The 57,671-nt window shown below is 57.0% G+C and carries 47 protein-coding genes (1 of these 47 cut by a window edge); 36 read left to right on the top strand and 11 right to left on the bottom strand.

Features of this window, described 5'->3' with window-relative positions; translation table 11 throughout:
- Nucleotides 1-45 precede the first annotated feature (45 nt).
- The 5 genes from ACLPGZ_RS10835 to ACLPGZ_RS10815 all read left to right on the top strand — a co-directional run bounded on the left by ACLPGZ_RS10835 (nt 46) and on the right by ACLPGZ_RS10815 (nt 10,789).
- Nucleotides 46-5,955 carry an alpha-2-macroglobulin family protein gene (locus tag ACLPGZ_RS10835; RefSeq protein ID WP_429641223.1) on the top strand — a complete coding sequence of 1,970 codons (5,910 nt, stop codon included), beginning with the start codon at nt 46-48 and terminating at the stop codon, nt 5,953-5,955.
- Nucleotides 5,939-8,101: a penicillin-binding protein 1C gene (pbpC, locus tag ACLPGZ_RS10830; RefSeq protein ID WP_429641222.1), complete on the top strand. Its 2,163-nt coding sequence runs from the start codon at nt 5,939-5,941 to the stop codon at nt 8,099-8,101. The genes ACLPGZ_RS10835 and pbpC overlap by 17 nt, the downstream gene beginning before the upstream one ends.
- A 74-nt stretch (nt 8,102-8,175) precedes the next feature.
- Nucleotides 8,176-8,763, top strand: a complete 588-nt coding sequence (locus tag ACLPGZ_RS10825) for a hypothetical protein (protein ID WP_009461761.1) — start codon at nt 8,176-8,178, stop codon at nt 8,761-8,763.
- A gap of 113 nt (nt 8,764-8,876) precedes the next feature.
- Entirely contained in the window at nt 8,877-9,332 is a 456-nt protein-coding gene (locus tag ACLPGZ_RS10820) for a hypothetical protein (protein WP_181900162.1), read from the top strand.
- 161 nt (nt 9,333-9,493) lie between these two features.
- On the top strand, nt 9,494-10,789 hold the full coding sequence (locus tag ACLPGZ_RS10815; protein ID WP_026483408.1) for an aspartate carbamoyltransferase: 1,296 nt from the start codon (nt 9,494-9,496) through the stop codon (nt 10,787-10,789).
- 182 nt (nt 10,790-10,971) lie between these two features.
- Here ACLPGZ_RS10815 and ACLPGZ_RS10810 read toward each other — a convergent pair whose 3' ends face one another.
- The 5 genes from ACLPGZ_RS10810 to ACLPGZ_RS10790 all read right to left on the bottom strand — a co-directional run bounded on the left by ACLPGZ_RS10810 (nt 10,972) and on the right by ACLPGZ_RS10790 (nt 16,952).
- On the bottom strand, nt 10,972-12,492 hold the full coding sequence (locus ACLPGZ_RS10810; protein WP_060185191.1) for a CoA-acylating methylmalonate-semialdehyde dehydrogenase: 1,521 nt from the start codon (nt 12,490-12,492) through the stop codon (nt 10,972-10,974).
- A gap of 79 nt (nt 12,493-12,571) precedes the next feature.
- The gene (gene actP, locus ACLPGZ_RS10805; RefSeq protein ID WP_009461764.1) at nt 12,572-14,140 is read right to left on the bottom strand and encodes a cation/acetate symporter ActP; all 1,569 of its coding nucleotides are present in this window, start codon (nt 14,138-14,140) and stop codon (nt 12,572-12,574) included.
- Complete coding sequence (locus ACLPGZ_RS10800; RefSeq protein ID WP_026483405.1) at nt 14,137-14,454, bottom strand: DUF485 domain-containing protein; 318 nt, start codon at nt 14,452-14,454, stop codon at nt 14,137-14,139. The genes actP and ACLPGZ_RS10800 overlap by 4 nt, the downstream gene beginning before the upstream one ends.
- Before the next feature lie 51 nt (nt 14,455-14,505).
- A complete protein-coding gene (locus ACLPGZ_RS10795; RefSeq protein WP_009461766.1) occupies nt 14,506-15,300 on the bottom strand; it encodes a crotonase/enoyl-CoA hydratase family protein in 795 nt (264 codons plus the stop codon).
- Between the two features lie 44 nt (nt 15,301-15,344).
- Nucleotides 15,345-16,952 (bottom strand): long-chain-fatty-acid--CoA ligase, encoded by a 1,608-nt coding sequence (locus tag ACLPGZ_RS10790; RefSeq protein ID WP_429641221.1) that lies wholly within the window; start codon nt 16,950-16,952, stop codon nt 15,345-15,347.
- 114 nt (nt 16,953-17,066) lie between these two features.
- Between ACLPGZ_RS10790 and ACLPGZ_RS10785 the strand changes: the two genes are divergently transcribed.
- Entirely contained in the window at nt 17,067-18,119 is a 1,053-nt protein-coding gene (locus ACLPGZ_RS10785) for a helix-turn-helix domain-containing protein (protein ID WP_429641220.1), read from the top strand.
- A 36-nt stretch (nt 18,120-18,155) separates the two neighbouring features.
- Here the strand turns inward: ACLPGZ_RS10785 and ACLPGZ_RS10780 are convergent, their stop codons facing one another.
- From ACLPGZ_RS10780 to ACLPGZ_RS10765, 4 genes are all read right to left on the bottom strand, one after another.
- Complete coding sequence (locus tag ACLPGZ_RS10780) at nt 18,156-19,052, bottom strand: recombination-associated protein RdgC (protein ID WP_009461768.1); 897 nt, start codon at nt 19,050-19,052, stop codon at nt 18,156-18,158.
- Nucleotides 19,053-19,219: 167 nt separating this feature from the next.
- Nucleotides 19,220-20,893 carry an MFS transporter gene (locus ACLPGZ_RS10775; RefSeq protein WP_035272847.1) on the bottom strand — a complete coding sequence of 558 codons (1,674 nt, stop codon included), beginning with the start codon at nt 20,891-20,893 and terminating at the stop codon, nt 19,220-19,222.
- Between the two features lie 4 nt (nt 20,894-20,897).
- On the bottom strand, nt 20,898-22,355 hold the full coding sequence (locus ACLPGZ_RS10770) for a sensor histidine kinase (RefSeq protein WP_083053418.1): 1,458 nt from the start codon (nt 22,353-22,355) through the stop codon (nt 20,898-20,900).
- Between the two features lie 10 nt (nt 22,356-22,365).
- Nucleotides 22,366-23,055, bottom strand: coding sequence for a response regulator transcription factor (locus ACLPGZ_RS10765; protein WP_003799515.1), 690 nt, complete (start codon nt 23,053-23,055; stop codon nt 22,366-22,368).
- Nucleotides 23,056-23,261: 206 nt separating this feature from the next.
- Here ACLPGZ_RS10765 and recA point away from each other — a divergent pair, with 206 nt between their 5' ends.
- Complete coding sequence (gene recA, locus ACLPGZ_RS10760; RefSeq protein ID WP_021446515.1) at nt 23,262-24,344, top strand: recombinase RecA; 1,083 nt, start codon at nt 23,262-23,264, stop codon at nt 24,342-24,344.
- A complete protein-coding gene (recX, locus tag ACLPGZ_RS10755) occupies nt 24,341-24,976 on the top strand; it encodes a recombination regulator RecX (protein WP_429641233.1) in 636 nt (211 codons plus the stop codon). The genes recA and recX overlap by 4 nt, the downstream gene beginning before the upstream one ends.
- Nucleotides 24,977-25,142: 166 nt before the next feature.
- On the opposite strand, the gene ACLPGZ_RS10750 is transcribed toward recX, so the two are convergent.
- The gene (locus ACLPGZ_RS10750; RefSeq protein ID WP_026483398.1) at nt 25,143-26,063 is read right to left on the bottom strand and encodes a LysR family transcriptional regulator; all 921 of its coding nucleotides are present in this window, start codon (nt 26,061-26,063) and stop codon (nt 25,143-25,145) included.
- Nucleotides 26,064-26,180: 117 nt separating this feature from the next.
- Here ACLPGZ_RS10750 and metE point away from each other — a divergent pair, with 117 nt between their 5' ends.
- The 28 genes from metE (at nt 26,181) to ACLPGZ_RS10610 (ending at nt 56,959) form a co-directional block, all read left to right on the top strand.
- Nucleotides 26,181-28,475, top strand: a complete 2,295-nt coding sequence (gene metE, locus ACLPGZ_RS10745; RefSeq protein WP_429641219.1) for a 5-methyltetrahydropteroyltriglutamate--homocysteine S-methyltransferase — start codon at nt 26,181-26,183, stop codon at nt 28,473-28,475.
- Nucleotides 28,476-28,747: 272 nt separating this feature from the next.
- Complete coding sequence (locus ACLPGZ_RS10740; RefSeq protein ID WP_035272843.1) at nt 28,748-29,326, top strand: DUF2889 domain-containing protein; 579 nt, start codon at nt 28,748-28,750, stop codon at nt 29,324-29,326.
- An 84-nt stretch (nt 29,327-29,410) separates the two neighbouring features.
- Nucleotides 29,411-30,571 (top strand): ADP-forming succinate--CoA ligase subunit beta, encoded by a 1,161-nt coding sequence (gene sucC / locus ACLPGZ_RS10735; protein WP_009461782.1) that lies wholly within the window; start codon nt 29,411-29,413, stop codon nt 30,569-30,571.
- A 21-nt stretch (nt 30,572-30,592) separates the two neighbouring features.
- Nucleotides 30,593-31,474 (top strand): succinate--CoA ligase subunit alpha, encoded by an 882-nt coding sequence (gene sucD, locus ACLPGZ_RS10730; RefSeq protein ID WP_009461784.1) that lies wholly within the window; start codon nt 30,593-30,595, stop codon nt 31,472-31,474.
- Between the two features lie 302 nt (nt 31,475-31,776).
- Entirely contained in the window at nt 31,777-32,481 is a 705-nt protein-coding gene (locus ACLPGZ_RS10725) for a TerC family protein (protein ID WP_035272842.1), read from the top strand.
- A gap of 4 nt (nt 32,482-32,485) precedes the next feature.
- Nucleotides 32,486-32,611, top strand: a complete 126-nt coding sequence (locus ACLPGZ_RS10720; RefSeq protein ID WP_003799533.1) for a hypothetical protein — start codon at nt 32,486-32,488, stop codon at nt 32,609-32,611.
- Nucleotides 32,608-33,570: a hydroxymethylbilane synthase gene (hemC, locus tag ACLPGZ_RS10715; protein ID WP_268379957.1), complete on the top strand. Its 963-nt coding sequence runs from the start codon at nt 32,608-32,610 to the stop codon at nt 33,568-33,570. Before ACLPGZ_RS10720 ends, hemC begins: the two co-directional genes overlap by 4 nt.
- Before the next feature lie 6 nt (nt 33,571-33,576).
- Entirely contained in the window at nt 33,577-34,377 is an 801-nt protein-coding gene (locus ACLPGZ_RS10710; RefSeq protein ID WP_009461792.1) for a uroporphyrinogen-III synthase, read from the top strand.
- A 24-nt stretch (nt 34,378-34,401) separates the two neighbouring features.
- Nucleotides 34,402-35,760, top strand: a complete 1,359-nt coding sequence (locus ACLPGZ_RS10705; protein WP_429641218.1) for a uroporphyrinogen-III C-methyltransferase — start codon at nt 34,402-34,404, stop codon at nt 35,758-35,760.
- Between the two features lie 3 nt (nt 35,761-35,763).
- A complete protein-coding gene (locus tag ACLPGZ_RS10700; RefSeq protein ID WP_429641216.1) occupies nt 35,764-37,269 on the top strand; it encodes a heme biosynthesis HemY N-terminal domain-containing protein in 1,506 nt (501 codons plus the stop codon).
- Nucleotides 37,270-37,297: 28 nt separating this feature from the next.
- The gene (gene ppa, locus ACLPGZ_RS10695; protein ID WP_009462201.1) at nt 37,298-37,834 is read left to right on the top strand and encodes an inorganic diphosphatase; all 537 of its coding nucleotides are present in this window, start codon (nt 37,298-37,300) and stop codon (nt 37,832-37,834) included.
- Nucleotides 37,831-38,526, top strand: coding sequence for a fumarylacetoacetate hydrolase family protein (locus ACLPGZ_RS10690; protein ID WP_429641214.1), 696 nt, complete (start codon nt 37,831-37,833; stop codon nt 38,524-38,526). The genes ppa and ACLPGZ_RS10690 overlap by 4 nt, the downstream gene beginning before the upstream one ends.
- 234 nt (nt 38,527-38,760) lie before the next feature.
- On the top strand, nt 38,761-39,264 hold the full coding sequence (locus ACLPGZ_RS10685; RefSeq protein ID WP_035272837.1) for a sigma-70 family RNA polymerase sigma factor: 504 nt from the start codon (nt 38,761-38,763) through the stop codon (nt 39,262-39,264).
- Nucleotides 39,265-39,271: 7 nt separating this feature from the next.
- The gene (locus ACLPGZ_RS10680) at nt 39,272-40,240 is read left to right on the top strand and encodes a FecR domain-containing protein (protein ID WP_088450200.1); all 969 of its coding nucleotides are present in this window, start codon (nt 39,272-39,274) and stop codon (nt 40,238-40,240) included.
- A 139-nt stretch (nt 40,241-40,379) separates the two neighbouring features.
- The gene (locus ACLPGZ_RS10675; RefSeq protein WP_429641212.1) at nt 40,380-42,902 is read left to right on the top strand and encodes a TonB-dependent siderophore receptor; all 2,523 of its coding nucleotides are present in this window, start codon (nt 40,380-40,382) and stop codon (nt 42,900-42,902) included.
- 40 nt (nt 42,903-42,942) lie between these two features.
- Entirely contained in the window at nt 42,943-44,097 is a 1,155-nt protein-coding gene (locus tag ACLPGZ_RS10670; RefSeq protein WP_157667166.1) for a YncE family protein, read from the top strand.
- Nucleotides 44,098-44,337: 240 nt separating this feature from the next.
- Entirely contained in the window at nt 44,338-44,841 is a 504-nt protein-coding gene (locus ACLPGZ_RS10665; protein WP_035272834.1) for a sigma-70 family RNA polymerase sigma factor, read from the top strand.
- An 81-nt stretch (nt 44,842-44,922) separates the two neighbouring features.
- Nucleotides 44,923-45,912: a FecR family protein gene (locus ACLPGZ_RS10660; RefSeq protein ID WP_035272833.1), complete on the top strand. Its 990-nt coding sequence runs from the start codon at nt 44,923-44,925 to the stop codon at nt 45,910-45,912.
- 257 nt (nt 45,913-46,169) lie between these two features.
- Nucleotides 46,170-48,533, top strand: coding sequence for a TonB-dependent siderophore receptor (locus ACLPGZ_RS10655; protein ID WP_226348324.1), 2,364 nt, complete (start codon nt 46,170-46,172; stop codon nt 48,531-48,533).
- Between the two features lie 104 nt (nt 48,534-48,637).
- Nucleotides 48,638-48,895, top strand: a complete 258-nt coding sequence (locus ACLPGZ_RS10650; RefSeq protein WP_009462197.1) for a hypothetical protein — start codon at nt 48,638-48,640, stop codon at nt 48,893-48,895.
- A complete protein-coding gene (locus ACLPGZ_RS10645) occupies nt 48,892-50,154 on the top strand; it encodes a hypothetical protein (RefSeq protein ID WP_239054328.1) in 1,263 nt (420 codons plus the stop codon). The genes ACLPGZ_RS10650 and ACLPGZ_RS10645 overlap by 4 nt, the downstream gene beginning before the upstream one ends.
- Nucleotides 50,151-50,753, top strand: coding sequence for a pilus assembly protein TadE (locus ACLPGZ_RS10640; RefSeq protein WP_115633792.1), 603 nt, complete (start codon nt 50,151-50,153; stop codon nt 50,751-50,753). The genes ACLPGZ_RS10645 and ACLPGZ_RS10640 overlap by 4 nt, the downstream gene beginning before the upstream one ends.
- Nucleotides 50,750-51,370 carry a hypothetical protein gene (locus tag ACLPGZ_RS10635; protein ID WP_115633791.1) on the top strand — a complete coding sequence of 207 codons (621 nt, stop codon included), beginning with the start codon at nt 50,750-50,752 and terminating at the stop codon, nt 51,368-51,370. The genes ACLPGZ_RS10640 and ACLPGZ_RS10635 overlap by 4 nt, the downstream gene beginning before the upstream one ends.
- Entirely contained in the window at nt 51,367-52,248 is an 882-nt protein-coding gene (gene cpaB, locus ACLPGZ_RS10630; RefSeq protein WP_239054327.1) for a Flp pilus assembly protein CpaB, read from the top strand. Before ACLPGZ_RS10635 ends, cpaB begins: the two co-directional genes overlap by 4 nt.
- The gene (locus tag ACLPGZ_RS10625) at nt 52,245-53,615 is read left to right on the top strand and encodes a type II and III secretion system protein family protein (protein ID WP_239054326.1); all 1,371 of its coding nucleotides are present in this window, start codon (nt 52,245-52,247) and stop codon (nt 53,613-53,615) included. Before cpaB ends, ACLPGZ_RS10625 begins: the two co-directional genes overlap by 4 nt.
- A complete protein-coding gene (locus ACLPGZ_RS10620; RefSeq protein ID WP_428993890.1) occupies nt 53,605-55,254 on the top strand; it encodes an ATPase, T2SS/T4P/T4SS family in 1,650 nt (549 codons plus the stop codon). Before ACLPGZ_RS10625 ends, ACLPGZ_RS10620 begins: the two co-directional genes overlap by 11 nt.
- Nucleotides 55,251-56,096 (top strand): type II secretion system F family protein, encoded by an 846-nt coding sequence (locus ACLPGZ_RS10615; RefSeq protein ID WP_239054324.1) that lies wholly within the window; start codon nt 55,251-55,253, stop codon nt 56,094-56,096. Before ACLPGZ_RS10620 ends, ACLPGZ_RS10615 begins: the two co-directional genes overlap by 4 nt.
- Nucleotides 56,097-56,098: 2 nt before the next feature.
- Nucleotides 56,099-56,959: a type II secretion system F family protein gene (locus ACLPGZ_RS10610; protein ID WP_239054323.1), complete on the top strand. Its 861-nt coding sequence runs from the start codon at nt 56,099-56,101 to the stop codon at nt 56,957-56,959.
- Nucleotides 56,960-57,357: 398 nt separating this feature from the next.
- Here the strand turns inward: ACLPGZ_RS10610 and ACLPGZ_RS10605 are convergent, their stop codons facing one another.
- Nucleotides 57,358-57,671 carry the 3' end of a BPSS1780 family membrane protein gene (locus ACLPGZ_RS10605; RefSeq protein WP_026483380.1) on the bottom strand. It continues 463 nt past the right edge of the window, so 314 of the gene's 777 nt are visible here — the last part of the coding sequence; the start codon falls outside the window, past its right edge; the stop codon is at nt 57,358-57,360.

Genomic DNA, 57,671 nt, shown 5'->3' with positions numbered 1-57,671 from the left:
TATTAAACTGGCGCCGAAAATAGCACATTCCATAGGGGAAGAACGATGCATCGCCAGTCTTTGCTGGGTTTGATGTTCTTGCTGGGTGTCAGTAGCGCCCAAGCCATTACGATAAGCAGTTTCTCGCCCCAAGGGGCGACATCGGATTTGCGGGATGTCAAAGTCACCTTTGCCACACCCGCAGTTCATTTTGGGGATTCGCAATTGCCTGCACCCGTTCAGGTGCAGTGTGATGATCCTTCGGTAGTCGGTCAGGGCCGTTGGCTTGATTCGCGCCGCTGGATTTATGAATTCGACGAGCGTCCAGGACCAGGCTTGAGTTGTACGGCCGTCGTGTCCAAAAGTTTTCGCAGCATCAATAATGAAGCGATTAGCGGACCGGCTCAATATCGTTTTAATTCAGGCGGCGCCATTCTGGAAAGCAACCGCCCGTATTACAACATTATTGATGAAGACCAGGTCTTTCTATTCAGCTTCAATGCGCCGGTTAATAGCGCCTCTTTAGTCAAGAACGGCTATTGCCGGGTAGAGGGTATTGGCGAGCGTATTGGCTTGAAAGCCATTGAGGGTGCCGAGCGCGACGCCATGGTTCGCGCCGAGTTCTATGTGGACGAGGTAGACGACCGATACCAGGCCGTCCAGTGTGCGCGTCCCCTGCCAGCGGATGCCAGCGTGTCGGTGGTGCTGGAGCCGGGCATCATGACGCAGATTGAGAATCGCAAGGGCGTCCCTAATACGGACCGCTATACCTACGATTACAACGTGCGCCCCGAGTTTACCGCCTCGCTCACTTGCATGCGTGAGCGCGCAGAAGCGCCTTGCACGCCGGTTGGCAGCTTCGGTGTTCAGTTCTCCGCGCCTGTCGCGTACGAGTACTTGAGCCAGATTCGTTTGGAAGCCGGCAAGCAGGTTTGGGAACCCAAGTCTGATAGCGACGAGGCATGGCAGGATCGTGGGCCTGGCCAGTACGTGCGTTTCGAGGGTCCTTTCCCTGAAAACGCCAAGCTGACGGTCAAGATTCCGGACAGCCTGACGGACGACGCAGGTCGCCGCCTGAAGAACCCGCAAGTGCTGAGCAACGGCATGAGCACCACGACCTATCCGCCGCTGGTGAAGTTTGCGGTGGAGCCTTTCGGGATTGTGGAGCGTTTCGGCCATGCTGATCGTGACGGATCGGACGATTCCGATCCGCCAGCCATTGGCTTGAGCCTGCGTAATGTCGAAGCCAATCTGACAACTCAGCAAATGCTGGTGTCCGCCGGTCAGGTGGGGGCTCTTGCCGTGAAGGACGACAAGGAAGTTCTGACCTGGTTCTCCCGTCTGCGCCAGCTGAACTATTCCTGGTCGGTCACCCCCGACTATCTGAAGACCATGATGGGCAGTGACTTCCATGTCACCGCTCCTTTGAATGAGAACGGCTACCTGGATCTGCGTGCCCAGCCCCTGTTGCAAGGCAAGGATCTGAAGAAGCTGGACTTGCCCGGCATGGATCAAAAAGGCGAGCGTCCTTTTGAGATGATTGGCGTGCCGCTGAAAGAGCCTGGTTTCCATGTGCTGGAAGTCGCTTCTCCACGTCTGGGAGCTTCCTTGCTGGAGGCGGCCGGTACCATGTACGTGCGTAGCTCTGTGCTGGTGACCAACCTGGGTGTGCATATCAAGAAAGGTGGTGACGATTTGCTGGTCTGGGTAACGACACTGGATGATGCCAAAGTCGTGCCCGGCGCGAAAATTCGCGTGATGAACTGCCGTGGTGAAGAGCTGCTGCAAGGTGAAGCAGACGAGAATGGGATGTTCCATCACCCGCAGGCGGTGTCCAGCCCGGATTACTGCCAGGAAACCAGCTTGTCCGGTTTGTTCGTGACGGCGCGAATCGACAAGAACAACCCCATGGCTCGTGGTAAAGATGATTTCAGCTTTGCCTTGAGCGAGTGGAATTCGGGTATCGAGCCTTGGCGCTTCAATGTGCCTTACAACTGGGGCGGTCGCGATGAGGCCATTGCTCACACTGTGATGGATCGCAATCTGTTCCGTGCGGGTGAAGTGGCCCATATGAAACACTATGTACGCGAACGCGTACGTGACGGTTTCAAGGCTCCAGCTCGCTATCCCGACACCATGATTGTCGAGCACGATGGCAGCGGCAAGCGAATTGAGCTGCCCTTGAAGTGGCAAAAGACAGCGGCAGGCAGCGTATTTGCTCTGACCGACTGGAAAATCCCCAAGGACGCCGAGCTGGGTGTGTATCGCTTGCGAACCGAAGGCGAGGATCAGTACTTCAACTTCGGCGAGTTCCGCGTAGAGCAGTTCAAGTTGCCTGTGTTGGGCGGCAGTATCAAGCTGGGTGACGGTCAGGATCGTCCTTATCTGGTCAAACCCAAAGAACTGCAGGCCGACCTGCAGTTGCAGTATCTGTCTGGTGGCCCGGCTGATTACTTGCCGGTTCAGTTGTCGGCGGTTGTCCGCTCGGCAGGAACGTCCTTCAGCGCCTATGACGATTTCAGCTTTATCCCTCCCGAGAAGGTTGAACAGTCTGATGTCTCGGACTCCCGTGTTTTCCTGAACAAGAAGCGCTTTCAGCTGGATGCACAGGGTGGTTTGCGTGCCACGCTGGATGAGTTGCCTGCGGTGGATCGTCCTTCCGAATTTCTGGTAGAAGCCACTTTTGCCGATCCGAACGGTGAAATTCAAACCTTGACCCAAACCGTGTCCGTATGGCCGGCCGATGTAGTGGTGGGTCTGCGTGCAGGTAGCTGGTTGGCAGCCGGTTCGTCCACCAAGCTCTCGGCTATCGCGGTGAGCCCGGACGGCAAGCCACTGAAAAACGTGCCTGTGCGTATTGAGGCGGCCAATGTGCAGCGTTTCTCGATCCGCAAGCGTATGGTGGGTGGCTTCTACAGCTACGACAATCAGGAGCAGCGCGAAGACCTGGGCACGATCTGCGAAGGTCGCAGCGACGATCAGGGTCTGGTGCAGTGTGATGTGAAACTGGAGAAGGGCGGTCAGGTCGAGCTGCGTGCCATTGCACGCGATGGCGAAGGCCGTGAGTCCGTTGCTGCCAGCACCGTCTGGGTCAGTGGCTCCGGTTACCTATGGTTCGGTGGTCAGAACGATGACCGTATCGATGTGATTCCTGCGAAGAAAGTTTGGGCTCCTGGCGAGACAGCGGAGTTCCAGGTGCGCATGCCTTTCCGCGAGGCCACGGCCCTGGTGTCGGTGGAGCGTGAAGGCGTCTTGCAGGCTCAAGTGGTTCAGCTGGAAGGCGACAGCCCTAACGTCAGCCTGGAGATCAAGCCCGAATGGGGGCCGAACGTTTACGTGTCCGTGCTGGTTCTGCGTGGCCGTCTGCGTGAAGTGCCTTGGTACTCTTTCTTTAGCTGGGGCTGGAGTCAGCCTCTGACTTGGTACAAAGCCTACTCGGAAGGCGGTGGTGAATTTGTTGCCCCGACAACTACCGTGGACTTGTCCAAGCCTAGCTATCGTTTTGGTCTGGCCAGCATTGAAGTCAGCAGCCAGCAAGATGCGCTGGATGTGAAGGTAACGACGGATCGCAGCCAGTACGCGATTCGTGAGCAGGCCAAGGTTGATATTCAGGTCCTCAAGTCCGATGGCACACCGGCAGCCGGTGCGTCCGTGGCCTTGGCGGCTGTGGATCAGGCCTTGCTGGAACTGAGCCCGAACAATAGCTGGAACCTGCTCAACGCCATGCGTGCCTTGCGCGGCTACAACGTGCAGACCGCCACGGCGCAATCTGAAATCGTGGGTCGTCGTCACTACGGTCGCAAGGCTGTCGCAGCGGGTGGTGGCGGTGGCAAGAGCCCCACTCGTGAATTGCTGGATACTTTGCTGCTGTGGAAAGGCAATGTGGAGCTGGACGCACAAGGTCGCGCAACGGTGACCGTGCCGCTGAAAGACTCCCTGACCCAATACCGGATTGTGGCCGTCGCCGATCTGGCGGGCGACCGCTTTGGTAGTGGTTCGGCTCAGATCGTCACAACGCAAGACCTGCAAATCATTTCCGGTTTGCCAGCCATTGCTCGTGAGGGTGATGATTACCAGGCCCAAGTGACGCTGCGTAACAGCAGCCCACGTGCCATGACCGTGAAGGTGCAGGCGCAGTACCGTGGTAAAGGCTTGCCCTCGGCGGCCTTGCCAGAGCAAACCGTTGAGCTGGCTTCGGGCTCGGCTAAAGTGGTTTCCTGGCCCATGTCGGTTCCACTGTCCAGTGGTTCGGCCGATTCGCACCAGATGGAGTGGACGGTGGATGCACAGGAAGTTCAGCAGTCCGGTGCCACGGGCAAGGCTGCCAAAGACAGCCTTGCAATCAAGCAGGAAGTCTTTACCGCGACCCCCGTTACGGTTCAGCAGGGAACACTGGTTGCTGTAGGAATGGATGAGCCATTGAACATGTCGGTGCAAGCACCGGCCGGTGCCTTGAAGAACGAACAAGGCGTGGTTCAAGGTGGTCTGCAAATGTTGTTCCGTTCCTCCTTGGGTGGCGGTATGGAAGGGGTGCGTGCCTGGTTTGAACGCTATCCTTACAGCTGCTTTGAACAGCAAGCCTCACGTTACATGGGCCTGCGTTCCGAAGAGGCGTGGGCTGGCCTGATGCAGCGCATGCCGTCTTATATGGACGAGAATGGTTTGTTGCGTTACTTCCCCAGTAGCTATGGGTGGGGTAGCCGCGTGTTGACCAGCTACATCCTGGATATCAGCTACATTGCGGAATCCATGGGCCTGAACTACCCCATCCCGGACGGCTTCCGCAACGAGATGCTGCAAGCGCTGGAAAACGTGGTGAATGGTCGTATCCCGAGCATGCAAACGGTCTCTCGCCAAGAGCGGGATCTCGAAGTGATTCGTGCGACGGCCGTGCTGGCCAAGTACGGCCGTGCTCGCGTCAACATGCTGGATTCGGTGGAACTGAACCTGCAAAGCTGGCCTACTGAAATCCTGCTGGCCTGGGTGGATCTGACTCAGCGTTTGCCGGGCATCAAGAAAGCCGAGCAGACACGTAAAGAAGCCATGAATCTGATTCAGGCACGTCTGGTCAGCCGTGGTACCCGTCTGGTCTTTGGTGAGGATGCGCTTAACGGCAGCCCATGGGCCATGACCAGCCGCGTGACCAACCAGGCTCGCCTGATGCTGCTGGCCAATGAAATGTCGGACTGGACCGAGGACATGCCTCGTCTGGCCCAAGGTCTGTTGGCGGAGCAGCAACGTGGTGCATGGCGCATGACCACTGAAAATCTCTTGGGTAGTTTGGCTATAGAACAGTTCAGCCGTCATCACGAACAGAACCCTAGCGGTCAGTCCATGGTGATTCTGGGCTCGGAAAGTGCCCAGGTGGTGGATTGGGACATGCTCAAACCTGACGGTCAGGGTGTGCGCTCTTCCAAAATTGATGTGCCGTGGCGCGGCGATCAGGCCGATAACCTGAGCGTTGAGCAAATGGGTGAGGGCAAGGCCTGGATCGAAGTTCGCTCCCTGGCTGCGGTGCCCGTGACCAAGCCTATTGCGGCTGGTTTGAGCATGGAGCGTCACATCGAAGCCGTGGAGCAGGCCAAACCCGGTGTATGGAGTCGTGGCGACATCATGCGCGTGAAGATCAAGGTCAAGGCTCAAGGTCAGGCAAGCTGGGTGGTGGTGTCGGACCCGATTCCTGCCGGTGCCACTATCCTGGGCAGCGGCCTGGGTCGCGATTCTGCCATGGCAACGGCCGGTGAAGAGCAGTCCGGTCATTGGCCCAGCTTTGTCGAACGCCGCTTTGATGGCTACCGTGCTTACTACGAGCGCTTTGAAGAAGGCACGACCGAAGTCAGCTACACGGTGCGTCTGAATACAGTGGGTCAGTTCGTGCTGCCAGCCAGCCGTGCTGAAGCCCTGTACGAGCCCGACGTGTTTGCTGTCTGGCCTAACGAGCAAGTTCTGGAAGTTGTGGATGCACCAGCAAATTAAAGCAGGACTGCTGGTGTTGGGACTGGCCCTGTGGGCCAGTCCCGGGCAGGCCATGCCCAGCTACAAGGAAGTTCGGCAAGCCTACCGATCGTCCGATGTGCAGGTCCTGGATCGTCAGGGCCAGCTTGTCCAGCGAGTCCGTCTGGACTTTCGTCAACGGCGCGGCGATTGGGTCGCGCTGGAGCAAATTTCTCCGGCCTTGCAAATGGCGGTCCTGGTGTCTGAAGACCGCCGTTTTGAATCTCACGGTGGGGTGGACTGGTTATCAGTGGGCTCCGCCGCGTGGGATGGCCTGTTTGCCGGACGCAGTCGCGGTGCTTCTACGATTACCATGCAGCTGGCCGGCCTGATGGATCAGGATCTGATCGGTGGTCGAGGTGGACGCTCGGTCTGGCAAAAGCTGGATCAGGTGGTGGCCGCCCAGTCGCTGGAAGACACCTGGGCCAAGCCGGAAATTCTGGAAGCCTATCTGAATCAGGTGGCTTTTCGGGGTGAGCTGGTCGGGGTGGACGCGATGGCGCGTACCTTGTTTCAAAAGCAGGCCGCTGCGCTGGATGCACGCGAATCTGCCATTGCCGCAGTTTTGCTGCGCGGCCCCAATGCCTCGGCCTTGATGGTCGAGCGCCGGGCGTGTACGACCCTGCAAGAGATGGGACGTGCCGAACTATGTCGAGAATTAAGTAATCTGGTGCCGGTGGCTTTGCGCCGGGCCGGACAGGCCCCTTTGGGGCAAGCCCAACTGGCCCCTCATTTTGCCCGTTGGGTTCTGGATCAGAATCCTGAAATCAAGGCCGGTGACAGTATTCGTACGACCTTGGATACGCGCCTGCAAACTCAAGTGCAAGCCAGTATGCGGCGCCACTTGCTGGATCTGCGCACCGCACGTGTTCAGGATTCTGCGGTGGTGGTGCTGGATAACCATAGCGGACAGGTCCTGGCCTATGTGGGTTCCAGTGGCGATCTGTCCGAGGCGGCCGAGGTAGACCATGCCCGTTCCTTGCGGCAAGCCGGTTCCACGCTCAAGCCTTTTTTGTATGAGATGGCGATTGAAAAGCGCCTGTTGACCGCCGCATCCTTGCTGGAGGATTCGCCGCTGAATCTGTCCACCGGCAATGGTCTGTATATCCCGCAAAACTACGATAAGCAGTTTGTGGGCTGGGTCAGTGCGCGCAATGCTCTGGCTTCTTCCCTGAACATTCCTGCTGTGCGTGTGCTGACCATGCTGGGGCCTGCCAACTTGGTGGATCGCCTGCGTGCACTGGGCCTGAATCTGCGCCAGGATGGCGATTTCTATGGGTATAGCCTGGCTTTGGGCAGCGCCGATGTCACCTTGCTGGAACTGACCAATGCTTACCGTGCACTGGCCAATTTGGGCCAGACGCAAGCCGTGCAAACACGTATGGATCAGCAATCCGCTCCCTTTCATTCTGTGATGGATGAGGGGGCCAGCTGGATTGTGGGTGATATGTTGTCGGACCGTCAGGCTCGGGTGCTGACCTTTGGATTGGACAGTGCCTTGAGTACACCATTTTGGAGTGCGGTTAAAACCGGGACCAGTAAAGACATGCGTGACAACTGGGCCCTGGGTTGGACAGAGCACTATACCGTTGGCGTTTGGGTGGGAAATAGTGCTGGCCAAAGTATGCAAGATGTATCAGGTGTCAGCGGGGCAGCCCCGATCTGGCACGAGGTGATTTCGCTCTTGAACCAGCGTCGCCCCGGTCGTCAAACGGCCATGCCTGCACAGGTGCAGGTGCGGCAGATTGAGTTTGTACCCGCCATGGAGCCTGGCCGGGAAGAGTTTTTTGTTGATGGCACACAGACCGATCGTGTGGAATTAAGCGATGTGAATCTGGCCTATGCCGGCCCGGCCCGAATCCGCGAGCCGGTCAATGGCACCATTTTTGCGTTGGACCCGGATATTCCACCGCAAAACCAGCAGCTGCGATTGCTGGCCCAGGGACAGATTACCGAGCCCTTGGTGTGGTGGGTGCAGGGAGTAGAAGCAGGAAAGGGGGCGCAGCTGCGAATTCCATTAGTACCAGGCACGCTGCGCATTGAATTGAAAACCGAACAAGGTCGCTTGATGGATCAAGTCAGCGTACAAATTAGAGGTGCGCAAATGACAAGCTTTAACAAAGATTAACCGCTTGCACTTTTACATGACTGATACACTGCTATCCTTATTGATTCTTCGTAAAGAGAGGGGGAAACTTCACTATGATGACTTTACGCACGCTCGCTCGAATTTTGGCTCCTGTTGGCCTGGTCGCATTGGCCGCTTGTCAAACCGTTCAAGAAAAGCCGAGCGACAAAGCTGGCACCTCCAGCGCCGCAACGCAAACCACTCCCTCCACGCCTGCGACGGGTGCTCAGCAGCCTCAGGCTCAAGCTGGTGCCGAGCAGCAAGCTGCGCCTGTACAGATCTTCCTGGCTGATACTCAGGAACAAGCGGGTTGGGCACGTGTCGACGTGCAACCTAATGGTGTCTTGTTTGTGAATCCGCGTGCCGTGGTGGTGCGTGAGGATCTGGTTGGCGTGCAAGCCGGCACCAACGACAGCAAAGAAGGTTTGCTGGCTTTGGATCTGACTCCAGAGGCTGCTCAGCGTCTGCTGCAAGTTACCACTCAGTTCCCCAAAAAGCGTCTGGCTTTGGTCGTGGGTGACACCATGCTGGCTGCCCCTGCTTACGGTTCGCCCGTTAAAGATGGCCGTCTGATTTTCATGGTTGGTACGGAAGCTAACGCTTTGGCTGCTGCCCGCGCGATTGCCGGTCCACAGGCTACCCAGACCAACGGTAAGAAGTAAGCGCTGCTTGCTCGTCTGAATGCTGTCCTGGTCCTGGGTTTACCCATGCCCGGCTTTTTGAAAAACGCGGTGGGTGCGAACCCGCCGCTCTTGTTACTAACAGGAAAGTCGGTATGGTGACCCCGCCAGGCAGTCTCGCTTTTTATATTCTTTCTTTTCGGGTTCTGGTCGGCCTGCATGGGGCCGCGCTGCTGTTCGTCATGTTGATGGGCACCGGAGCAATTGGATCCGTTTTCGTCCCCGCTTTTTTGCGTCTGCCCTTGTTCGTTTTTCTGATGGGGCTGGTTTCGGCGTTTCTGGCCTTGTGCTGGAGTCACTGGACCTTGGCGTGGCACAGCTCTAAAGTAGGGCGACGCTGGGCCTGGATACCCGGTTTCTGTTCGGCCTTTTTTCTGGCCTTGAGTCTGGCTCTTTTTGTAATTGGCGTATGGGGTACCTTGGGCCTGGCCGATTTTGCCTACCAGCATAGCGAGTGGCTTACCTCCGGCCAGCAAGACTATGACGGTTTTGTCGTTCCCAATAATGACGAAGCCCAGCCCTACACCACGCCTTATCGGCAGCATCCTTAGCTTGCCTTCTACTTGAACGCTACGTTCAGACAGCAGCGATTCCAGCCTGCTGCGTAGAGTGTCGTTGTATTTTCTGCAATAGTCTCAATTCTTGCTCGCTTTTTTATCAGCCGCAGTCTTAAAATGTGCGCATTGCGTATATTTCATAAGCGAGAGCTGATATGGCCGTCTCCCAACAAGTTTTTTTGCGTGATGCAATGCGTCGCCTGAACCTGACTCGTGACGTTTTTGCGGCACGTATTGGGGTGAAGCGTCGTGCACTGGATACCTGGCTGCTGCCTGAAGGCTCTTTGGAGTCGCGGGCCATGCCCGAAGTGGTGCAGCGTTTTGTCACGGAAATCGTGGAAAACGAAGCCTTGCTGAGCAAGTATGCGCAAAGCGCACAGTCCGGTCCTTTGCGTGACCGTATCGCTACCGGCGGCAAGCATCAGCTCTTGTCCGTAGACCAGTTCACCCGCGAAACCGTGGAAGAACTGTGCAGTCTGGCCGATATCATGCAGCCCATCGCTCGCCGTCAAAAAGTGTCGCGCGTGCTGGAAGGGGCGGTGCTGGGTAACCTGTTTTTTGAAGCCTCCACCCGTACTCGCGTCAGCTTCGGCTCGGCCTTCTGCCGCCTGGGTGGTTCCGTGTGCGATACCACTGGCTTTACCTTTTCTTCCATGGCCAAAGGCGAATCCATTTACGACACCAGCCGCGTCATGAGCGGCTATGTGGATGCCATGGTGATTCGTCACCCTGAGCAAGGTTCGGTCGCGGAATTTGCGCGTGCCACCAACATTCCTGTGGTGAACGGTGGTGATGGTGCGGGTGAACACCCCAGCCAGGCGCTGCTGGATTTGTACACCATCAGCACTGAATTTTCCCGTCTGGGCAAATTGCTGGATGGTGCACATATCGCTCTGGTGGGTGACTTGAAGTATGGCCGTACCGTGCACTCCCTGATCAAGTTGCTGGGCATGTACCGTGGCCTGAAATTCACCCTGATTTCGCCCCCCGGCCTGGAAATGCCCGAGCACATTGTGGAGCAGGTGGCCAAGCAAGGTAAGCACGTCATCGAGCAAACGACGTCCTTGGAAAAGGGCTTGCCTGGTGTGGATGTTATTTACGCTACGCGTGTGCAGAAAGAGCGCTTCGAAGAAGGGCAGGACGGCAGCTTCACGGCCGACTTCCAGGTCAATAAAGCCATTATTGACCGTTGCTGCGGCCCCGATGTAATCGTGATGCACCCACTGCCACGCGATAGCCGCGAAGGTGCCCATGATTTGAGCGTGGATCTGAACCACGACCCTCGACTGGCCATCTTCCGTCAGGCTGACAATGGTATTCCCGTGCGTATGGCGATTTTTGCTGTGCTGCTGGGTGTGGAAACGCTGGTGCAGCATTCCATGCGCGATGTGACCTGGAATCCTCCTTCGCACATCGGCCCGGATGATGCGGTTTTCCACGGCATGTACTAAGTTGAGCAGGTGTCAGCGCTAAGTACACGCAAGCATTAAAAAAAACCGGGGCTCTGAATTAGAGCCCCGGTTTTTTTGTTCTTGAAACGTGTTTTATAAGCCTGCTGGGTGAGCAGACTTATAACGATATGCCAAGCTGAGCCATTTTTTGAAAGTGACGATTCAGCCCGGCAAATCTACTTTTACTTGGACGTAGGCATAGCGAATTCCGCACCCTTGGAGATGCTTTCAGGCCAGCGCTGCATGATGGATTTCTGGCGGGTGTAAAAGCGAACGCCTTCTTCACCGTAAGCGTGCATATCGCCAAACAGGCTCTTCTTCCAGCCACCAAAACCGTGCCAGGCCATTGGCACTGGAATTGGCACGTTGATGCCAACCATACCCACGTGGATGCGGCGGCCAAATTCACGGGCCACGTTACCGTCGCTGGTAAAGCACGCTACGCCGTTGCCGAACTGGTGCTTGTTGATCAGTTCAATGGCACTGGCCAGATCCGGTACGCGTACGCAGCACAGCACAGGGCCAAAAATTTCTTCTTGATACACACTCATGTCAGGGGTGACGTGATCGAACAGGGTGCCGCCCATCCAGAAGCCGTTCTCGCAACCTTCACCGGCTTTGGCGCCGTCAAATTCGCGACCGTCGACCAACAGTTTGGCGCCTTCCTGTACACCTTTGTCGATGCAGCTGCTGATGCGCTCGCGCGCTTGCTGTGTCACGATGGGGCCCATTTCGGCGGCGGCATTGGTGCCATTCAGAATTTTCAGGCTGCGAGTGCGTTCTTCCAGCTTGGGCAGGATGCGCTCGGCAGAGTCACCCACCAGCACGGCTACCGAAATGGCCATGCAACGCTCGCCAGCCGAGCCGTAGGCGGCACCGATCAGGGCGTCCACGGTCAGGTCGATGTCGGCATCCGGCATGACGACCAGGTGGTTCTTGGCACCGCCCAGGGCTTGCACGCGTTTGCCGCCGATGGCGCCCATTTCATAAATGCGGTTGGCAATCGGGGTGGAGCCCACGAAGGAGACGGCTTGCACGTCCTGGTGATTGACCAGCGCCTCAACCGCGTCTTTATCACCTTGCACCACGTTGAACACGCCATCGGGCAGACCGGCTTTTTTCAGCAGTTCGGCAATGAACAGGCTGGGGCTGGGGTCGATCGGGCTGGGTTTCAGCACAAAGGTGTTACCCGCGGCGATGGCAACGGGGAACATCCACATGGGCACCATGACAGGAAAGTTGAACGGGGTGATACCGGCCACCACACCCAAGGGCTGGCGCATGGTCCAGTTGTCGATATTGGTGCTGACCTGTTCGGTGAAATCGCCTTTGAGCAGTTGAGGAATGCCGCAAGCAAATTCCACAATTTCAATACCGCGGGTGACTTCGCCCATTGCATCGGACAGAACCTTGCCATGCTCGGCCGTAATCATGGCTGCCAGCTTTTCCTTGTTCTCGTTGAGCAAGGACAAAAAGTTGAACAGCACACGGGCGCGGCGTAGCGGTGGGGTGTCGGCCCAGGCGGGGAAAGCGGCCTGGGCGCTGGCCACAGCGGCGTCAATATCTTGCTGGCTACCCAGTTTGACTTTGGCGCTGACCTGGCCGGTGGCCGGGTTGTACACCGGTTGAGTACGTGTACCGGCGCCAGCCTGCTGGCCACCTCCGATGTAGTGAGCAATTTCGGGGGTGTTTAACTCTGTCATGGTGATGCTCCTGCTGGGATGAATTAAAACAAGGGGCGGTAGCCCGATCAGGCTGGGCTACCGCCAGAGTACCAAGTATCTAGTGAGAGACAGCGGCAATACCGACTGCAGTTTCAGCGCGGACCTGTTGGGCGTCAAAGCCATCCCGGTCTTCGCTGGCGCGGCGGCTGCTGTCCAGTTTCGATACAAAGTAAATCATGAAGAATGCCAAAGGCATGGAAATCAGGGTGGGGAAGTCGTAAGGGAATACGGCTTCGGAAAAGCCCAGAATGCGGACCCAGACGGCTGGCGACAGAATCACCAGGCCCAGGGCCACAAGCAGGCCGCTCAAACCGCCATAAATGGCACCACGAGTGGTCATCCCGCGCCAGTACATGGACATCAGCAAGACCGGGAAGTTGGCCGAGGCGGCAATACTGAAGGCCAGGGCAACCAGGAACGCCACGTTCTGGTCACGGAACAGCAGGCCCAGGAAAATAGCGACAATGCCAATGCCGATCGAAGCCAGACGGTTGACGCGCATGGCTTGCGAGGGGGTGACATCGTCGCGACGGATGACTTTGGCGTACAGATCATGTGCAACTGCCGAGGCACCGGCCAGGGTCAAACCACTGACCACGGCCAGAATCGTGGCAAAGGATACGGCGGCCAGCAAACCAAACAGCAGGTTGCCACCCAAAGCCGTTGCCAGGTGCATGATGGGCATGTTCGAGCCGCCCAGCACCATGCCGCCTACCTTGCCGTCCACATAGAACTCGGGGTAGTTGGGCAGGATGGCCATGGCAGCCAGACCCAGGAAGCAGATCACCACAAAGAAGACGCCCATCAAACCCGTTGCCACGAAGACCGATTTACGGGCCGCGCGTGCATCAGGCACCGTGAAGAAACGCATCATGATGTGAGGCAGACCGGCAATACCAAACACCAGTGACACTGCCAGAGACAGGCCCGAGAATGGATCAGCCATCAGCTTCCAGGGACCCTTCATGGCCGCGCCAGCCTGGTGATGTTCGGCCGCCGCACTGACCAGGGCGGAAAAGTCGAAGTTAAAGTAGTACAGGGCCAGGCCAGCCATCAAGAAGCCATTACCCATCATCAAGATAGCCTTGATGATTTGTACCCAGGTGGTTGCCACCATGCCACCCACCACGACGTACACCATCATGAGCAAGCCCACGGCCACCACGGCATAGGTGTAGTCAATGCCAAACAGCAGTTGCACCAGTTGTCCTGCGCCAACCATTTGCACGATCAGGTAGAACAGCACCACGGTCAGCGAGCTGATCGCGGTAAAGATGCGGGTGCTGCGTTCATCCAGGCGGTACGAGACGATGTCGCTCAGGGTGTAGCGACCCAGATTGCGCAAGCGCTCGGCAATCAGAAACATGATGACCGGCCAGCCCATGAAGGCGCAGACCGCATACAACAGCGAGTCAAAGCCGTTGGTAAAGGCCAGGGACGAAATACCCAGCAAGGTGGCGGCGGACATGTAGTCACCCACAATGGCCAGCCCATTTTGCGTGCCGGTAATGCCACCCCCGGCGGTGTAAAAGTCCGAGCTGGAACGAGTGCGCGACGAGGCCCAGTAGGTAATGCCCAGGGTCACGACCACAAAGGCGGCAAAAATCAGAATCGCTTGTGTATTCATGGGCGCACCTTTGCCAGTACACGTTCGCAAAGCGGATCAAAGCGCGTGTTGGCGACGTGGATATACACGCCTGTTAATAACCAGGACACAAAAATCAGTCCTACCCCGTACACCATGCCACTGTTGACAGCTCCTCCACTGCCCAGGTCATGGGTTAGAACGCCGGGCCAAAAAATGGCCGTCACGATAAACAGGCCGGTCAGCCCCAGGCAGATGCCGGCGCAGGCAAATGCCAGACGCCGACGCTGCGACTTGAGTTGCTCATATTCCTGTAGTCCGGCTAGTTGCCGGCTTAACTCTTGATGCGACAGCATGGTTTTGTCTCCGTATTGTTGTGATTACTGCCCATGTCCGCCTGGCCGATATTATTTGGTCGGCTTCACTTTATGAGCTTTCTTATTAACAAACTCCCCCAAGCGTTCCTGCACGTCCCGCCCGGTTTGAACTACTGCTGCCATCAAGCCCTCGGCAAAGAGGCCATCGGTGGCAGACATATCGGCAATGCGGCTGATCGAGCTGACAATGGCGTAGTTCGACAAGATGGCATTGCCTGCAATGCGCTGGGCCAGTTCCAGGCTCAGCTCATAGGCTGTTTTGGGGTTGGCTTCGTTGTTGCACACGTAGTGCGCCAGCCCCAGTCGCTCTCCTTCCACGGCATCGAGCACGCGGCCTGTCAGCATCAGTTCGATCATGCGGTTGGGAGAAATGATTTTTGCGGTGCGAACGGTCGCGCCACCGCCGGTGAAGATGCCGCGTGTGCCTTCAGGCAGGGCAAAGAAGGTGCTGCTGTCGGCCACGCGAATGTGCGCTGCGCTGGCCAGTTCCAGGCCTCCGCCCACGACCGCGCCTTGCAGGCAGGCAATGACGGGGATGCCGCCGTGTTCGATCTTGTCAAAAGCACGGTGCCAGCTTTGGCAGACGCGCAGAAAATCCACGGCGCCGCGTTCCTTGTCATGGTGTTCTTTCAGATCCAGGCCCGCGCAGAAATGGTCGCCTTCTGCCTTCATCAGAATGACCCGGATGTGCTCGGGGATATTGGAGAAGTACGCATCAATTTCAGCAATGGCATCTTCATCCAGGGCGTTGCGCTTGTGCGCCTTGTTCAGCGTGACAATTCCGATGTTGTCCAACTCGGTGGTGAGCAGGAAAGGGGCGGCCATAAAAAACTCCTTGTGTTACGTAAATGCGAGGGCAGTGGTGCAAATCAGCTGGGGTCGGCTTGATCCGCCAGCATTTTGCGCAGTGCCATTTTTTGAATCTTTCCAGTTGCCGTCATTGGCATCTGGTCGATGAAAATTACTTTGTCGGGTACGGACCAGCGGGTGACGCGATCCTGATAGCGCTCCAGCATGTGGGCCTCATCCAGCTCAGCGCCTTCGCGTGGCACCACGAACAGCACGGGGCGTTCGCCCCATTTGTCGTCGGCCTGGGCGATGCAGGCAGCCAGCTCAACCAAAGGCTCTTCCATGGCGATGTTCTCGATCTCGATCGAGGAGATCCATTCGCCACCGGACTTGATCACATCCTTGCTGCGGTCGGTAATGTAGACGTAGCCATCGGCGTCGATGGAGCCTACGTCGCCTGTGCGGAACCAGCCGTTTTCACTGGCCAGATCGGGTTTGCCGTAATAGCGGTCCATGATCCAGTTGCCCTGGATCAGCAGGTGGCCGCTGCTCTTGCCGTCGCGTGGCAAGGTGTTGCCTTCGTCGTCAACAGTTTTCAGGCGTGCGCCGAATAGGGCACGGCCTTGCGAGGCCAGCACGTGCTGCTTCTGGGTTTCGGGCAGATCGCTGTGTTTGGGCAGCAATTGGCACACCGTGCCCAGCGGCGAGGTTTCAGTCATGCCCCAGGCGTGGCGCACGGTAATGCCGTAGCCCGCCCAGGCGGCAATCATATTGGGTGGGCAAGCGGAACCGCCGATCAGGATGCGGCTCAGGGTGGTGAACTGCTTGCCATTGGCTTTGGCATAGTCCAGCACGGTTTTCCAGATGGTGGGTACACCGGCGGACAAGGTGACGCCAGCGCGTTCGCATAGGGAGTAAATGCGCTCTCCCTGCAAATTTGCACCGGGCAGAACAATTTTGGCTCCGGACATCAGGCCGGAGTAAGGCAGGCCCCAGGCATTAACGTGAAACATGGGGACCAAAGGCATGACGGCGTCAGCGCTGGCAATGCACAGTGCGTTCGGGTGGGCCGAGGCGTAGGCATGCAAGAGGGTGGAGCGATGGGTGTACAGGGCACCTTTGGGATCGCCCGTGGTGCCGGAGGTGTAGCACAGGCCGCTGGCGGTATTTTCATCAAACACAGGCCACTCAAAGCCCGTGCTGTCATTGCCCAGCCAGCTTTCGTATTCATCGGCCAAGGGGCCCTGAGCCTGGCTGCCCATGCGTACCCACTGCTTGACGGTGGGGCATTGGCCGCGCAGATAGCTGACCATTTCTTCAAAATGTTCGTCGTAGAACATCACCGTGTCTTGAGCATCATTGATGATGAAGGCAATTTGCTCGCGCGTCAGACGCGGGTTCACGGTGTGACAGATCAGACCGATGCCCGAGGTGGCGTAGTAAATTTCCAGATGGCGGTAGGTGTTCCATGCCAAAGTTGCCACGCGTTCGCCGGGCTGCAGGCCTTCTCGGCGCAGTCCCAAGGCCAGATCCTGAACCCGGTGGGCAAATTCAAGATAGCTGTAGCGATGAAGCTCGCCGTTATCCAAAGCGGTAACAATCTCCTGCTCAGGGTTATTCTCTACGGCGTGGGTGAGAATTGAACTGATGAGCAAGGGCATATGCATCATATTTCCAGTGCCTAACATGGTGATGTCTCCTTGTATTATGTGTGTCAGCATAGGATGGTTTAGCACCTTACCCAATAGCGAATACTGACGTCGAATATGCAAAAAGTGACAATCTTTGAGAGGTCATAGGAAATGAATGCTTTGCCCGGCACGCTCCCGGTGCCCGTTGATGCAGCCCATACCGCCACCGTGGCGCTGGATCTGGTTCAGGACTGGTTTCACAGCCTGCGCACCAGCTACTCCGAAGAGGTGCTGGATCACTGCCTGAAGCAGTCGGGCATCGTGAAAGACTTTATTGATCGGCCCGGCGCTCGTTTGACGCGAGATCAACTGGTGCGCCTGTATCAGGAAAGCGCCAGGAAAACGGGCGATGAGATGATGGGTTTCTGGACTCGGCCCATTCGGGCCGGGGCCTTGAAATACATTGTGCGCACCGTGCGGGATGCGCCATCCATCAATGTGGCCTTGTACCGTTTCACCCAGTTCTGGAATCTGCTGCTGGATGATTTCAGCCTGAATCTGATACGCACGGATAAAGAGTTGGGCATTGAGCTGGTACCGCGCTATCCCACCGCCTATGTGCATCGTTTCGGCCATGCCCTGATGCTGAAGCTGATGCACGGAATTGTGTCCTGGCTGATGGGGCGCGAGGTGCCGGTGCAGCAAGTGGCCTTTGCATTTCCCAGACCGGCTTTTGCGGCGGACTATTCGGTGCTGTTTCCCGCTTCAGTCAGTTTTGATGCGCCGTGCTCGCATATCTTGTTCGGCGTGGAGTTGGGGCAGGTACGGCCACAACGCACTCAGGTTGAGGCCAGAGCCTTTCTGGAGCGTGCGCCGCGTGACTGGATTTTTACCTCCTATCACGAGCATGCCTTGCGCCTGAAAGTACGGGAAATCTTGCATACCGATCTGGGCTACACCTTGCAGGATGTGTCCGGCAAATTGCATATGTCGGCGCGCACGCTGATACGCAGGCTGCAAGAAGAAGGCCTGTCGTTTCAGGGGATCAAGGATGAGCTGCGCCGAGATTTGGCGATTTTCAAATTGCTGCGCAAAGATATGTCGCTGGCTGAAATTGCTTACGCCTTGAAGTTCAGTTCGCCAGCGACATTTCACCGGGCTTTCCGCCATTGGACGGGCATGACGCCCGGTGTGTATCGCGCCGCCCAGCAGGAACTGGCCTGAAGGGCGGTTCAGCCAAGCAGGCTGTGTGGTCCGGGCTTACTTGCGTTCGCCGCCCAGGACTTCGACCAGATCGCTGATCATCTTGGCCAGCTCGGAGGTCATCAAGGTCATGTCAGCGTCAAAGATTTCGTCATCGTTGACGGCCGTCACATCTTGTTTTTCAGTCAGGATGTCCAGCGGGGCCACGCGTTTGACGTCCAGCGCATCGGTCAGCACAAAGCTGATGCGATCTGCCCAGGTCATGGCCAAACGGGTGCATTGCTTGCCGGCTTCAACGTGCTTGCGCACTTCGTCAATGTCGGCGCTTTGCTTCACGTAGCGTACGGCAGCACCGCTATCGCCGGTGGAGCGCAGTTCCGTGTCCTGGTCCACAGTAAAGTTGGCCAGTTGCTCTTCGTCCACCAGCCAGGAGGTCATGGCGGCACCGGGTGATTGCTCGGTATACAGAGGCTGCACGGGGAAAGGTTCCACGCTCTTGGCCAGCAGGCCCAGAACTTCGTCGCTCTTGGCGGTAGCCGCGGCATCAATAGCCAGCCAGTGGTTGCGGGTATCCAGCCAGACGCGGGTGTCGCGCGAGACGGCGAAGGCACGAGGCATCAAGTCCACAATGACTTGTTCCTTGATTTCCTTCATTTGCTTGCGGCCAGGTTTGTAGCCTTGCTGCTCTTCGATATCACGAGCCTTTTCACGAGCGACTTGGTTGATCACTGTGGTGGGTAGCAGCTTCTTTTCGGCGCGCAGAGCGATCAGGTACTGACCGTTAACTTCGTGCACCAGAGCACTGTTCTCGCGTGGGCTGACCCAGCCCAGGCTTAGCGGTTCCTGGCTGGAACCAGGGGTGAAGCTGTGTTTGGAAAGAGCTTCTTCCAGCTCTTCGGCGGAACATACCCAGTCGGGGGAGAGGCGATAGATGCGTAGATTCTTAAACCACATGGATACGAAGATAAATAAACAGAAGAAAAAGGGCGGGCGTAAAGCCCGAGGCAATGTTCGATTGTACGCGCAGATCTTCCTGTGTCGCCCCGCCATTTACGGACCCTTGCATTTGCTTGACAGAGCGCGGGAAATGGCCGGTGCAACGCGTTTTTTGCCTGGACTGGCTAACGATTGATGTCGTTATGGCGGGTTTCGCGCACAAAGGGCGCACCAATCGCAACCGTCACCAGACAGATCAGAATCGGGTACCACAAACCATCGTAAATATTGCCAGTGACGGCAATCATGGCAAAGGACAGGGTGGGCAAAAAGCCCCCGAACCAGCCATTGCCAATGTGATAGGGCAGGCTCATGGAGGTGTAGCGGATGCGGATCGGGAACATCTCCACCAGCATGGCCGCAATGGGGCCGTAGACCGCGGTTACCAGCCCCACCAGATAGGTCAGCAGGACCACCAGCATCACTTTATTGATCTGCTCCGGGTCTGCGCCGTCCGGGTAGCCGTACTGGCGCATGGTCTGAGTCAGCTCATTGCGCAGCTCTTGCGAGTGACGGGCAAAATCGGCGCGGCTCAGATGTCCGCCTTCAAAACCATCGATCACATGATCGCCAATGCGTACCTGGGCCACCTGACCGGGCGAACCCTTGACGTTGTTGTAGCTGACCGCGTGGCTGGCCATGTAGGATTTCACGATATCGCAAGAGCTGGTGAAGGTGTGGCTGCCCACCGGATTGAACTGGAAGGAACAACTGGCCGGGTCGGTAATGACAGTGACGGGCGCGTTGCGCTGCGCCTGGACCAAAGCAGGGTTGGCAAAATAGGCCAGGCCCTGGAATACCGGGTAGTAGGTCAGGGCGGCCAGCAAACAGCCCGTCAGGATGATGGGCTTGCGCCCGATTTGATCCGACAGCCAGCCAAAAAAGATAAATAGCGGGGTGGCCAGTAGCAGTGAAATTACCATCAAGGTTTGCGCCAAGGTGGCATGCAAACCCAGCATTTGGGTAATGAAGAACAAGGCGTAAAACTGTCCCGTGTACCAGACCACGCCTTGGCCGGCCGTCAGGCCGAACAGCGCCAGCAAGGCGATGCGCAGATTCGCCCAGCGCCCGAAGGATTCGGTAATGGGCGAGGTCGACAGCGTGCCTTCTTCCTTGATGTGCTGGAAGGCAGGTGACTCTTTCAGGTTCATCCGTATCCAGACGGAAATCGCCAGCAGCAGCACGGAAATCAGAAAGGGAATGCGCCAGCCCCAAACCACAAATGCTTCTTCCCCGACCAGACTGCGTATGCCCATGATGACCAGCAGGGACAGCAGCAAACCCACGGATGCCGTGGTCTGAATCCAGCTGGTGTAAAAACCGCGACGGTGCTGGGGTGCGTACTCAGCCACATAGGTGGCGGCACCGCCGTATTCGCCACCCATGGCCAGGCCTTGCAGCAGACGCAGGACGATCAGCATGATGGGGGCGGCAATCCCGATGGCTTCATAACTGGGTAGTACGCCGACCAAAAAGGTGGACAGGCCCATCAGCAGGATGGTGATCAGAAAGGTGTACTTGCGGCCCACGCGGTCGCCAATACGACCAAAGAGCAAGGCTCCAAAGGGGCGTACGGCAAAACCGGCGGCAAAGGCCAACAAGGCAAAGATAAAGCCGGCTGTCGGGTTAACAGCGGAAAAGAAGTGTTGCGCCAGAATGGCGGCCATGGAGCCGTACAGGTAGAAGTCGTACCACTCGAACATGGTGCCCAGGGCGGAGGCAAAAATAACTTTGCGGCCTTGGGTGTCCAGCTTGTTCTTGGCTTTCGGGAAGGTTGCACTGGTGATTGTCTGGGGCATGTACTCAGGCTCTCCAAGGCAAAGACAGTGGGAAACTGACGCGCAAGCGCAGGCCGCTTTCCTGGCCCCCAGTCAGTGGCATGAAGTCGATGGAGGCGCCGTGAATGTCGGCAATCTCCCGCACAATGGCCAGCCCCAGGCCACTACCGTCTGCCTGGTTGCCCATGATGCGATAAAAACGATCAAAAATTCGTGCTTTATGTTCCGTGGGAATGCCGGGGCCGTTGTCCTCGATTTCCAACCAGCCCTTGCCTTGCGTCTGGCCGGTACGCATGGTGATCCAGCCGCCAGCAGGGGTGTAAATCAGGGCGTTATCCAGCAAATTGTTGATCAGCTCATCGAGCAGGACCGGATCCGCTTGCAAGAGGATGGCTTTTGCCGTGTTTTCCAGCCCCAGATCCAGCCCCAGCTTCAAGGCATCGGGCACACGCTGGCCTACATGCAATTCAGTCAGGGTATTCAGGTCCAGGGTTTGTTTGGTAGGGGCGTACAGGGCATCGCTGCTTTCGGCACGGGCCAAGGCCAACATTTGGGTGACCAGGCGCGTGGCCCGGTCGGTGCCGCGTACCAGTTGTTGCAAGCTGGCTTCGGTCTGCTTGGGGTCGCGCTCGCGCAGGGCCAGTTCGGCTTGGGTGCGTATCCCCGCCAGCGGCGTTTTCAACTGGTGGGCCGCATTGGCCACAAACTGCCTTTGAGTGGCTGAAAATTGTGCCTGCTGGGCCAGGAGTCCATTCATGGCATCAATCAGCGGCACAATTTCGGCAGGTGCCTGCTCTTGATCTACCGGCGATAAATCACCGGGCGCACGAGCACGCAAGCGCGCTTGCAGCAGGTTCAGCGGCTCCAGGCCATGTGTCAGCCCCAGGCCCGCCAGCATGGCCGCCAACGGTACCAGAATGAATTGCGGTGTCAGCATCCCGATCAGAATTTCTCTGTGTAGCACCGCTCTATGTTCATTGGTTTCGGCAGCAACCGCCAGAAAGGGCGTGTCGTTTTTGTCCTTGCCCCCCCAGACATAGGCCAGCCGCAGGCTTTGATCATCCAGAATAACGTCCCGGTAGCGCAGCAGGTCGGTGTCATATCCCCAACTGTCGGGAACCGGCAAATTCGCGTTGCCAGCCAGTGGCTCGCCATTGGCATCGCGGATTTGCCATAGCGTAGGGGTCGGGCTTTCCTGACGCAAAATTGTCTGTGCCCCGTGCGATAAATGGATGGGCTGGCTCAGATCCTGATGGCTGATTTCCACCCGCAACAAGTCCAGGTGATCGCGCAAGGTGCGGTCGTAGGGGGAGTTCGCAATGTGCTGGGCGATGAAGTAGGTAATGACAATGCCTACCGTCCACAGCAGAAACAAAGGCCCGAAAATCCAGATCATGATCTTGTGGATGAGCGGGCGCGGTGCGACACGCTTGCTTTTGGCAGGCGCAGCCGTGTTGTGGGATGGGGGCGTAGCGTGCTGCATGGACGATCCTTTAGGCTGGAGCGTCTTCTCGCAGTTTTTCCGGTTCCAGACAGTATCCCAGACCACGCACGGTCAGGATGCGTACGCCGCTAGGCTCCAGTTTTTTGCGCAGGCGGTGGATATAGACCTCGATGGCGTTAGGGGTGACTTCCTCACCCCACTCACAGAGCAGATCCACAAACTGGTTCTTGCTGATCATGCGACCGCTGCGCGACAGGAAAATCTCCAGCAAGCTGGTTTCACGCGCCGACAGCTCCAGGGGCTGATTGTCTATATAAGCCATGCGACCTTTCAGGTCGAAGCTCAAGCGCTTGTGATGCAGCAAGGCGCTGCTGGTGCCGGTACTGCGACGCGTCAGGGCGCGTACACGGGCTTCCAGCTCGGTCAGGGCAAAGGGTTTGGACATATAGTCGTCCGCGCCCAGGTCCAGACCGCGCACGCGCTGTTCTACGGTGTCGCTGGCTGTCAGAATCAGTACGGGGAGCGTGTCCTGACGCTGTCGGATAGACTGCAGCACCGACAGGCCGGGCTTTTTGGGCAGGTCCAGATCCAGGATCAGAAGGTCAAAGCTTTGCAGCTGCAAGGCCGAGTCGGCGCTATCGCCATCGTGCACGACGTCAACCGCATAGCCTTCGTAGCGTAAGGAGCGAGAAAGTCCATCCGCGAGAATACTGTCGTCTTCAGCTATGAGTATGCGCATGACCCTACACAAACAGATGATTGAATGGCTGTTCGGCATTGTTGCACAAGGCTGTAAGGCTGGTCAGTAGGGGATAACGATGGCGGCTAGTTAATTTATTTGAATATCTGTGTATATATACAGTATAATTTGATGCAATAATTAGGTTTGATTTTTAATTGCCGTGCCCGTCCGTTGGGGCGCCATTCCACAGTCAAGGATTTTTCATGGACGATAAAAACAGCAAAGCAGTGGCCTCGGAACGTTCCAAAGCGCTGGCCGCCGCTCTGTCGCAAATCGAAAAGCAGTTCGGCAAGGGTTCGATCATGCGTTATGGCGACGACAACGTCGAGCATGACATCCAGGTGGTCTCCACGGGTTCCTTGGGTCTGGACATTGCTTTGGGCGTCGGTGGTCTGCCACGTGGTCGCGTTATTGAAATTTACGGCCCGGAATCTTCGGGTAAAACCACGCTGACCCTGCAAGTGATTGCAGAGATGCAAAAGCTCAAAGGCACATGTGCCTTTATTGACGCCGAACACGCGCTGGACGTGCAATATGCTCAAAAACTGGGCGTGAACCTGGGCGATCTGTTGATCTCCCAGCCTGATACCGGCGAGCAGGCTCTGGAAATTACCGAAGCCCTGGTGCGTTCGGGTTCGGTAGACCTGATCGTTATCGACTCGGTGGCCGCCTTGACTCCCAAGGCTGAAATCGAAGGCGATATGGGCGATTCCTTGCCTGGTCTGCAGGCCCGTCTGATGAGCCAGGCCCTGCGTAAATTGACGGCCACCATCAAACGCGCTAACTGCATGGTCATCTTCATTAACCAGATCCGTATGAAGATTGGCGTCATGTTCGGCAACCCTGAAACCACCACGGGTGGTAACGCGCTGAAGTTTTACTCCTCCGTGCGTCTGGATATTCGCCGTATCGGTTCCATCAAGCGTGGCGACGAAATGGTGGGTAACGAGACCCGCGTTAAAGTGGTCAAGAACAAGGTTGCGCCTCCTTTCAAGCAAACCGAATTCGACATTATGTATGGCAGCGGTATTTCCCGCGAAGGCGAGATTATCGATCTGGGCGTACAAACTGGCGTGGTCGACAAGGCAGGTGCCTGGTATAGCTACGACGGCAACCGCATTGGTCAGGGTAAGGACAATGTGCGCGAATTCCTGAAAGAGCGCCCCGAGTTGGCCCGCGAAATCGAAAACAAAGTGCGTGAAAAGCTGGGCGTTGCCCTGATGAGCGCTGCTGTCAGCCGTCCAGCCGCTGCTCCTGTGGTTGATCCGGCCGAGGGAGAAGTCTGATTTTTCCCCCAGAGTTCGATGACGAACCCTTTGAGACAGACCCGGAGGAAATCCGGGAACGTAAACAAGCTCAAAGGGAGCGCGTTGCTGCGCTTTCTGCCCGGCCCACTCGGGCGGGCAGAAACGTAGAAGAAAGCTCGGGTGATGATGCTCCGGCTGCGGAAAAGACAGCCCCGTCCAAACGGCCGGGGCTGTCTCTTAAAGCCAGAGCTTTGAATTTTTTATCCCGACGCGAATACTCGCGCCTGGAGTTGGGCCGCCGTCTGGCACCCCATGCAGAAACCGCTGAAGAAGTGGAAGCTTTGCTCGACGCCCTGGTCGAACAGAAGTGGCTGTCCAACGAGCGCTTCGCACATAGCGTCGTCAATCGCCGTGCCTCGCGTGTGGGCACCCGAGTCATTCTGCAAGAACTGCGCCAGCATGGCGTGGATGTGGAACAGACCGAAATCATCAAAGAAGAATTGATGGCGACCGAGCTGGAACGGGCCAAGCAAGTGTGGGGCAAGAAATTCAGTGCGCCGCCCGATGACCCCCGCAGTTACGCCAAGCAATATCGCTTCATGGCCAGCCGAGGCTTCTCGGGCCGTATCTTGCAGCAGATTCTGGGTGATTGGGAAGACGATCCGGCTTGAATAAGCCATCTGCAATGCTTCGTTTTGCTGTGTTTCTTGCTTGTCTGCTGCCGCCATCAAAAACGTGGTCTCTCTCGTTCAAGGTGGCATGAGCCCGCCCGCCTGTACTTTTCCTCTATCTATATAGTGCTTGCAACAGAGTTTTGCCATGCCATTGCTAAATGGCTCAAGACTGCGCCGCCACGATTCCTTGCAGGCTTTTGAAGCAGGTCTCTCGTGCCTGTGCCAAAAAGGCCTGCACATAGTCCGCTTGTAAATCCTCACTACGTACCGTGGCGTATAGCGTGCGCCAGATACCGTGCTCTCCCAAACGGCAAGTGCGAATCGAGGCCGGGTTCAAGAACTCCGTCAAGGCCCAGTTTGGCAGCGCCGTCACACCGCGCTGGCTGGCAACCAGTTGCACGATCATGGGCGTTAGCTCGGCCTGCCGAATAGCAGCGGGCTCTACATCGGCTGGCGTCAGGAATTGCGTAAAAATATCCAGACGATTGCGTTCTACCGGGTAGGTAATCAGAACCTGATCGGTCAATTGGAAAGGTTCTACATAGCGGTACTGCGACAAGGGGTGCTGGTTGGAGACAGCCAGCACCAGCTCGTAGCGGAACAGGGGTTCGTAATGGACAGCCGGATTGTCCTGCGGGTCCGAGGTGATCACCACATCCAGATCCCCGCGCATCAAGGCGGGCAAGGGCGCAAAGGAAAAAGCCGCGCTCAAGTCCAGCGTGACGTCAGGCCATTGCTGCCTGAATGCGTCCAGTGCTGGCATCAGCCATTGAAAGCAGGAGTGGCAATCAATGGCCACATGCAGGCGTCCCGTGCGTCCGGCGGCCAGTCTTTGCAAATCGCGCTCGGTGGCGCGTACACGCGGCAGGATGTCATCGGCCAGCGTCAGGATACGCAGGGCAGCGGTGGTCAGGCGGGCAGGGCGGGTGCGGCGGTTCAGCAATTGCACTTGAAGCCGCACTTCCAGGTCGCGGAGCTGGTGCGAGAGGGCGGACTGCGTAACATGCAGGCGCTCGGCGGCTTCTTGCAAGCTGCCGCTGTCGCGGATGGCGCTCAGGGTTTCGAGATGGCGGATTTCAAGCATGTTGAGGAAAACTCATGATTAGCATGGTGTATTTGATTTTTTTTCAAATAAGTATACAGGCACAATAGATTTCAAGCGCCTGATACGGGCCTTTTATTTCTAATTTATGGGCTTACTATGACTATTATTCATAATCTGGGTTTTCCTCGCATGGGCGCGCAGCGCGAATTGAAGCGCTCTTTGGAAGCCTATTGGGCCGGTCAGGTAAGCCAGCAAGAGCTTTTGGAAACAGGCAAAGCCTTGCGCGCCCAGCATTGGGGTTTGCAAGGCAAGGCTGGGCTGGATACGGTGCCTGTGGGCGATTTTGCCTGGTATGACCAGATTCTGGAGTGGAGCACCTTGCTGGGAGCGGTTCCCGCCCGTTTCGGCCAGGCTGAAAATGCACCCGTGTCATTGGATACCTTGTTTCGCATGGCGCGTGGCCGTGCGCCCAGCGGCACCCCTGCCGCAGCTTGTGAAATGACCAAGTGGTTCGATACAAACTACCACTACATCGTGCCCGAATTCACACCAGGTCAAAGCTTCCGGATTGCCCGTGAATTCTTGTTTGAGCAGATTGAAGAGGCCAAGGCTCTGGGGCACAAGGTCAAGCCCGTGATTCCCGGACCCTTGACCTGGTTGTGGCTGGGCAAGGGCGATGCCTATGAGGGCTTGGCAGATGCGGGCAAGCTGGCCTTGCTGGATACTTTGCTGCCTGTGTATGAACAAGTGCTGGCCCGTTTCAAAGTTCAGGGTGTGGAATGGGTACAGATTGACGAACCTGTTCTGGTTCTGGATTTGCCTCAAGCGTGGCAAGACGCTTTCCGTCGCGTCTATCAAGGTCTGAATCAATCCGGCTTGAAGCTGCTGCTGGCGACTTATTTTGATGATCTGCATGAGAACGTCGCGGTATTGAAGGATTTGCCCGTGGCGGGTGTGCATGTGGATGCTGTGCGTGCTCCGGCTGCTTTGCAGGCCGTACAAGCGGTATTGGGGCAAGACCAGGTGCTGTCTGCCGGTGTGATTTCGGGTCGGGATATTTGGCGCACCGATCTGCAAAAAACGGTTCAAGCCTTGAAGCCCTTGAAAGCGGCTTTGGGCGAGCGCCTGTGGATTGCGCCATCCTGCTCGCTGCTGCATGTCCCTGTGGATGTGCAAAGTGAAACCGGCCTGGACGCTGAATTGAAGAGCTGGCTGTCCTTTGCGGTGCAAAAACTGGATGAGCTGAAACTGTTGCAAGGATTGCTGGATGGCACTTTGGACGAAGCGGGTCAGCAAGCGGTTCAAGCTCAGCAAGCTGCTTTGCAAACGCGCCGTGAGTCCAAGCGCACGCATAATCCTGCCGTACAAGCCCAGATGGTCAAGATTGACCAGCTCAAGCGTCAACGTACGCCCTTCGCGCAGCGTATCCAGGCCCAGCGCAACAAGCTGAAGTTACCCGCCTATCCCACCACCACGATTGGTTCGTTTCCTCAGACTACGGAAATTCGTACTGCTCGCCGCGACTGGCGTGGGGGAGCCCTGAGTGATGCGGCTTATGAAAAAGCCATGCAGGCAGAAATCGAGCAAGTTATTCGTTTTCAGGAGCGGATCGGTCTGGACGTGCTGGTGCATGGTGAGGCCGAGCGCAACGATATGGTGGAATACTTTGGTGAACTGCTGGGTGGTTTCGCCTTTACACAAAACGGTTGGGTACAAAGCTACGGGTCGCGTTGCGTAAAGCCGCCTATTATTTTTGGGGATGTGCTGCGCATCACGCCAATGAGTGTGGCCTGGTCCTCCTACGCCCAATCACTGACTGATCGGCCCGTCAAAGGCATGTTGACGGGGCCAGTGACGATGTTGCAGTGGTCTTTTGTTCGTGACGACCAGCCCCGTGCCGATACTTGCCGCCAGCTGGCTTTGGCCTTGCGGGATGAAGTTTCTGATCTGGAACAGGCCGGCATTCGTGTCATCCAGCTGGATGAACCCGCTTTTCGTGAAGGCTTGCCGCTCCGTCAGGGTGATTGGCAGGCCTACCTGGATTGGGCGGTGGATTGCTTTCGCCTGTCCACCAGCGCGGTGTCCGATGAAACCCAGATTCACACGCATATGTGCTACTCGGAGTTCAACGACATCATGCAGTCCATTGCCGATATGGACGCGGATGTGATCACGATTGAAACCTCGCGTTCCAATATGCTCTTGCTGGATGCCTTCGAGAATTTTGAGTATCCCAACCATATTGGCCCTGGCGTTTATGACATTCACTCGCCCAATGTGCCTGATAAGGATTGGATGGTGCGCTTGATGGGGGAGGCGGCCAAGCGCTTGCCCGCCGACCGTTTGTGGGTGAATCCCGACTGTGGTTTGAAGACGCGGGCTTGGTCTGAAACTGAGGCTGCCTTGCTGGCCATGGTGGATGCGGCCAAAGCATTGCGGGCGGCAGCCTGATTTGGTGCAGGCTTAAAATAAGCCGCTTGAATAGATTGACAGGGCAGGGCGCTTTTCGTCCTGCCACCCGATTTCCCAGGCTGGATGAAAACGACCGCCCGTCAGGTGGTCGTTTTTTTCATGCAAATTTGGTATACCGTAGGATCGACGCCGCGTAGATCCTGTGTTTGGCCCGCTTGGGATGCGCTTACAGATTATGTAAGTGGCTGATACGGAACATACGAGGTGCGTTATACTTGATCAGTTTCAATCTTGCCGCCCCGTTCATATCAATGCCTTTGCCCCCGCCGTCCGTCGCCCGTGAACCATTGCATACGCGTACCATCACGGTAGAGTCGTTTGCACGGGAAGATGGCCTCTGGGACCTGGAGGCCTCGCTGCTGGATGTGAAGTCCTACGACTTTCCCATACGCAACGGCCAAACCCATAAGGCAGGTGATCCTGTCCACCTGATGCATCTGCGTATCACTATCGATAGCAGCTTTGCCATTGTGGATGCCGTGGCGGTCTACGATGCAGCCCCTTACCAGGACAACTGTTCGTCCATTGCGGACGCCTACCAGAAGTTGGTGGGCCTGAATTTGCTCAAGCAGTTTCGTCAGGGTGTCAAAGAGCGCTTTGGGCGTTCGGCTGGCTGTACGCACATGAGCGAGCTGGCACAAGTGTTGCCAACCGCCGCCGTACAAACCATGGCCGGGCGACGTCGCAGCAGCGGGGAATCAGAGATTTATCGCACCGACAAGCAGCCTTTCCATCTGGATGGCTGCCATGCCTTGCGTTTGAGCGGTCCCGTGGTTGAGGAGTTTTATCCCGTCTGGTATCGACCTAAAGTCACAGACGGGGTGGATTAGTTTTTTGTTTTAGTCAGGTCTCGGGCTCAGGCCTGGAGTTCCTGCCTTCTTTTTTTATTGTGTTTTTAGACTGACAGGTATCACATGAAAATTCACGAATATCAGGGCAAAGCACTGCTTAAGCAGTTTGGCGTTGCCGTGCCACGCGGAATTCCTGCCTTCTCCGTCGATGAAGCGGTTGCAGCTGCGCAGGAGCTGGGTGGCTCTGTGTGGGTTGTCAAAGCCCAGATTCACGCCGGTGGCCGTGGCAAGGGCGGTGGCGTCAAGCTGGCTCGCTCGATGGACGAAGTGCGTCAACTGGCCTCGGAAATCCTGGGCATGCAGCTGATCACTCACCAAACTGGCCCTGAAGGCCAGAAAGTGGGTCGCCTGCTGATCGAGGAAGGCGCGGACATCAAGAAGGAATACTACGTCGGTATCGTTACCGACCGTGCTACCCAGCGCGTGGCCGTGATGGCTTCCAGCGAAGGCGGCATGGAAATTGAAGAAGTGGCCGAGCGCGACCCCGACGCCATTCTGAAAGAATTCGTGGACCCTGCTGTTGGCCTGACCAACGAGCAAGCCACCAAGCTGGCTCGCGGTATCGGCGTTCCTGACGCTTCTATCGAAAAAGCCGTTGCTGAATTCCAGAAGCTGTACAAGTGCTACACCGAAACCGACGCTGAACTGGCCGAGATCAACCCTCTGATCCTGACCGGCTCGGGCGACATCATCGCTCTGGACGCCAAGTTCAACTTCGACGGCAACGCTTTGTTCCGTCACCCCGATATCGTGGCTTTCCGCGACCTGGCTGAAGAAGATCCTGCTGAAGTTGAAGCCAGCAAGTACGACTTGGCCTACATCCAGCTGGACGGCAACATCGGCTGCCTGGTGAACGGTGCAGGTCTGGCCATGGCGACCATGGACACCATCAAGCTGTTTGGCGGCGAGCCTGCCAACTTCCTGGACGTGGGCGGTGGCGCTACGGCCGAAAAAGTTACTGAAGCCTTCAAGATCATGTTGGCCAACAAGGGCGTCAAAGCCATTCTGGTTAACATCTTCGGCGGCATCATGCGCTGCGACGTGATCGCTGAAGGCGTGATCGCTGCGTGCAAGGCCGTCAACCTGAACGTGCCTCTGGTGGTACGCATGAAGGGTACCAACGAAGAGCTGGGCAAGAAAATGCTGGCCGATTCCGGTCTGCCCATCATCAGTGCTGACACCATGGCCGAAGCGGCGACTGCTGTTGTCGCTGCCGCCAAGTAAGAAAAGGTTGAGGATTAGCAAATGTCGATTCTGATCAATAAAGACACCAAAGTCATCACGCAAGGGATCACCGGCAAGACCGGCCAGTTCCATACCCGCATGTGCCGTGAATACGGTAACGGCATGGAAGCCTTTGTGGCTGGCGTGAACCCCAAGCGTGCTGGTGAGGATTTCGAAGGTGTACCTATTTACGCCTCCGTGTCCGACGCCAAGGCTGAAACTGGCGCAACTGTGTCGGTTATCTACGTTCCGCCCGCAGGTGCTGCGGCTGCCATCTGGGAAGCTGTTGAAGCTGACCTGGACCTGGTTATCTGCATTACCGAAGGCATCCCTGTTCGCGACATGCTGGAAGTGCGCAACCGCATGCGCGCAGAAAACCGCAAAACCCTGTTGTTGGGCCCGAACTGCCCCGGTCTGATCACTCCTGACGAGCTGAAGATCGGTATCATGCCCGGCCACATTCACCGCAAGGGCCGCATCGGTGTGGTCAGCCGCTCCGGCACGCTGACATACGAAGCCGTTGCTCAAGTAACCGAACTGGGCCTGGGTCAATCCTCGGCTGTCGGTATCGGTGGCGACCCAATCAACGGTCTGAAGCACATCGACGTGCTCAAGATGTTCAACGACGATCCTGATACCGATGCCGTTATCATGATTGGCGAGATCGGCGGTCCAGACGAAGTCAACGCGGCTTTGTGGGCTAAAGACAATATGACCAAGCCTGTTGTTGGCTTTATCGCTGGTGTGACAGCGCCTCCCGGAAAACGCATGGGTCACGCCGGTGCCCTGATCTCCGGTGGTGCCGACACGGCCGACGCCAAGCTGGAAGTGATGGAAGCTTGCGGTATTCGTACCACTCGCAACCCATCCGAAATGGGCAAGCTGCTCAAAGAAGTGCTGTAAAAATGTAGTACCAGGGCCCGCTTTGGCGGGCTCTTTGTCTGGCTGCCCTGTGCAGCCGGGCAAAATTGGCCAGCCGGTTTCGTCAAGAAAAACACCACAACCCGGCGCATTCCTTCCCGAATCTGGCCAGCCTGATCATGCTCAAACGAATCAAGTAAGAAAAAGAAGCCCCGATGTTGCACAGGCTAGGATTAGTTTGCTGTTTTAAGGGGCATTGTTGTCTTGGGACAGCCTGGCGGCAGAAAAAGAACGTTTGTCCCGCGGCTGGGAAGAGAACTCACGTTTAGCTATACGGGAACGAAATGATTGAATTCCTCCAAACCCTGCATTGGGGTTCACTGTTTCAAATTGTACTGATTGATATTTTGCTCGGTGGCGACAATGCCGTCGTGATCGCACTTGCCTGTCGCAACTTGCCCAAGCAGCAGCGCATGCAAGGCATTTTGTGGGGGACCGCAGGCGCAATTATCCTGCGTGTAGTCCTGATTTTCTTTGCTCTGACCTTATTGGATCTGCCATTTTTGAAAGTGGTGGGTGGTCTTTTGCTCATGTGGATCGGTATCAAGCTGCTGATGCCGGACGACGACGCACACGGCAATATTCAAGGGGGCGGAACCATCTGGGCTGCCGTCAAAACCATCATCATCGCGGATTTCGTGATGAGCCTGGATAACGTGATTGCCATTGCCGGTGCAGCACAAAACGCGCACCTGGATCATCAACTGGGCTACGTGATCTTTGGTTTATTGCTAAGTGTCCCCATTATTGTCTGGGGCAGCACCCTGGTTTTGAAACTGATCGACCGTTTCCCTATTGTCGTCACCCTGGGCGGTGCCTTGCTGGGCTGGATTGCAGGCGGCATGCTGGTCACGGACAAGATTGTGGAAAATCAATTTGGCGTGCAGCCCCAGCCTGTTAAACTCGGGGTCGAGATTGTTTGTGCCTTATTAGTGGTGGCGCTGGGCAAATGGCTGGCGCACCGTAAAGGTTCTACCAAGGAAGCTTAGTTCTATGGCAATTTTTAAATCCTCCGACGCCAAAGGTCAGGAAAGCGGTTTGTCCCTGCTGCAAGGCTTAGGGATCCTGGCCATTATCGGTATTGTTGCTGCCGCCATCGTGCGCTATTTTGCTGCATGACCGCTGTGGCTTCTACTCCTCAGGAATTGGTTATTGCCACTCGTGCCAGTCAACTGGCCTTGTGGCAAGCCAAGCATGTTCGCGACCTTTTGCAGCAGCTGTACCCGCAGTGCAAGGTGTCCTTGCTGGAAATGACAACCCGTGGTGACCAGATTCTGGATCGTACGCTGTCCAAAGTGGGTGGCAAGGGCCTGTTTGTCAAAGAGCTGGAAACCGCCTTGCTGGATGGCCGCGCCCATCTGGCGGTGCATTCCCTGAAAGACGTGCCGGTGGTGTTGCCCGAGTCCTTTGACCTGCCCATCATCATGGAGCGGGACGACCCACGCGATGCTTTTGTTTCCAATACTTATCCCAATCTTGCGGCTTTACCTGCTGGTGCCATCGTAGGCACTTCCAGTTTGCGCCGCGAGTCTCAGATTCGAGAGCGCTACCCGCACCTGGACATCCGTCCCCTGCGTGGCAATGTCCAGACCCGTTTGTCCAAGCTGGATCGTGGCGATTACGACGCCATTATTCTGGCTTCGGCTGGTTTGCGTCGTCTGGAATTGGCCGAGCGTATTCGCGATTACATCTCGACCGAAGACAGCTTGCCTGCCGCCGGGCAGGGGGCCTTGGGCATCGAAATCCTGAAAACTCGTACCGATGTGGCTCAATGGTTGGCGCCTTTGGCGCATTCCACCAGCCACGTATGTGCCTTGGCCGAGCGTGCCGTATCGCGTGCCTTGGGTGGTTCCTGTCAGGTGCCATTGGCGGCTTATGCCACCCTGAATGGCGAGGAGCTGAGCCTGAGCGGCCTGGTTGCCGAACCTGATGGCTCCACGGTGTACCGCGCTCAGATCACGGGTGCGGCCAAAGATGCGGAAGCCTTGGGTCTGTCGCTGGCGGAAGATCTGAAGCAGCAAGGTGCTCAAGCCATTCTGGATCGCTTGCTTACGGAACAGCCCGCAGAAGGCGAGTAAAGCGGCATGAATCTGCCCTGTGTATTACTGACCCGCCCCGCGGGACGGAACGAAACCCTGTCGGCTGCCTTGGCCGCGCAGGGTTTTTCTTCCTTGCTTATGCCCGCCTTGAGCCTGGAAGCGCAAAACCTGTCCGAAGAACAATGGCAAGATCCCAAGGATTTTGACCTGGTGCTCTTTGTAAGCAGCAGTGCGGTCAATTTTTACTTTGCGGCTTTGCAAGCGCGCGGCCAACGCTGGCCTGACAAGGTATTGCTGGCTGCTGTTGGTTTTGCTACCGCCGCCTGTTTGCGCGCCCAGCCGGGCGTTTCCCCAGATGCCGTACTTCACCCTGAAAATACGGATTCCTTGCAGGACTCAGAGGCTCTGTGGGCGGTGCTGGAGCCCCGACTGGCACAATTTGAGCGGGTTCTGATTGTGCGTGGTCATAGCGGTCGTGAATGGTTGGGACAGCAACTGGAAAATCACGGTATTCAGGTCCAGCGCCTGGCGATTTACCAGCGTAGCCCCGCCCAGTGGAGTACAGAGCAGGGCCGTCAAATTCGTGACAGTTTGCAGGCGGGCCGTCTGGCCGTGCTGCTCAGCAGTTCTCAAAGCGCCGATGCGGTTTTCGCCAATGTACAAAGCCTGGGTTTACTGGATGTTTGGGCGCAATGCGCCTATGTAGTCATACATCCGCGTATTGAAGAACATTTACAGTCCTTATTGTTGCAGGCTGGAATCGCAGCGCCACCAATGGTAAAAAGGTGTACGCCAGACGATGATGACATTGTCGCTGCCTTGATGGCGGTGCTCTCGCGCGATTAGCCTCACACGGATTACAATCTTGCCATGAACGATAAAACAGAGAACGCATCCGCAAGCGAACCGGAGACTCCCATTTCCAGCCCAGCCAATACAGCGGCTCCTCGTCCGTATTCCGAACCCAAAGACAGCACCACTGCGCCGCAAAAGCGTAAAAGTGGCGCGGGTCCGGCTTATGCTTTGACGGCTGTTGTGGTGGTGCTGGCCGCTGCCGGTCTTTGGTACCAGAATTCATTGCTGGAAAAGCATAAGGCCGAGCTGCAAGCCCAGCTGGCGACCAATATCAACACGACAGAGCAGGCGCGCCAAACCGCGCAGCAGGCCCTGGCCTTGGCGCAGCGTCAATCCGACAAGCTTGCCCAGCTGGAAAAATCCTTTAACGATTCCACCGAACAGTTTCATGATCTGAGCCAAGCCTTCCAGACCATGACAGACAGCGGGTCGGAACTGGTTTTGCTGAATGATATTGATCACTTGGCCACGATTGCGCAGCAACAGCTGATGCTGGGTGGCAATGTGGCCAATGCCATCGTTTCTCTGGAAGCTGCTCAGGCGCAATTGGCTCGTGCCAATCGCGTCGGTCTGGCTTCCTTGCAACAAACACTGAATGGCGATCTGGAACGCCTGCGCGCCGCTGCCACGGTGGATGTGGCCTCCTTGTCGCGTCAACTGGATACCTTGTCGCGCTACGTCTCGGAAGCGCCTTTGCTGGTGCCGGATGACGTTGCCAGTGGTGCGAATACTGAAGCGCTGGACTTGCAGTCCGACGTTCAGGAACCTACGGAACTGGCCGCTGATGCCCCTTGGTGGGAGCGCAGCTGGAATACGGTGGAACAGTGGGGTAGCAGCGCCTGGCGCTCGGTCAGCCACGATCTGGGGCAGTTTGTCTCCATCCGTCGTGTCGACGATGCCGCCGCCTTGCTGATGTCGCCGGATCAGGCTGCCCGTCTGCGAGAGAACCTGCGTCTGCGCATTATGGCCGCCCAACTGGCCATGATGATGAATCAGTCCGCCGTCTGGCAGACCGAGCTGAACGCAGTCGCGACGGCGCTGGAAAAACGCTTTGATACGCAATCCGGTCAGGTTCAGCAGGCCTTGCGTCTGACCCGCCAATTGCAGGACACCCGCATCGGTGCTCGTTTGCCTACCGTGAATAACACCCTGGCGGCCATTGAGAGCCTGCGTCAGGCTCAGGCCGGCCGTAGTCAGGACAATGCCGACGACTCCACGACCGAGCAGGGCGATACGGACCCTATTTTGTCCGACCCTCCTCAATCCACAGAACCTGCCAGCCAGGAGGAGCCCGCTGCTCCTGCTGCCGAACAGACTGAGTCTGCGACTCCCGCTCAATCCGAGACGGAACAGCCGGCTCAGGCGCAGGGGTAAGGTATGCGTACTTGGTTTTGGACTCTCATCTTATTTATCGCTGCGGTCGCGCTGGCTCTGGTCTTGCGTGAACACGCCGGTAATGTCTATTTGGTCACGCCGCATTATCTGGCACGTGCCTCGCTGACTTACGTGGTCCTGTGCACGCTGGGGCTGTTCATCGTGCTGTACGTACTGCTGCGCCTGCTGGCCTGGTTCAGCGATGGTCCGGAGCGTTTCCGCCTGTGGCGTGGTCGTCGCGCTCAACGCCGTGACCAGGCTTTGCTGGAAACTGGCTGGATCAGCATTCTGGAAGGTCGTTACGAGCAAGCTGAAAAAGACTTGATGAAGCTGATGAGCAAAACCCGCTCGCAGTCCAGCAAAGTCGTGGCAGGCTTGGCAGCAGCGCGTGCTGCGCATTACCAAGGTCAGATTGCTCAACGTGACGAAGCCTTGGCCGCCGCTCGTGCTGCCGCTGGCGATGATGCCCGTTTGAAAGAGGCCAGTGCCGTGGCTTCGGCCGAGCTGTACCTGGATCAGAATCGTACCGAAGAAGCCATCGAGCTGCTGCAGGATTTGCAGGATGCCAGTTCGCGCCACTTGCACGCCACTCGTTTGTTGTTGCGCGCCTATCGCCAGCAAGGTAATGCCGAGCGTGTTTACGAGTTGACTCGTTTGCTGGTGCGCCGCAGTGGGATCGAACGTCAAGAGGCACTGAACCACATCGAATTTGCCGCTGCTGCTCGTTTGCGTGTGGGTGGTGCTGAGCAGTTCAAGGCCTTATGGTCGGATCTGAAGTCCGAAGAAAAGATCCTGCCCGGCGTCGCGCTGGAAGCTGCCCTGATTCAAGAACATGAAGGCAATTATGAAGAAGCCGGTCGTATCCTGGAGCCTGCGATTGCAGCCAGTTTCGACAGCCGCTTGCTGGAAGCCTACGCCCAGTGCCCACCTGAATATGTGGGCCGCCGCTTGGCCAAGGCCGAAGAGTGGCTGCGCAGTCAGCCCAACAATCCGGTCTTGCTGTCCACTTTGGGCCATCTGTGCCTGACCAGCCAATTGTGGGGGCAGGGCGAGCATTACCTGCTGCGCAGCCTGAAAATCCAGGGTGATCTGCGTAATCACGCTTTGTTGGGTAATCTGTACGACAGCCTGGGTCGCCATGACGAAGCCGTCTCTTACTGGCGCAAGGCCGCCTCCATGGCCGGCACCTTACCGATTCTGGCGGTCAGCACGGCTTTGCCAGCAGCAGACACTCGCCATGACCCTAGCCATACCGACGCAGACAGCCTGCCATCGCAGGATGACGGCGATCTGCCGCATTACACCTATGCCGCTAGCGTCGTGGCCGAGGACCTGCCGGATCAGGGCCGTCCATTGCCTGTTGTGGCCGAGCCAGTGCCTCCTGCTGCCACGCCTTCGCAAGACAGCTTGAGCTCCTCTTCGGATCTGGATGATTACTTTGATACGGCTCCCATCCCTGGGGTCGATCTCTCTCAAACTTCGGATCGTCCTCGACGCTCCAACGATTAATTTCTTTTATTTTTAAAGGTTTGCACGAATGAGCCTCGCCCAAGTACCTGCTGGCAAAAAACTGCCCGACGAGATCAACGTAGTCATCGAAATCCCCATGAACTCGGACCCCGTCAAATACGAAGTTGACGAGAACGGCGTGGTTTTTGTGGACCGCTTCATGCTGACCGCCATGCACTACCCCTGCAACTACGGCTACGTTCCACAAACCATTTCGGACGATGGCGACCCGGTTGACGTGCTGGTGATTGCTCCATTCCCAATCCAGATCGGTGCCGTGATTCCTTGCCGTCCTATCGGCGTACTGCACATGGACGACGAAGGCGGTGGCGATGCCAAACTGCTGGCCGTGCCTACCGACAAGCTGTACCCCCTGTACCGCAACGTGAAGTCGCCTGAAGATCTGCAGCCCGAAGAGCTGGAGCGTATCAAGCACTTTTTCGAGCACTACAAAGACATCGAAAAAGGCAAATGGGTCAAGGTCAAGGGCTGGGACGGTATCGAAGCTGCCAAGAAAGAACTGGTAGACGGTGCCAAGCGCTTTGCTGACGGCCAGGCAAAATGAGTACCGTCATCCCCGCACCCGCCGTTGTGGCCCTGAATGTACAGGACAGTGAGCAGGTTTTTCCTGTACGCCGCATTTATTGCGTCGGCCGCAATTACGTCGAGCACGCACAGGAAATGGGCTTTACCGGTCGCGAAGATCCTTTCTTCTTCTGCAAACCGGCGGACTCCATCTTGAATGTGCTGCCCGGCGAGGTCTGCGACATGCCTTATCCCTCCCGTACCCAGGATCTGCATCACGAGATCGAACTCGTCGTGGCTTTGTCCAAGGGCGGGCGTGATCTGACCGTGGAGCAGGCTGCTGAATGTGTGTGGGGATACGCGGTGGGTCTGGACATGACCCGCCGGGATTTGCAGACGCAAGCCAAAAAAGCCGGTCGTCCCTGGGAAGTGGGCAAAGCCTTTGACCACTCCGCACCGACCGGCCCTCTGGTCCCACGCAGCCGTATTGGCGAGTTGTCCCAAGGTGCTATCACCCTGGACGTCAACGGCGAGCGTCGCCAGACCGGCGATCTGAATCAGCTGATCTGGAATGTGGCTGAGTCCATCGCTTACCTGTCGGGCCTGTTCGAGCTGGTCCCAGGCGACATTATTTTCACGGGAACCCCAGCCGGTGTCGGCTCGGTGGAACGTGGCGACGTGATGCACGGGGCGATCGACGGTCTGGGTAGCATAGAGGTGCGTCTGGTCTGATCCAGGTCTGAAGAGCTGGTCATGAACCCGTCTGGAGAGCAGTCTCCAGACGGGTTTATTCATTGGGTCTTCTGATGCAAGGCGGGGGCGCGTCGTCATTTGCATGTCTGCCGTCTGACGGTCAGGCGTGTGTAGATGACGGTATATCTTGCCTGTCAGAAGTAATTTATTGATAATTGAGACTTATTCTTATTTGTCTCCCTGCCTGACTCCAGGCTTTCAATGAATACACCCATGTCTGACAAGCTATCCGTGATGACGGTTGAAACGCTCTATTGCCTTCATCATGGCTGGCTGCAGGGCTGGCTGCGCCGTAAGCTGGGCAATAGCAATGATGCCGCTGATATTGCGCAGGACACCTTTGTGCGCATTCTGACAGCACGCACATTTTCCCCAGGTCTTGGCAGTGAACCGCGTGCCTTGCTGACGCATGTCGCGAAAGGCTTGCTGGTCGATCACTGGCGCAGAAAGTCGGTGGAAGAGGCTTATCTGGAAGCCATTGCCCATCTTCCCGCTGTGCATATGCCATCCCCGGAAACCAGACTGATCATCATCGAGGCCTTGATGCGGATAGACGCCATGCTGGCCAGCTTGACGCCGCGCACTCGGGAGGTGTTTTTGCTGGCGCAACTGCATGGCATGACGCTGGCTCAGATTGCCGAGCATATGAAGATGCCCTTGATTACGGTGCGTCGCTACATCCAGAAAGCGCTGGTTGCCTGCGCGGCGGTTGCATAGGGCTAGCATGTCTTCATCCACGGGCACCATCCAGCACGATCTGCTGAAAGAGGCGGCCAACTGGGCCATGACCTTCCAGTACGACACGCCTTCAGACAGCGAGCGTCAGGCTTTCGAACAATGGCGCAGAAAAAGCCCGGCTCATGAAGATGCCTGGACGCGAACACAGGCTGTATTTCATGTTTTCGATCAGTTGCCAGCGGAGATAGGCAAAGAGGTGGTGGAGAAGCTGGATCGTCGCCACAAACGTCGTCACACCTTGCGCATGCTGGGGACGTTGCTGTTTGCTGCGCCCTTGGGGATGCTGGCCGTCAGTCAGGCTCCCTGGCGTCGCTTGACCGCTGATGTGGCCACAGGAACGGGGGAGCGTAAACCTCTGGTTCTGCCTGATGGTTCCCAGCTGGTGCTCAATACGCGCAGCGCCGTGAATATTGCACAAAGCCAGACCGAGCGCCGACTCCATTTGCTGGCTGGCGAGATTCTGATTACGACCCAGCCGGACTCTTTTGCCGTTCCCAGACCTTTTCTGGTCGATACCTCCGCCGGACTGGTGCGTGCCTTGGGGACACGTTTCAGTGTGCGCCAGCTGGATGGTGATACGTTCCGCGTGGCGGTGCTGGAGCATGCCGTCGAGGTTCGGCCTTTGGCGGGGTCGTCTCGTCGCGTACAAGCGGGTGAGCAGGCGGACTTTGATATCAGGGGTGTCAGCACGCCTCGCCCATTACAAAACGCGGATGTGTTTTGGGAGCAGGGCATCTTGTTGGCCAAAGACATGCGGCTTGAGGATGTGCTGGCCGAGCTGGGGCGGTATCGCTCGGGTGTGCTGCGTTGTGATCCGACCTTATCGCAGTTGCGCGTATCGGGGGCCTTGTCCTTGAAGGATACTGATGCCGCCTTGGCCAGCCTGGCGGAGTCTTTGCCATTGCGCATCGTGACTTACTCATCATATTGGGTGGAGCTGGTTCCGCAGCTTTAAAGAGGCGCAACTCCGTGCGTTTGCTCAAGGTTTGAAAAAAATCTTCCATAAAGTGAGCACTTTTTTCGTCTCGTCCGGTGTACCTCTTATGACGCATGACGTCGCAGGTTTTCACCTCCATTGACGAAAGGTTCCTAGCATGGCTTCTCACGCATGTCTGTCCAGACTGGCCCGCAAAACGGCTGACGCGCAGACTTCACACCCCCATCGCACTGTGTTCCGGCTTAGAGCAGATGTTCTCGCTCTGTTTCTCAGTTCCACGCTTTGCGCGTTGACGGCAACCTCCTTGATGGCCAGCTCTCCCGCCCTGGCTGCTGACGTAATGGATACCAGCGCCAAACGAACTTACGCTCTGCCGGCGGGCAAGCTCAGTGACGCTCTGGCCGAGTTTGCCGCGCTTTCTGGTGTACAGCTGGTGTTTGAGCCGCAACAATTGGCGGGCTTGCAAAGCCGCCCCCTGCAAGGGCAGTACAGTGTTCAGGACGGCTTCGCTCGTTTGCTTGCCGACACGACTTATGAAGCGGTCGCTACAAGCGGCGGCCGCTATGTGCTGCGTTCCTTGCCTGAAACGGCCATGTCGTCCTCTGTCGATATCCAGGCGGGTGGCGTCACGCAGCTCAGTCCTGTGATTGTCACCGGTTTGTATCGTGGGGATTTGACGCCGGTGTATGCAGGCGGCAAGGTGGCCACGGGCAGTCGGGTAGGGTTGTTGGGCTACAAGGATTTCATGGAGACGCCGTTCAGCACCATCAGCTATACGGAAGAAGCGGTACGGCAGGCGCAGGATTTGGCGCGGGTAATTGGCTCTACTGACGCTGCGGTGTACGACCTGGGCATGCGTGGCACTGTGCGCGAAGCTTTTGTGATTCGCGGTTTTGACGTGGGTTCGGGCGATATTGCCTTTGGTGGCTTGTACGGTTTACTGCCTTATAACCGTGTCCCTTTGGAGTTAGTGGAACGGGTTGAGGTACTGAAAGGCCCGTCTGCCATGCTCAATGGCATGCCGCCCGGCGGTTCAGTGGGCGGGAGTGTGAACCTGGTCCCCAAACGTGCGACTGAAACGCCGTTGGCGCGTTTACCCGGCATGTTCGTCTCCGATGGCCAATATGGTAGCCATGTCGATGTAGGGCGCCGCTTTGGTGACAAGCAGCAGTTTGGTATTCGTTTCAACGGCTTGTATCAGGACGGAAGTACGGCTACCGATAAGCAGTCGAAACGGGCAACTCTGGCTGCATTGGGGCTGGATTGGCGTACGGATACCGTACGGCTGGCGGCTGACTTTTACGTTAGTAAAGACAATGTGAAAGGTGTCACGCGTGGCATTACGGTGGGTCGCGGATTGGATACGCCCGATGTACCTAAACCAGGGCAGGCTTTGGCACCAGACTGGACATACTCCCGTGCCGAGGACACCGCGTTTGTGCTGCGTGGCGAAGCTGATCTGAGCAAGGATGTGACGGTTTACGGTAACTACGGCCAAGGCAGCACGGATTATGACGGCTTGCTCGGGGTGGTGTTTGCGGTCACCGATCCGCAGGGCCGCTATCGAAACAATTTTGGACAGCAGCGCCAAGTGCTGGATCGCAAGGCAGGTGATGTGGGCATCATGGCCCGCCTGAGCACGGGCAGCGTGCGGCATGAACTGGCCCTGAGCGCTTCATACTATGAGCAAGAAGTGCGTTCCAAAACGGTTGTCGGACTATTGCCCACGGACTGGTACACGAATATCTATGCTCCTACTTGGGGGCCAGCTCCCGCAACAGTCATCGGCAAATCGGACGTGCCCAAAACCGCCTTGTCTCGCCTGAGCAGCGTAGGCATCGCTGACACCCTGTCCTTTGCGGACGATAGCATCATGTTGACACTGGGCATCCGGCATCAAAACGTCCTGAGCGAGTCTTTCCACCCTGTCAGTGGTGTCAGTACGGCGCGCTACAAGGAGTCGGCCACCTCTCCATCGGCGGCCTTGCTGGTCAAGCTCAGCGATGAGGTTTCCGTCTACGGCAACTACATCGAAGGATTGCGCGAGGGGGCGATTGCTCCAGTGGGCACCAATAACGCCGGTGAAATTTTCGCACCGCATAAAACCAGACAACATGAAGTGGGTGTGAAGCTGGATCTGGGTGATTTTGCCGCGACATTGAGTGCCTATCAAATCCGCCTGCCCAACAGCTATATCGACCCCACAAGCAATATCTTCTCCTTCGATGGTGAGCAGCGTAATCGTGGCCTGGAACTGAACTTCTTTGGAGAGCCCGTAGAGGGCTTGCGTCTGATGGGGGGCATTGCCTATCTGGATGCCGAGTTGAGCAAGACAGCCGGTGGTGTCAATCAAGGGCGGTTCGTCATGGCCAGACCCAAGTGGCAAGGCAAGTTGGGTGTGGAGTGGGATGTTCCTGGTGTGACAGGTCTGACGGCAACAGGAAATATGCAGGCGATCCAGGGACAGTATTACAGCAGCGATAACTCGATGCGTGCGGCGGGTAGAACTATCTTTGATGCCGGCTTGCGTTATCAAACTTCCATCAGCGGTCATGCACTGACCTTGCGTGCCGATGTACTGAATATCGCCAACAAAGCCTATTGGTCGGCTGGCGGTAGCGGCAAGCTCTGGCAGGGCGCTCCTCGAACATTCATGTTGTCCGCCAGCATGGATTTCTAATCCAGACGAATTTCACTTATTACCAAGCACGAGGTGGACTATGAATAAATGGCAGCGATATGGATTGCTGGCCTGCGTCAGCGTGACGGCTGCTTGCGCACAATTGGGTGCGGACAAGCGGGCAGCGGTAAGTCCCGCGACCCAGGAGCAAAAAGCGCAGGAAACGATACAGGTGACACGAAAAATGATTGCGCCGCGCTTGTATGAACTCGCTTATTCGGCGCGTCAGCAGGCGGTTTTTGTGGCATCAGCCGGGGGCGCGGATCCTGTCAGTGAGCCTTCCAGAATCTTGCGTCTGAATCCAGCTGATTTGTCGGTGACAGTAGAAATTCCGCTGGAGCGGGGTGGGTTCGGAGTTGCACTGGATGATGCCGCCAACCGTCTGTACGTGGGTAACGCACTGACGGCCTCGGTGACGGTCGTCGATACGGCGCAAAATCGCGTTCTTGGCGTCGTGCAATTGGCCGAGCCCATCCGTTACGACGGCGATAAAACGATCTATCCGCATCTGCTGCGCGAGCTGGTCGTGGATCAGAAGCGGCAACGCCTCTATGCTCCGGGTCTGAGTGCCCAAGGCAGTGTGCTGTATGTCGTCGATACGGCCAATCTGAAACTGGATCAGGTTGTTTCTGGCCTGGGAGCAGGCGCAGCGGGCATTGCTCTGGATAAAGAGGGCAATAGGCTCTATGTGTCCAACTTGCAGGGACAGGTATTTGGCATTGATACAAAGACCTTGACCATCAAAACCCAATGGGAGGTCAAGGCGGATCAATTGCTGAATCTGGCCTATGACCACAAACGCCATCGTCTGCTGGCAAGTGATCTGGGTTCGGAGCGTATGGATACCTTGCGCAAGGAGAAAGCCGGGCTGACGGAGTATGAAAAGCGCGGAACCGGACATAGGATGGTGGCGATTGATGCCAGAAACGGTGCCCTGTTGGCCAGCGTACCGACGGGCAAGGCTCCCATTGCACCGATGCTGGATGAAGGCCGGGACCGTGTTTATGTTTCCAACCGGGATAGCGGCACGGTCAGCGTGCTGGATGCAGAGGACTACACGCTTTTGGCGACGGTGCCTTTGGCGCCGCACCCTAATAGTCTGACCCTGGATGCAGCTTCGGGAAATGTCTACGTGTCCATCAAGGAAGAGAGCAGAACAGCAAGGGAAGGCGTGGCCCGGTTAGCGCCTCGTTAAGCTTGTTTCAAGAACGCCCGCCATTTGAACTACACCCCAAATATTGGACAACCATCCAAGCTTTGGGGGCAGATCAGTTGGCGGTTTTTTTTTGTTCGTTTGCCTGATAAAGGAGACAAAGATCTCAGGAGATGATCCTTTTGTTTCAGGCTTTTTCCTGTTCAGATCAAAACACAATAACAATAATGAGAATCGTTGTTATTATTATGTCCCCTTGATCTATTTACCCCATGCCGTTCTATGTCGCGTTTTTCGTCCTCACGTAAAACTTGGCTCGTGCATTACCACGAGCTGGTTAAGACGTGGACGCGACGTTCATCAAACAGCTGTGATGGGGAAGATGTGGCCCACGATGCTATTGCCGGAATGCTGGAGCAAGACGTAGCCCGAATCAGCAATCCCAGAGCCTATTTGCATCGCAGTGCGGCCAACAGTCTGATACAGCGACAAAAGCGGGAGCAGCCTGCTTTAACGATTCCCTTGCAGGATCTGAGCGAACAGGATCATCCCGTGGTGTCGGGCGCCGAGGAGGCAGCCTATTGCGGGCAGTTGTCGGAAGCCTTGCTGGCGGCCCTGGATGAGCTGCCACCCGTCTGTCAGCAGGTTTTTTCCTGCCACAGGCTGGAAGGCTGGACCGTGCCTGAAATCGCCAGTCATCTGGGTTTGTCTGTCAGTTCGGTAGAAAAGTACCTGACCCGCAGCATGCGTCATTTGCAGCTTAAGTTGCAGCAGTTTTCCTCTTAATATAACGATGCACGCCATGAGCACTTTTCTGTCTTCACCCGCATTGGTACAGGGATTAACCGGCGAGCTATCGTAGCGACTATGAGCTTATCCCATTCACTTCCCATTCCTGATGATCCACACGACGCTGCCGCGTTCTGGTTTGCGCGCGTGCGAGGTGGCCTGATGCAGGAGGGGGATCAGACGCTGCTCAAGCAATGGCGTGAACAGGACCCGCGTCATGCGCAGGCTTATCAGGACATGGAAGCCATGTGGTCGATTGCGCAGGCAACACCGGATGCCGCTTTCAAGGCACGCTTGGCACAAAACACTCGCCCTCGGGCACCGCAATGGGGACGTAGAGCGTTTATCGCAGGGTTGGGAAGTGCCTGTGCGGCGATAGCGGGTGTCGCTGTTCTGGGGCCGCAGCGTTGGCTGGAAAGTGAGCAATATACCCAGCGCTATGTCAGCCGCAAGGGCGAACGGCTTGAGCAGACCTTGCCGGACGGATCGCTGATCAGTCTGAATACCGATAGCGTGGTGCACGTGTCCTTTTATCAATCCGAGCGCCGCGTCGTGTTGGAAAAAGGGGAGGCTTTTTTCCAGGTGCGCTCCGAGCCAGATCGGCCTTTTAATGTCGATGCCGGCCAGGCCGTGATACGGGTGACGGGCACTCGTTTTAATGTGCGACGCGAGACGGACACGGTTGATGTGGCGGTTGATTCCGGTTCGGTACGTGTAGAGAGCGGACCCTGGTGGAACAGCACCAATTACAACCTCGTAGGGGAGCAGGGTGTGCGTCTGGGTAGCGGTCAACAGGCCTCCGTGCAGTCACGAAATATGGTGCAGGCTTTGGCCTGGCGTCAGGGTCGAGCCATTTTCGATGCTGAGCCACTGGAGCACATCGTAGCCGAACTCAATCGCTACAAGGAGCCAGGCATTGTGCTGCATAGCCCATCCTTGCGCGGGCTGCGAGTGACCGGTGTTTTCGATGTGAATGATCCCCAGGCTTTTCTGGGCGTCCTGCCCTCATTGGCACCCGTGGTGATTGTCCAAGGACCCGATGGCCGGTTGGGTATTGCGGCTCGTTAGACCACATATTCTTTGAAAGATACAATTGCTTTCAATTTAGGAACGAGAATCGTTACGGAGTTTGCTCCTGATTGACTCTTATGAGGGAAGGGACAGTTTTGCGTCCCTGATTGCCTTTGGCCAAAGGGCTTGTCGCTTTGTGCGTCGCTTTCCTTATAACGAGTACTACGGTGTATCCACAGAACACAAATAAACGATGGCCTCTTTTTGCCTTACGCCCGGTGCAGGGTGTAGGGCTCAGCGTATTGGCACTGGCCTTGTCGTTCAGTCCCTTGGGGCAGGCGATTGCGCAGGACGCGCCTGCGCTGTCAATCTCTATTCCGGCTCAATCCCTGAACCGGGCTTTACTTGAGTTGGGGCAGCAGGCAGACATTCAAATCTATTATTTGCCCGATACCGTCAGTGGCTTTCAGGCAGCGCCAGTCAGGGGGCGCATGACGCCGCAGCAGGCTATGCAAAGCTTGTTGAGGGGGACGGGCGTGCAAGCCAGCTGGAAAGGGCGAACGGTTTCTTTAACCCTAGCAAGCCGTGATGACACTACGCAATTGGCTCCGATCACGGTTATGGCCAATACGAGCCTGGCGACGGAAGGGAGTGGATCCTATGTCACCCCCAGAGTCAGTATCAGCAAGGGTGAGCAGTCCTTGCGGGAGATTCCCCAGGCCGTCTCGGTCATCACCCGTCAGCAGCTGGATGATCAGGGTGTGACCGATATTCGGGATGCCTTGAACAAGGCGCCGGGTGTCACTATGGTGGCCAATGATCCCGGTGGTCAGTTCTATTCGCGTGGCTTCTTTATCCAGAGCTATCAGTTTGACGGTGTGCCTTTGGAGCGCCAGTTGTATGCGCGTGGCTCTGCCTTTAATTCAGATACTTCGATTTATGATCGCGTTGAAATCATGCGTGGTCCGCAAGGTCTATTTGAAGGCGCGGGGGATCCTTCAGGGTCGGTGAATATGGTGCGTAAACGTCCCACCAACGAGCGACAGTTTGTATTTACTGGCACAACTGGATCGTGGGACCGCTACGGTGCTCAGGCGGATTTGTCCGGCGCACTGAACGACTCGGCCACTGTCCGCGGACGGGTGGTGTTGAATTATGACAAGCAAGACTCCTTCCGCGATTATGTGGGTTCGGTGGATCGCACGTTTTACGGGGCTCTCGACTTTGATCTGGGGCCGGCCACCACAGTAGGTTTGGGTTATAGCCGCGAGAAACCCTATGGTGTCATCGATTGGTCGGCTTTGCCCAATTATGGTGATGGCTCTATGCCAGACTACCCGCGGCATACGAACTTGAGCGCACCCTGGAACCATACGTCCAAGACTCAGGACACCTGGTTTGCAGATTTTGCGCATCGCTTTAACGAGGACTGGAAATTCAAGGCCAGCTTAGTGCGTGTGCGTGAGTCCAACGATGTGAAGTATCTGCTCCGGACAGGGCGTTTGGGCCCTCCTAATACCTTTCGGGGAGACGCCTACGCCTTTGATATGGTGTCGCGCCAATGGGGTGGCGATGCCTATTTGAACGGACGTACTCGTTTGTTTGACCGGCAGCTGGATGTCACCCTGGGCGCTAATTTTTCTCGTTTGCGCAGCCATGACTTGTGGGGCTGGATGCGAAATGTAGAGAACCTGAATGCGTCGTACCAGCAGCGTGTCACCGCTCCCGAATTGGCCAGTGAAGATATTATTGCTGCCAATCGTATGGATGACGGCTATCGTTCGGACAAGAAAGGCGTGTATGCCACGGCACGCTATCAGCTCGCCGAGCCCTTTTCCGTGTTAGTAGGTGGCCGTCTCTCCTGGTATGAGCAGACCTACCTGTCTGACGGTGTTTGGGGGAAATCCGAAACCAATGCCAAGGAAAACAGCAAGTTCACCCCCTTTATGGGGTTGGTGGTGGATCTGGATAATCAATGGTCCGTCTATGCCAGTTACGCCGATATTTTTCGGCCACAAAGCCAGCGCGACCGCTCCGGTGCTTTTCTGAGTCCTGTCACAGGTCGTAATTACGAGTTGGGCTTGAAAGGCGAGTTGATGGATGGACGCGTCAATACCTTGTTGGCGGTTTTCCGCACTGATCAAAAGGGCGTGGCTTTCGAGGATGGTACGGTGCCTGAGAGCGTGGCCAACTTGAATTGCGGCGGTACGTGCTACCGGCCCTCTGCGCAGGTTCGTAGTCAGGGTTTTGAGGCGGAAATCAACGGTGAAATCTTGCGTGGCTTGCAGGTGGCTGCCTCGTATACCTACACCCAGACGCGTAACCGGGGCAATGATGTCCCGTCTGTGGGTTACGATATTTCCGCCAATACGGGTGTGCCACGTCATATGGCACGAGTCTGGGCCAATTACCGTTTGCCAGGGCAATGGCATAAATGGAGCATGGGCGCGGGATTGAATCTGCAAAGTGCTTCGTCCAGCTTCGGCTACTACGGACGCAAGCAAGGTGGCTATGCCGTTGCGGATGCCCGCGTCGCCTATCAGTTTAGCGATCAGCTCAGTGCTGCCGTCAATATCAATAACTTGTTTGACCGCCATTATTTCCAGTCGATCAGTTATGACCATAATTACTATGGCACCCCACGCACTGTTTATCTGACCGTGCAATATCGAATGTAAGGCAACAGAGCCGGCAGCCGGACAAGCCCATCCAGCTCGGCTTTTGCGAATATTCTGGCCCGCTGCCAAGGGGCAGACTGTGAACTGACTTTTGGGAGATTCCAATGAGACAGTTCATCAGGCGGCAGCGCGGCCAGGGCATGGTCGAGTATTTAATTATTGTGGCTTTGGTCGCGGTGGCGGCCATTGCGGTGTACCAGTCCTTTGGTCAGGTGATTCGCAATCAGACCGCGGCCATGGCCAAGGAACTGGCGGGGGAGGATGGCTCCGAGCAGACTCAGCAAGCGCAATCTGCCGCTTCTGCTGCGGCCGCTCAAGGCAGTGCCAAGAGCCTGAAATCCTTTACAGGCAATGCGCAATGAGGCCGCCCAACCGACCACAAGAGGGGGCGGCATTAGCCTGGGGCCTGATCGCGCTGGCACTTCTGTCTGTCGCGTGGGGCGGCTACTTTCATGTGAACCAGATTGCCGAGCAGCAAGGGCGTTTGTCCCTGGTGCTGGATGCGGCTGCCTATGGTGCGGCCACCGAGCAGGCACGTACCTTGAACCTGCTGGCTTATATCAATCGGGCGCAGTTGGGGCATCAACTGGCTTTGGGTCATTTATTGACCTTGGCAACATGGGACAGGGCAGCGCAAACGCAGTCCGGGCAAGCGCGTAGGGCGAATCCGCCTGCGCACTTGGTCGCCATGATGTTTGGTCCCGCACATGGGCTGGCGTATACCCAGGCGCGCTCTGCTGGAGACAACCAGCAGGCCTTAGAACAGGCTTTCCAGGCCCATCAGCGTTTGATTCATGACGTGCTGGCGCAGGCCCAAGAGCAATTGGTAGAGGGGTTACCGCAACGGCGACAAACCATTATTCAGGCGACCTTGGATGGCAGTTTGCCGGATTGGCCGGCTCAAGCCATTCGCTGGCAGTTTGAGCAGGACGACTGGCCGCAGTTTCTGTTGCTACAGTCCGGACAAGCCCAATGGCAGTCGGGCTTGGCGCATCTGGTGTCTTTATACGGGTTTCTGGCCCCACGGGATTACGAGGCTCGCTCTTATCCCGGTGTCGATCGGCGTTGCCCTTTGTGGCAGCATCGTTTGCGTCGTGCTGGTCGTACCGAGTTTGACCGTTCGGGCCGCTGGCATTCCAACGATACGCAGTCCATGCATATGGTTCGCTCCAACCGTTGGATAGGCTGTTATTTCCGTGAGTATGCCATGGCGTGGGCCTTGCAAACGCCAACTCATGCGTCCGGAATTGATGCGCCAGACGACTTTTCAGGGCAGAGCTTCTGGAAGTGGGCGCTGGAGCAGGGCAATAGCTCTTTGCTATCGGCTCAAGGCAATACAGTGGCGCAATCCTGGGCGCGGCGAGATGCCAGACCCTGGAGTCAAAGGTCATGGGTAGACGGGTATGCCTTGGCTGATTCTGAAAAGAGCGCAGGCCCCGATCTGGTGCTGACATTACAGGCCCAAGGCCATTTGGGACAAACCGTTCATACACGGGCGGCGGCGCAATCAGTTTTCTCCCTGCCACCGGATAGGGCAGATTCCGGTGTGGATGCCAAGCCCAGCCTGTTTTTGCCCTTTTGGCAGGCACGGCTGATGGATGCAGGAGGCCGCCAATTATGAACACGCGACAAAAAGGGATCGCACTGGTCGAGGCCTGTTTGCTGGGTGTGGTGTTGGGCCTGATGGTGATGGCGGGACGTTGGCTGATGCAGCAGCAGTATCGCTTGCAGCAAATGCAGCAGAGTACACACTTGAGCCTGTTCACGCACGATGCCCATGGCAAGCCAGTTCCAGCAGCGAGCAGCCCCGTTCAAGAAGCAGTACCGACCCGTTTTTCGGAGTCGCCGATAGCGACAACCCAGCCCTTGCAATGGGAGCTTTTGAGCTTGCGCAGTGGATTCTGGACGGCACAGTCGCGTGTTTCCATTCCGTGGCCGCGTTGGCTGGCAACTCTGTCCATCAAAACACAGTTGCAGCGCCAATCCCGGCTGTGGGCGGCTGCGGGGCAGGCTAACAGTACACAACAAACACGTCAGCGTTTGGAAAACAGTACGACTGCTTGGGGTGAGGCCATGGCCTCAAGCCGGCCCGCTGCCAGAGAAACGATACGGCAGGCAGGGCCTATGGACGCGGCCTGGGGGCGGACACGAGCCGATTTGGATTGGCTGAGCCGGTGGCAGGATTACGTGCCGGATCATGGCCCCAAGGAGCGACCATGAGACAGCTGCTTGCCTTGCTCTTGCTGTTTTTCTTGATGTTCAGCCCTGTGCCGGCTAGAACGCAGCCCTTGCTCCTACCTTTGCAGGACTCCCAAGTTCAGTGGGATCAAGGGCAAATGGCACAGACCGATGTTGGTCCTGTGTATAGCTGGGGACTGAGCACAGACCTGGATGCGCAGACCTTGGCTTCTCGTTTGGAGCCATTCTGTGGAGCTCATTACGGCGCAATCAGATTGGAAGGGCAATGGGTATTTCTGCGTGCCAAAGATGGCAGGAATTGCGTTTTGTGGTTGGAGGATATACAGGCCTCGACCTTGTCGGGTTTATTAAGTGTTTCCGAACACAGTCAGCCTGTTTCCCCCTCATCGGTCTGGTCAGCGCCACCCGTTGCTGGTGCCGTCCTGTGGCAACACGAACAGCCAGGGCAAGTGCAAAGCTGGCTGTTGAAGGCCGAGCCTGGATGGCAAGCCGATTTGCGTCGCAAGGACTGGGGAGGCGAGGCGGGCGAGCGTTATTGGCGCAAAGGCCCGGCCGAGCTGGATGTCATGGAGCTGGAGCATGAGCAGCAGCGCTACTTGCTCTTGATCTGCCGTGCCTGTGGAAAGGAGGCCTCATGATTCGGGCGAAATTCTTTTGGCTATGCCGTCATCCCAGCGCAGGGTTTGGCCTGCTGGCCTTGGTGGCTGGTTTGATGGCAGCCGGGACCAGCAGTCGTTACTTGGACCGGCAGGAAGAGGCTCTGCGGCAAGCGGCGCATCGTGTGCAATTGGATAGGGTGGTAGCCGCCTCCAGTCTGACAGCGGGGACGGTGTTGCAGGCGGAGCATTTGGCCGCCCGTGCCTTTCCTGCTGAACTGGTGCCTAGCGACAGTTGGGATGTGGCGCAGTTTGAGAGTCTGCTAGGGCAAGTGCTCAGCCAGCCTTTGCGGGCAGGGGATTTGATCAGCAAGGCGCATGTACAGGAGGTCAGCAGTCCATTTTCACAGCAATTGCTCTCTGGCAGGCGTGCCCTGACTGTGCCGGTGGATGCGATCAGTTCGGTGTCGGGGTTGATCCGGCCAGGAGATCTGATCGATATCTATGTCAGTTTTGACGACAGGCAGCGGCGGGTAACGGCTCCCTTATTGCAGTCTGTTCTGGTTTTGGCGACCGGACAAAAGTCGGGTGATGGCTCGGCCACGGCCCAATTGGATAAGGACGCATATAACACCTTGACCCTGGATGTAGGACCGGACGATGCCTTGAAGTTGCTGGCGGCCAGACAGCATGGACGTATCAGTGCCTTGCTGCGCAATCCGGATGACCATACGCCCCATCAGGCTGCTGTGCGTGGTGAGTTGGCCGACATTCTGGGACTTGGGCCGGGAGCAAGCCCCAAACAGCCTGTACAGGTTTTGTACGGCAACAGACCAGCAGGGCAGCTTGGGCAGGCGGAAGTGGAGCGTCTGGGTTGGCTGAATATGCCGGACAGCTTTTCTATGGGGCAGCAGCCATGAGCAGAAATCGCTATTGGCCCAGGCGGGTCGTTGTGAGCTTGCTGTCCGGTGCCTTGTTTGGTGCAAGCCTGCAAACCCAAGCCCAGGGCTTGGGGCTGCAAGTGGGCGAGTTGATGGTTCTGCCTGACACGCAGGTGGAGCGGGTGGCGGTCGGCGACGGTGATATTGTTCACGCCGTCACCACGGAATCGGGCGAGTTGATTCTGTTTGCACGCAAAACAGGCAGCACGGTGGTGCAAGTCTGGTCTCATTCCGGGAAGAGCCAGTCCTATCAAGTTGAGGTGTCACCCGAAAACCATAGGCAAACCTTGGCGGAGCTACGAAGTTTGCTGGAGCGCATTCCCGAGCTACGCATCAGCGAGCTGGGCGGCAAGCTGGTGCTGGAAGGAGAGGGCTTAAGCGACCAAGACAAGCAACGCATTCAGGCTTTAAGTCAGGAGCATCCTCAACTGCTGGATTTCACGCAGCAGGACGGTTGGGAACCGATGGTCTTGCTGGATGTGCAGGTAGTCGAGGTGCCGCGCAATAGTCTGCGGGAGCTGGGGGTACGCTGGGACGGGAGTTCCCAAGGTGGTTTGAGTATGGGCGGTGCCTGGGATGCGACCACTCATCAGTTTCTGGACAGGCCTGGAGAAGCCGTTTTGCCTTTGGCTTTCCCCGCCAAGCAGGGCGCGGCGTTCTTTGGTGTTGGCGCCTTGATGTCTGCTCGCGTTCAGGCCATGGCACAGGAAGGGCATGCGGTTGTACTGGCGCAACCGCAGCTATTGGCACGCAGTGGTTCTCAAGCCGAGTTTCTGGCCGGGGGCGAGCTGCCTTACACCACCACGGACGACAAGGGAAACAGCAAGACCAGCTTCAAGCCTTACGGTGTGTCGCTGCGCATTGTGCCGCGAGTCGAGCGTGGCGGGTTGGTGCGTTCGCAGATCGAGGTGGAGGTTAGCTCCGTTGATGCCAGCCTATCCCAACCCGCCGGGCCGTCTTTGAAAACCCGACGAGCTTCGACCGAGTTCAATGTCCGTTCAGGACAAACGCTGGTGCTGGCAGGGTTTATCTCGCGTGAAGAATCTCGGCATGTGGATCGTCTACCGGGATTGGCCAGTTTGCCAGTGCTGGGCGCCTTGTTTCGTTCCGAACGCTTTGCCCGACAGGAAACGGAACTGGCGGTATTTGTGACGCCGACTTTGGTGGCTGCGGAACATCCTGATTTGCTGGCTCGGCAGGCCAATGCTGCCCAGTGGTTGGATCAAACCTTTCCTGATGCTCCGCGCTTGAATACACCTGTGCGTGCCATCCCCAAGGGAGCAGGGCGAGGCACCTGGTCGCAATGGGTAGAACCTGATAGTGAGGTATTTCGTGTTGAACCTTGAACTTGAGTCGGAGCTGGGGACGACGCGCCCCTGCACGGTCAGTTTGCCGGCCTTGATAGGGCGTGACCCGGCCTGTGATGTGGTTCTGCCGTCCTGGCGTATCGCGCGCCAGCATGCCAGTTTTCTGAAGCGGGCGGGGGCGGTGTACATCCAGGATCACGGCTCTTTGACGGGCGTACAGCTTAACGGCAAACGGGTTTATGACGATGGGCCTTTGCGCTTGGGCGATGTACTGGTGCTGGGAGGGTTCAAGTTGCGGATTGCCGGTTTTGGGCAGAAGGTTCAGCCCAGAGTTGATATGGCCGTTTCGGACTTGGGAAACCCACCGGAAACCTCAATACCGCAGTCCTTTACGATGGAAGAACCGCGTCAGACACCACAAGGTGAGCAAGGTTTTTTCCCTCCTGGGCAAGCTGATCTTCCGGTATCCGATAGTGATCTGTTCAGACAGGAACAGCAACGCCTGCATCAAGCCTTGTTGAGTGCGTTGGAATTGGAGCGTCGAGACCTCTCCCGCGTCACAGACAAACAGTTGAAGCAGGAAGCCTTTGATTGCTTGGGTCGTTTGATCCAGGCCCAATGTGCTGTCCCCAAGCATGAGCAAGCCAGACTGCAAGCCAGTGTTTGTGCCGAAGCGGTGGGTTTGGGCCCTCTGGAGCCTTTACTGGCTGATGCCTCGGTCTCGGAAATTATGGTCAATCATTATGACCGGGTGTTTGTTGAGCAGGCGGGGCGGCTCCAGGCCCATCCTCTGGTGTTCAGCAGCGAGTCGGCCTTGCGGGCGATTATTGACCGCATCCTGGCTCCCTTGGGTAGACGGCTGGATATCAGCTCGCCCGCAGTGGATGGGCGCTTGGCCGATGGTTCGCGTTTTCATGCGGTACTGTCGCCCATTGCGGTCAAGGGAACCTGCGTGACCATACGCAAGTTTCCGAAACGACGCCTGGGGCTGGAGGATCTGTTGCAGACAGGCAGTTTGTCGCCGGAGATGGCCGCTTTCCTGCAACAGGCGGTGCAGCGACGCTGCAATATTTTGGTTTCGGGTGGAACCGGGACAGGCAAAACGACTTTGCTGAACGTGCTCAGCACCTGCATTGATTCAGGTGAAAGAATCGTGACCCTGGAAGACGCGGCTGAGCTGCAGTTGCAGCACAGTAATTGGGTGGCTTTGGAGTCCCGACCCGCGAATGCAGAAGGTCAGGGGCAGGTCGATATACGGAGCCTGTTGCGACAAGCCTTGCGAATGAGGCCAGACCGGATTGTGGTGGGGGAGTGCCGGGGCGCAGAAGCTTTCGATATGTTGTCGGCCATGAACACCGGCCACGAAGGCTCGATGGGGACCTTGCATGCGAATACGCCTCGCGACGCCTTGTCCCGCCTGGAAGGGATGGTGTTGATGGCAGGCCTGGATTTGCCTTTGCTGGTTGTGCGAGAGCATATCGCGCGGGCTTTGCACATTATCGTGCAATTGAGCCGCTTGCCTGATGGGAAGCGTTTGGTGCACGAGATTGTGGAGGTGACCGGCATCGAGGCGCAGCGTATTCAACTGCAAACCTTGTACAGCTATCGCCCGGAGTTCGGTTTTGCCGCCAGTGGCTTGCGTTCCGAGCATGTTTCGTCTGCAGAGAGGCAGTCATGAGATTTCTCAGTGTTTTGCTGATTGTCTTGGGTACCACGGCGTTGGCCTATGTATTGCTACGTTCAGGACAGCGTCTTGCCAAGCGTTATAGGCAGCAACTGCTCAGGCAGTCCGAGCAGAGTTTGCAATCGCATTTTGTATTTGTACGCAGTCAGTATTTGGCTTTTGGGGCCTGGGCTTTATTGCCTCTGATCTTTTTGACGGCCTGGTGGCTGATGCAGTCGTTCTGGCTGGCAGCGATGGTAGCCCTGCTGGCTGCAGTCACGCCTCTACTGGTTCTGCGCTGGATGGGACAGCGGCGCTTGGCAAGCTTACGACGACAGTTGCCTGACTTTGTTCTGTCTTTGGCCTTGAGCCTGCAAGCAGGTTTGGCCTTGCAAGCGGCTTTGCAGCAGCTGTCTCAATCTTTGCCTGCGCCCTTGGGGCAAGAGCTGCGTTTGCTATTGCGTCAGCAGCGCTTGGGGGTGAGTGCCAAGGACTCGTATCAAGACCTTCTGGATCGAGTGCCGGTGTCAGAACTGGCCATGTTGTTCAGTGCCTTGCAGATGGGCCAGAGCACGGGGGCGGGGCTAGGGGAACGCTTGAAGATACTGGCGCAAACCATTCGGGCGCGACTGACCATCGAGGACAAGATTGTTGCCTTGACCGCGCAGGCCCGTTTGCAGGCGCGCATCATGTTCTGCCTACCGGGTTTTGTGGCGGGGGCTCTGTACCTTCTGGATGCCACCGCATTTGAGCAAGCCTGGTTCAACACATTGGGTGTTTGGGTGGCGGGGGCGCTAGTGGCCATGCTGCTGATGGGGCTGTGGTGGATGCAAGTGATCCTGCGAGGGGAGGGGTGATCATGATCACACTGATCTGGATGCTCTCTGCCTTGAGTGCAGCCTTGTTCCTGATGGCATTCCTGTGGGCTTGGCGCGGCCGTTATCTGCTTTTGCTGCAAGGAGGCAGCAGTTTGGGGCAGGCGGCCTGGCAGGCTTGGGAAGCCCCGTTTTCAATAGCTCTGAATCTCTGCCTGTCCTTGCCTTTTATGCATGAGTGGCCCGAGCGATTGTGGGGTTCGTATGCCAAGGAAGTACGGGGGTTTTTAAGCAAACGTGTGGCCTTGACTGGATTGCTCACGAGTCTTGTCAGTGCTTTCTTGTTAACTCAGGGAGTCTCATTGATGGAGCTTGCAGGGCTGGCTGTGACTGGCTTCTTCCTGAGCGTACTGCAAGCTATCTCACGAGGAAGAAAACTGCAGCGTCAGCATCATTTCCGTTGCCGCCGGGACTTGCCATTTTTTCTGGATCTGCTGGTGCTGGCTGTCGAGTCCGGACTGGGCTTGCAGCAAGCCTGGGCGCGTGCAACGCAGGCCCTACCGCAAGGCAGTCTGCTGATCAGCTTGAACAAGGTACAGGGCGAGGTTCGGGCGGGACGACGTTTGCCGCAAGCCATGCGCAATGTCGCTTTGAGTTTCAGGCAGGCAGAGCTGGAGGAATTGGCTTTGTCTTTGGAACTGGCACAGGACACGGGTTTGTCCTTGGCTTTGTTGCTACGCGCTCAAGCAGAAAAATTGCGTAGTCATTTGCACTTGGAAGCCGAGCAAAGAGCCCTCAAGCTGCCTGTTTATTTGCTGGCCCCTTTGGTCGTGTGCATTTTCCCCTGCACGTTTCTGGTGATTGCGATGAGTCTGCTAGGTCCGTGGCTAGCAGGGGGAGCTTGAGAGATGCCTGGATTTGTATTGATTAAACAGCCGTCGCAACAGGCGCAACAACAGCCCTTGTGTTTATTCGATGCCCATTCCTTTTGGGCCCGCTGGCGCGGCTGGAAGGCACTGCCACAGAGCAAAGCTTTCGCAATTGCTGTGTGGCTGCGGCCTTGTAGGGCGGTGCATCTATGGGGAATGCGGCAGGCTCTGGATCTCTGCTTTCTGGATGAAGATGATCAGCCCTTGAGGTTTTGTCCGGCTGTACCTGCGGGAGCGATACGTTGGCACAGAAAAGCCAGATCGGTACTGGAGGCGCCGGTCGCTTCTCTGTCGGGGCCGGAGCAGTTTTCGCCCTGGGCCGCCGCCCTGCAGGAAATACGTCAAACAGGGGGCGGGGTATGGCTGGACCGGGCTTAGCCTTGTGCGGCGTCGCGCATCGGATCACCAAACACGCTGCGGTAAGCCGGGTAGAAGCTGGCGTACAGGATGGCAGCCATCGCCAGATTGATAGGTGTCAGCACCATGGTGGCCGTGCCTGGACTTAAACCCGCTCCCAGCAGCAATTCGCCCAGAGTCTGGATGGCGAAGAAGGCAGCCGCCCAGCATAGGCCGTACAGCAGGAAGGCGGCCTTGTTGCGCCAGCAAGCCACCATGGAAAAGAACAGGGCTTGCTTGACCGGGATGGCATGCCAGCCTACCAGGGCGGGAGCGTGCCAGAATAGGGCGG

Origin of the sequence: Alcaligenes sp. Me129 (assembly GCF_050487245.1) — a bacterium.
GTDB lineage: Bacteria > Pseudomonadota > Gammaproteobacteria > Burkholderiales > Burkholderiaceae_B > Alcaligenes > Alcaligenes phenolicus.
Note: the sequence above shows the minus strand (reverse complement) of the source record. Positions and strands in the feature narration are given on the sequence as shown.

Bases quoted from the DNA above. Each gene is read 5' to 3' on its own strand.
- ppa (WP_009462201.1), top strand. From the start codon at position 37,298: ATGAGCCTCGCCCAAGTACCTGCTGGCAAAAAACTGCCCGACGAGATC.
- ACLPGZ_RS10800 (WP_026483405.1), bottom strand. From the start codon at position 14,454: ATGCTGTCGCATCAAGAGTTAAGCCGGCAACTAGCCGGACTACAGGAA.
- ACLPGZ_RS10810 (WP_060185191.1), bottom strand. From the start codon at position 12,492: ATGACAGAGTTAAACACCCCCGAAATTGCTCACTACATCGGAGGTGGC.
- ACLPGZ_RS10790 (WP_429641221.1), bottom strand. From the start codon at position 16,952: ATGTTAGGCACTGGAAATATGATGCATATGCCCTTGCTCATCAGTTCA.
- ACLPGZ_RS10685 (WP_035272837.1), top strand. From the start codon at position 38,761: ATGTCTGACAAGCTATCCGTGATGACGGTTGAAACGCTCTATTGCCTT.
- ACLPGZ_RS10835 (WP_429641223.1), top strand. From the start codon at position 46: ATGCATCGCCAGTCTTTGCTGGGTTTGATGTTCTTGCTGGGTGTCAGT.
- ACLPGZ_RS10825 (WP_009461761.1), top strand. From the start codon at position 8,176: ATGATGACTTTACGCACGCTCGCTCGAATTTTGGCTCCTGTTGGCCTG.
- ACLPGZ_RS10615 (WP_239054324.1), top strand. From the start codon at position 55,251: ATGAGATTTCTCAGTGTTTTGCTGATTGTCTTGGGTACCACGGCGTTG.
- ACLPGZ_RS10650 (WP_009462197.1), top strand. From the start codon at position 48,638: ATGAGACAGTTCATCAGGCGGCAGCGCGGCCAGGGCATGGTCGAGTAT.
- ACLPGZ_RS10700 (WP_429641216.1), top strand. From the start codon at position 35,764: ATGCGTACTTGGTTTTGGACTCTCATCTTATTTATCGCTGCGGTCGCG.
- ACLPGZ_RS10665 (WP_035272834.1), top strand. From the start codon at position 44,338: ATGTCGCGTTTTTCGTCCTCACGTAAAACTTGGCTCGTGCATTACCAC.
- ACLPGZ_RS10780 (WP_009461768.1), bottom strand. From the start codon at position 19,052: ATGTGGTTTAAGAATCTACGCATCTATCGCCTCTCCCCCGACTGGGTA.
- recA (WP_021446515.1), top strand. From the start codon at position 23,262: ATGGACGATAAAAACAGCAAAGCAGTGGCCTCGGAACGTTCCAAAGCG.
- ACLPGZ_RS10725 (WP_035272842.1), top strand. From the start codon at position 31,777: ATGATTGAATTCCTCCAAACCCTGCATTGGGGTTCACTGTTTCAAATT.
- ACLPGZ_RS10750 (WP_026483398.1), bottom strand. From the start codon at position 26,063: ATGCTTGAAATCCGCCATCTCGAAACCCTGAGCGCCATCCGCGACAGC.
- ACLPGZ_RS10670 (WP_157667166.1), top strand. From the start codon at position 42,943: ATGAATAAATGGCAGCGATATGGATTGCTGGCCTGCGTCAGCGTGACG.
- ACLPGZ_RS10645 (WP_239054328.1), top strand. From the start codon at position 48,892: ATGAGGCCGCCCAACCGACCACAAGAGGGGGCGGCATTAGCCTGGGGC.
- cpaB (WP_239054327.1), top strand. From the start codon at position 51,367: ATGATTCGGGCGAAATTCTTTTGGCTATGCCGTCATCCCAGCGCAGGG.
- sucD (WP_009461784.1), top strand. From the start codon at position 30,593: ATGTCGATTCTGATCAATAAAGACACCAAAGTCATCACGCAAGGGATC.
- ACLPGZ_RS10815 (WP_026483408.1), top strand. From the start codon at position 9,494: ATGGCCGTCTCCCAACAAGTTTTTTTGCGTGATGCAATGCGTCGCCTG.
- metE (WP_429641219.1), top strand. From the start codon at position 26,181: ATGACTATTATTCATAATCTGGGTTTTCCTCGCATGGGCGCGCAGCGC.
- ACLPGZ_RS10785 (WP_429641220.1), top strand. From the start codon at position 17,067: ATGAATGCTTTGCCCGGCACGCTCCCGGTGCCCGTTGATGCAGCCCAT.
- ACLPGZ_RS10795 (WP_009461766.1), bottom strand. From the start codon at position 15,300: ATGGCCGCCCCTTTCCTGCTCACCACCGAGTTGGACAACATCGGAATT.
- hemC (WP_268379957.1), top strand. From the start codon at position 32,608: ATGACCGCTGTGGCTTCTACTCCTCAGGAATTGGTTATTGCCACTCGT.
- ACLPGZ_RS10690 (WP_429641214.1), top strand. From the start codon at position 37,831: ATGAGTACCGTCATCCCCGCACCCGCCGTTGTGGCCCTGAATGTACAG.
- ACLPGZ_RS10660 (WP_035272833.1), top strand. From the start codon at position 44,923: ATGAGCTTATCCCATTCACTTCCCATTCCTGATGATCCACACGACGCT.
- ACLPGZ_RS10710 (WP_009461792.1), top strand. From the start codon at position 33,577: ATGAATCTGCCCTGTGTATTACTGACCCGCCCCGCGGGACGGAACGAA.
- ACLPGZ_RS10680 (WP_088450200.1), top strand. From the start codon at position 39,272: ATGTCTTCATCCACGGGCACCATCCAGCACGATCTGCTGAAAGAGGCG.
- ACLPGZ_RS10740 (WP_035272843.1), top strand. From the start codon at position 28,748: ATGCCTTTGCCCCCGCCGTCCGTCGCCCGTGAACCATTGCATACGCGT.
- ACLPGZ_RS10775 (WP_035272847.1), bottom strand. From the start codon at position 20,893: ATGCCCCAGACAATCACCAGTGCAACCTTCCCGAAAGCCAAGAACAAG.
- ACLPGZ_RS10705 (WP_429641218.1), top strand. From the start codon at position 34,402: ATGAACGATAAAACAGAGAACGCATCCGCAAGCGAACCGGAGACTCCC.
- ACLPGZ_RS10625 (WP_239054326.1), top strand. From the start codon at position 52,245: ATGAGCAGAAATCGCTATTGGCCCAGGCGGGTCGTTGTGAGCTTGCTG.
- pbpC (WP_429641222.1), top strand. From the start codon at position 5,939: ATGCACCAGCAAATTAAAGCAGGACTGCTGGTGTTGGGACTGGCCCTG.
- ACLPGZ_RS10610 (WP_239054323.1), top strand. From the start codon at position 56,099: ATGATCACACTGATCTGGATGCTCTCTGCCTTGAGTGCAGCCTTGTTC.
- sucC (WP_009461782.1), top strand. From the start codon at position 29,411: ATGAAAATTCACGAATATCAGGGCAAAGCACTGCTTAAGCAGTTTGGC.
- actP (WP_009461764.1), bottom strand. From the start codon at position 14,140: ATGAATACACAAGCGATTCTGATTTTTGCCGCCTTTGTGGTCGTGACC.
- ACLPGZ_RS10635 (WP_115633791.1), top strand. From the start codon at position 50,750: ATGAGACAGCTGCTTGCCTTGCTCTTGCTGTTTTTCTTGATGTTCAGC.
- ACLPGZ_RS10720 (WP_003799533.1), top strand. From the start codon at position 32,486: ATGGCAATTTTTAAATCCTCCGACGCCAAAGGTCAGGAAAGCGGTTTG.
- ACLPGZ_RS10820 (WP_181900162.1), top strand. From the start codon at position 8,877: ATGGTGACCCCGCCAGGCAGTCTCGCTTTTTATATTCTTTCTTTTCGG.
- ACLPGZ_RS10640 (WP_115633792.1), top strand. From the start codon at position 50,151: ATGAACACGCGACAAAAAGGGATCGCACTGGTCGAGGCCTGTTTGCTG.
- ACLPGZ_RS10675 (WP_429641212.1), top strand. From the start codon at position 40,380: ATGGCTTCTCACGCATGTCTGTCCAGACTGGCCCGCAAAACGGCTGAC.
- ACLPGZ_RS10770 (WP_083053418.1), bottom strand. From the start codon at position 22,355: ATGCAGCACGCTACGCCCCCATCCCACAACACGGCTGCGCCTGCCAAA.
- ACLPGZ_RS10765 (WP_003799515.1), bottom strand. From the start codon at position 23,055: ATGCGCATACTCATAGCTGAAGACGACAGTATTCTCGCGGATGGACTT.